At 63.1% G+C, this 56,440-nt stretch carries 55 protein-coding genes, 3 tRNA genes and 1 pseudogene (1 of these 59 cut by a window edge); 42 read left to right on the forward strand and 17 right to left on the reverse strand.

What is annotated here, in order from left to right; translation table 11 throughout:
• Positions 1-102: 102 nt before the first annotated feature.
• Positions 103-1,137 carry an IS110 family RNA-guided transposase gene (locus AXW67_RS12135; protein ID WP_063676386.1) on the forward strand — a complete coding sequence of 345 codons (1,035 nt, stop codon included), beginning with the start codon at positions 103-105 and terminating at the stop codon, positions 1,135-1,137.
• Between the two features lie 1,099 nt (positions 1,138-2,236).
• On the opposite strand, the gene AXW67_RS12145 is transcribed toward AXW67_RS12135, so the two are convergent.
• Positions 2,237-2,313 (reverse strand) — tRNA-Asp (locus AXW67_RS12145).
• A 240-nt stretch (positions 2,314-2,553) separates the two neighbouring features.
• Between AXW67_RS12145 and AXW67_RS12150 the strand changes: the two genes are divergently transcribed.
• The 17 genes from AXW67_RS12150 to AXW67_RS12230 all read left to right on the forward strand — a co-directional run bounded on the left by AXW67_RS12150 (position 2,554) and on the right by AXW67_RS12230 (position 20,282).
• Positions 2,554-2,853, forward strand: a complete 300-nt coding sequence (locus tag AXW67_RS12150; protein ID WP_063678071.1) for an HU family DNA-binding protein — start codon at positions 2,554-2,556, stop codon at positions 2,851-2,853.
• A gap of 112 nt (positions 2,854-2,965) precedes the next feature.
• A complete protein-coding gene (pepT, locus tag AXW67_RS12155; RefSeq protein ID WP_063678072.1) occupies positions 2,966-4,216 on the forward strand; it encodes a peptidase T in 1,251 nt (416 codons plus the stop codon).
• A gap of 67 nt (positions 4,217-4,283) precedes the next feature.
• Positions 4,284-4,898 (forward strand): class I SAM-dependent methyltransferase, encoded by a 615-nt coding sequence (locus AXW67_RS12160; protein ID WP_063678073.1) that lies wholly within the window; start codon positions 4,284-4,286, stop codon positions 4,896-4,898.
• A 144-nt stretch (positions 4,899-5,042) separates the two neighbouring features.
• Positions 5,043-5,270, forward strand: a complete 228-nt coding sequence (locus tag AXW67_RS12165) for a hypothetical protein (RefSeq protein WP_063678074.1) — start codon at positions 5,043-5,045, stop codon at positions 5,268-5,270.
• Positions 5,271-5,408: 138 nt separating this feature from the next.
• Positions 5,409-5,828, forward strand: coding sequence for a hypothetical protein (locus tag AXW67_RS12170; RefSeq protein ID WP_063678075.1), 420 nt, complete (start codon positions 5,409-5,411; stop codon positions 5,826-5,828).
• Between the two features lie 123 nt (positions 5,829-5,951).
• On the forward strand, positions 5,952-6,350 hold the full coding sequence (locus tag AXW67_RS12175) for a FixH family protein (protein ID WP_063678076.1): 399 nt from the start codon (positions 5,952-5,954) through the stop codon (positions 6,348-6,350).
• Entirely contained in the window at positions 6,347-7,795 is a 1,449-nt protein-coding gene (locus AXW67_RS12180; protein WP_063678077.1) for an efflux RND transporter periplasmic adaptor subunit, read from the forward strand. The genes AXW67_RS12175 and AXW67_RS12180 overlap by 4 nt, the downstream gene beginning before the upstream one ends.
• Positions 7,792-10,980 (forward strand): efflux RND transporter permease subunit, encoded by a 3,189-nt coding sequence (locus AXW67_RS12185; RefSeq protein ID WP_063678078.1) that lies wholly within the window; start codon positions 7,792-7,794, stop codon positions 10,978-10,980. Before AXW67_RS12180 ends, AXW67_RS12185 begins: the two co-directional genes overlap by 4 nt.
• A gap of 119 nt (positions 10,981-11,099) precedes the next feature.
• Positions 11,100-11,657: a sigma-70 family RNA polymerase sigma factor gene (locus AXW67_RS12190; protein WP_063678079.1), complete on the forward strand. Its 558-nt coding sequence runs from the start codon at positions 11,100-11,102 to the stop codon at positions 11,655-11,657.
• Positions 11,654-12,295: a DUF1109 domain-containing protein gene (locus AXW67_RS12195; RefSeq protein ID WP_063678080.1), complete on the forward strand. Its 642-nt coding sequence runs from the start codon at positions 11,654-11,656 to the stop codon at positions 12,293-12,295. The genes AXW67_RS12190 and AXW67_RS12195 overlap by 4 nt, the downstream gene beginning before the upstream one ends.
• Positions 12,296-12,403: 108 nt before the next feature.
• Positions 12,404-12,667 carry a hypothetical protein gene (locus AXW67_RS12200; RefSeq protein ID WP_063678081.1) on the forward strand — a complete coding sequence of 88 codons (264 nt, stop codon included), beginning with the start codon at positions 12,404-12,406 and terminating at the stop codon, positions 12,665-12,667.
• Positions 12,668-12,946: 279 nt separating this feature from the next.
• Positions 12,947-13,309: a hypothetical protein gene (locus tag AXW67_RS12205; protein WP_145927569.1), complete on the forward strand. Its 363-nt coding sequence runs from the start codon at positions 12,947-12,949 to the stop codon at positions 13,307-13,309.
• Positions 13,310-13,429: 120 nt separating this feature from the next.
• A complete protein-coding gene (locus tag AXW67_RS40405) occupies positions 13,430-13,795 on the forward strand; it encodes a hypothetical protein (RefSeq protein ID WP_082907869.1) in 366 nt (121 codons plus the stop codon).
• A gap of 53 nt (positions 13,796-13,848) precedes the next feature.
• Complete coding sequence (ihpA, locus tag AXW67_RS12215; protein ID WP_063678084.1) at positions 13,849-15,123, forward strand: divalent metal ion exporter subunit IhpA; 1,275 nt, start codon at positions 13,849-13,851, stop codon at positions 15,121-15,123.
• Complete coding sequence (gene ihpB, locus AXW67_RS12220) at positions 15,120-16,097, forward strand: divalent metal ion exporter adaptor subunit IhpB (RefSeq protein WP_063678085.1); 978 nt, start codon at positions 15,120-15,122, stop codon at positions 16,095-16,097. The genes ihpA and ihpB overlap by 4 nt, the downstream gene beginning before the upstream one ends.
• The gene (locus tag AXW67_RS12225; RefSeq protein ID WP_063678086.1) at positions 16,090-19,302 is read left to right on the forward strand and encodes an efflux RND transporter permease subunit; all 3,213 of its coding nucleotides are present in this window, start codon (positions 16,090-16,092) and stop codon (positions 19,300-19,302) included. The genes ihpB and AXW67_RS12225 overlap by 8 nt, the downstream gene beginning before the upstream one ends.
• 2 nt (positions 19,303-19,304) lie before the next feature.
• Positions 19,305-20,282 carry a cation diffusion facilitator family transporter gene (locus AXW67_RS12230; RefSeq protein WP_063678087.1) on the forward strand — a complete coding sequence of 326 codons (978 nt, stop codon included), beginning with the start codon at positions 19,305-19,307 and terminating at the stop codon, positions 20,280-20,282.
• A gap of 142 nt (positions 20,283-20,424) precedes the next feature.
• Here the strand turns inward: AXW67_RS12230 and AXW67_RS12235 are convergent, their stop codons facing one another.
• Positions 20,425-21,285, reverse strand: coding sequence for a class I SAM-dependent methyltransferase (locus AXW67_RS12235; protein WP_063678088.1), 861 nt, complete (start codon positions 21,283-21,285; stop codon positions 20,425-20,427).
• Positions 21,286-21,830: 545 nt separating this feature from the next.
• On the opposite strand from AXW67_RS12235, the pseudogene AXW67_RS12240 reads away from it, so the two are divergent.
• Positions 21,831-22,651: pseudogene (locus AXW67_RS12240) on the forward strand (caspase family protein); the annotation flags it as partial.
• A gap of 492 nt (positions 22,652-23,143) precedes the next feature.
• Here the strand turns inward: AXW67_RS12240 and AXW67_RS41800 are convergent.
• Positions 23,144-23,338: a hypothetical protein gene (locus tag AXW67_RS41800; protein WP_035683943.1), complete on the reverse strand. Its 195-nt coding sequence runs from the start codon at positions 23,336-23,338 to the stop codon at positions 23,144-23,146.
• Between the two features lie 778 nt (positions 23,339-24,116).
• Between AXW67_RS41800 and AXW67_RS12245 the strand changes: the two genes are divergently transcribed.
• The 17 genes from AXW67_RS12245 to AXW67_RS12320 all read left to right on the forward strand — a co-directional run bounded on the left by AXW67_RS12245 (position 24,117) and on the right by AXW67_RS12320 (position 37,241).
• A complete protein-coding gene (locus AXW67_RS12245; RefSeq protein WP_082907864.1) occupies positions 24,117-25,553 on the forward strand; it encodes a tyrosine-type recombinase/integrase in 1,437 nt (478 codons plus the stop codon).
• Between the two features lie 518 nt (positions 25,554-26,071).
• Positions 26,072-26,275 (forward strand): helix-turn-helix transcriptional regulator, encoded by a 204-nt coding sequence (locus tag AXW67_RS12250; protein WP_063678090.1) that lies wholly within the window; start codon positions 26,072-26,074, stop codon positions 26,273-26,275.
• 145 nt (positions 26,276-26,420) lie between these two features.
• Complete coding sequence (locus AXW67_RS12255; protein WP_161491248.1) at positions 26,421-27,875, forward strand: DEAD/DEAH box helicase; 1,455 nt, start codon at positions 26,421-26,423, stop codon at positions 27,873-27,875.
• Positions 27,875-28,828 (forward strand): DUF7146 domain-containing protein, encoded by a 954-nt coding sequence (locus AXW67_RS12260; protein ID WP_063678092.1) that lies wholly within the window; start codon positions 27,875-27,877, stop codon positions 28,826-28,828. Before AXW67_RS12255 ends, AXW67_RS12260 begins: the two co-directional genes overlap by 1 nt.
• Complete coding sequence (locus AXW67_RS12265; protein WP_063678093.1) at positions 28,825-29,328, forward strand: hypothetical protein; 504 nt, start codon at positions 28,825-28,827, stop codon at positions 29,326-29,328. The genes AXW67_RS12260 and AXW67_RS12265 overlap by 4 nt, the downstream gene beginning before the upstream one ends.
• Before the next feature lie 614 nt (positions 29,329-29,942).
• A complete protein-coding gene (locus tag AXW67_RS42695; RefSeq protein ID WP_161491249.1) occupies positions 29,943-30,107 on the forward strand; it encodes a hypothetical protein in 165 nt (54 codons plus the stop codon).
• A complete protein-coding gene (locus tag AXW67_RS12270) occupies positions 30,107-30,721 on the forward strand; it encodes a hypothetical protein (protein WP_063678094.1) in 615 nt (204 codons plus the stop codon). Before AXW67_RS42695 ends, AXW67_RS12270 begins: the two co-directional genes overlap by 1 nt.
• Entirely contained in the window at positions 30,714-32,243 is a 1,530-nt protein-coding gene (locus AXW67_RS12275) for a terminase large subunit domain-containing protein (RefSeq protein WP_063678095.1), read from the forward strand. Before AXW67_RS12270 ends, AXW67_RS12275 begins: the two co-directional genes overlap by 8 nt.
• Positions 32,244-32,783, forward strand: a complete 540-nt coding sequence (locus AXW67_RS12280; protein WP_063678096.1) for a hypothetical protein — start codon at positions 32,244-32,246, stop codon at positions 32,781-32,783.
• Positions 32,780-33,484 carry a hypothetical protein gene (locus tag AXW67_RS12285; protein ID WP_063678097.1) on the forward strand — a complete coding sequence of 235 codons (705 nt, stop codon included), beginning with the start codon at positions 32,780-32,782 and terminating at the stop codon, positions 33,482-33,484. Before AXW67_RS12280 ends, AXW67_RS12285 begins: the two co-directional genes overlap by 4 nt.
• A gap of 247 nt (positions 33,485-33,731) precedes the next feature.
• The gene (locus AXW67_RS12290) at positions 33,732-34,124 is read left to right on the forward strand and encodes a hypothetical protein (protein WP_145927570.1); all 393 of its coding nucleotides are present in this window, start codon (positions 33,732-33,734) and stop codon (positions 34,122-34,124) included.
• Positions 34,124-34,348: a hypothetical protein gene (locus AXW67_RS12295; protein ID WP_063678099.1), complete on the forward strand. Its 225-nt coding sequence runs from the start codon at positions 34,124-34,126 to the stop codon at positions 34,346-34,348. Before AXW67_RS12290 ends, AXW67_RS12295 begins: the two co-directional genes overlap by 1 nt.
• On the forward strand, positions 34,348-34,614 hold the full coding sequence (locus AXW67_RS12300; RefSeq protein ID WP_063678100.1) for a hypothetical protein: 267 nt from the start codon (positions 34,348-34,350) through the stop codon (positions 34,612-34,614). Before AXW67_RS12295 ends, AXW67_RS12300 begins: the two co-directional genes overlap by 1 nt.
• Positions 34,615-34,628: 14 nt before the next feature.
• Positions 34,629-34,844 carry a hypothetical protein gene (locus tag AXW67_RS12305; protein ID WP_063678101.1) on the forward strand — a complete coding sequence of 72 codons (216 nt, stop codon included), beginning with the start codon at positions 34,629-34,631 and terminating at the stop codon, positions 34,842-34,844.
• Positions 34,844-35,086, forward strand: coding sequence for a hypothetical protein (locus AXW67_RS12310; protein ID WP_063678102.1), 243 nt, complete (start codon positions 34,844-34,846; stop codon positions 35,084-35,086). The genes AXW67_RS12305 and AXW67_RS12310 overlap by 1 nt, the downstream gene beginning before the upstream one ends.
• Positions 35,087-35,226: 140 nt before the next feature.
• Positions 35,227-36,909, forward strand: a complete 1,683-nt coding sequence (locus AXW67_RS12315) for an autotransporter outer membrane beta-barrel domain-containing protein (protein WP_063678103.1) — start codon at positions 35,227-35,229, stop codon at positions 36,907-36,909.
• An 11-nt stretch (positions 36,910-36,920) separates the two neighbouring features.
• Positions 36,921-37,241 carry a hypothetical protein gene (locus AXW67_RS12320; protein WP_063678104.1) on the forward strand — a complete coding sequence of 107 codons (321 nt, stop codon included), beginning with the start codon at positions 36,921-36,923 and terminating at the stop codon, positions 37,239-37,241.
• A 239-nt stretch (positions 37,242-37,480) separates the two neighbouring features.
• Here the strand turns inward: AXW67_RS12320 and AXW67_RS42700 are convergent, their stop codons facing one another.
• Positions 37,481-37,627, reverse strand: a complete 147-nt coding sequence (locus AXW67_RS42700; RefSeq protein ID WP_161491250.1) for a hypothetical protein — start codon at positions 37,625-37,627, stop codon at positions 37,481-37,483.
• A 525-nt stretch (positions 37,628-38,152) separates the two neighbouring features.
• Here AXW67_RS42700 and AXW67_RS12325 point away from each other — a divergent pair.
• The 3 genes from AXW67_RS12325 to AXW67_RS12335 all read left to right on the forward strand — a co-directional run bounded on the left by AXW67_RS12325 (position 38,153) and on the right by AXW67_RS12335 (position 39,501).
• Positions 38,153-38,470, forward strand: a complete 318-nt coding sequence (locus AXW67_RS12325; RefSeq protein ID WP_063678105.1) for a hypothetical protein — start codon at positions 38,153-38,155, stop codon at positions 38,468-38,470.
• A complete protein-coding gene (locus tag AXW67_RS12330; protein WP_063678106.1) occupies positions 38,467-38,733 on the forward strand; it encodes a hypothetical protein in 267 nt (88 codons plus the stop codon). Before AXW67_RS12325 ends, AXW67_RS12330 begins: the two co-directional genes overlap by 4 nt.
• Positions 38,734-38,874: 141 nt before the next feature.
• A complete protein-coding gene (locus tag AXW67_RS12335; protein WP_063678107.1) occupies positions 38,875-39,501 on the forward strand; it encodes a hypothetical protein in 627 nt (208 codons plus the stop codon).
• A 40-nt stretch (positions 39,502-39,541) separates the two neighbouring features.
• Here AXW67_RS12335 and AXW67_RS12340 read toward each other — a convergent pair whose 3' ends face one another.
• The 9 genes from AXW67_RS12340 to AXW67_RS12375 form a co-directional block, all read right to left on the reverse strand.
• A complete protein-coding gene (locus AXW67_RS12340; protein WP_063678108.1) occupies positions 39,542-39,943 on the reverse strand; it encodes a hypothetical protein in 402 nt (133 codons plus the stop codon).
• A 7-nt stretch (positions 39,944-39,950) separates the two neighbouring features.
• The gene (locus tag AXW67_RS42705; protein ID WP_161491251.1) at positions 39,951-40,100 is read right to left on the reverse strand and encodes a hypothetical protein; all 150 of its coding nucleotides are present in this window, start codon (positions 40,098-40,100) and stop codon (positions 39,951-39,953) included.
• A gap of 72 nt (positions 40,101-40,172) precedes the next feature.
• Positions 40,173-40,248 (reverse strand) — tRNA-Val (locus AXW67_RS12345).
• Between the two features lie 177 nt (positions 40,249-40,425).
• Positions 40,426-40,830 (reverse strand): GFA family protein, encoded by a 405-nt coding sequence (locus AXW67_RS12350; RefSeq protein WP_063678109.1) that lies wholly within the window; start codon positions 40,828-40,830, stop codon positions 40,426-40,428.
• Positions 40,831-40,889: 59 nt separating this feature from the next.
• Complete coding sequence (lon, locus tag AXW67_RS12355) at positions 40,890-43,313, reverse strand: endopeptidase La (protein WP_027550583.1); 2,424 nt, start codon at positions 43,311-43,313, stop codon at positions 40,890-40,892.
• 324 nt (positions 43,314-43,637) lie between these two features.
• On the reverse strand, positions 43,638-44,909 hold the full coding sequence (gene clpX, locus AXW67_RS12360) for an ATP-dependent Clp protease ATP-binding subunit ClpX (RefSeq protein ID WP_008547851.1): 1,272 nt from the start codon (positions 44,907-44,909) through the stop codon (positions 43,638-43,640).
• A gap of 449 nt (positions 44,910-45,358) precedes the next feature.
• On the reverse strand, positions 45,359-45,994 hold the full coding sequence (locus AXW67_RS12365) for an ATP-dependent Clp protease proteolytic subunit (RefSeq protein ID WP_063678110.1): 636 nt from the start codon (positions 45,992-45,994) through the stop codon (positions 45,359-45,361).
• 281 nt (positions 45,995-46,275) lie between these two features.
• Positions 46,276-47,637, reverse strand: a complete 1,362-nt coding sequence (gene tig, locus AXW67_RS12370) for a trigger factor (protein WP_063678111.1) — start codon at positions 47,635-47,637, stop codon at positions 46,276-46,278.
• Between the two features lie 181 nt (positions 47,638-47,818).
• Positions 47,819-47,903, reverse strand: a tRNA-Leu gene (locus tag AXW67_RS12375).
• Between the two features lie 154 nt (positions 47,904-48,057).
• Here AXW67_RS12375 and AXW67_RS12380 point away from each other — a divergent pair.
• Positions 48,058-49,377 carry a multicopper oxidase family protein gene (locus AXW67_RS12380; protein ID WP_063678112.1) on the forward strand — a complete coding sequence of 440 codons (1,320 nt, stop codon included), beginning with the start codon at positions 48,058-48,060 and terminating at the stop codon, positions 49,375-49,377.
• Between the two features lie 4 nt (positions 49,378-49,381).
• On the opposite strand, the gene AXW67_RS12385 is transcribed toward AXW67_RS12380, so the two are convergent.
• Positions 49,382-50,881 (reverse strand): bifunctional ADP-dependent NAD(P)H-hydrate dehydratase/NAD(P)H-hydrate epimerase, encoded by a 1,500-nt coding sequence (locus AXW67_RS12385; RefSeq protein ID WP_063678113.1) that lies wholly within the window; start codon positions 50,879-50,881, stop codon positions 49,382-49,384.
• 380 nt (positions 50,882-51,261) lie between these two features.
• Between AXW67_RS12385 and AXW67_RS12390 the strand changes: the two genes are divergently transcribed.
• Together AXW67_RS12390 and glnA are read left to right on the forward strand one after the other, a co-directional pair.
• Positions 51,262-51,600 carry a P-II family nitrogen regulator gene (locus tag AXW67_RS12390; protein ID WP_007603495.1) on the forward strand — a complete coding sequence of 113 codons (339 nt, stop codon included), beginning with the start codon at positions 51,262-51,264 and terminating at the stop codon, positions 51,598-51,600.
• Positions 51,601-51,751: 151 nt separating this feature from the next.
• Positions 51,752-53,161, forward strand: a complete 1,410-nt coding sequence (gene glnA, locus AXW67_RS12395; RefSeq protein ID WP_063678114.1) for a type I glutamate--ammonia ligase — start codon at positions 51,752-51,754, stop codon at positions 53,159-53,161.
• A gap of 172 nt (positions 53,162-53,333) precedes the next feature.
• Here the strand turns inward: glnA and AXW67_RS12400 are convergent, their stop codons facing one another.
• From AXW67_RS12400 to AXW67_RS12410, 3 genes are all read right to left on the reverse strand, one after another.
• Positions 53,334-54,458 carry an asparaginase gene (locus AXW67_RS12400; RefSeq protein WP_082907865.1) on the reverse strand — a complete coding sequence of 375 codons (1,125 nt, stop codon included), beginning with the start codon at positions 54,456-54,458 and terminating at the stop codon, positions 53,334-53,336.
• 72 nt (positions 54,459-54,530) lie between these two features.
• Positions 54,531-55,292: a slipin family protein gene (locus AXW67_RS12405; RefSeq protein ID WP_063678115.1), complete on the reverse strand. Its 762-nt coding sequence runs from the start codon at positions 55,290-55,292 to the stop codon at positions 54,531-54,533.
• Positions 55,289-56,440: the 3' portion of an NfeD family protein gene (locus tag AXW67_RS12410; protein WP_063678116.1), read on the reverse strand. The gene runs 249 nt beyond the window's last position; the window shows 1,152 of its 1,401 coding nt (coding positions 250-1,401); the start codon falls outside the window, past its right edge; the stop codon is at positions 55,289-55,291. The genes AXW67_RS12405 and AXW67_RS12410 overlap by 4 nt, the downstream gene beginning before the upstream one ends.

The following is a 56,440-nucleotide window of genomic DNA, read 5'->3' on the forward strand; positions in this document are numbered from 1 at the left end:
GGCCCAGCTTGTGGATAGCTGAATATTTAAGGTGCTGCGCTTCAGGCTGATGGTGAAAACGAGGTCCGTGGTGACGGCCTCAAGCATCAGGAGAAGCGCAGCATGGACCATTTTGCCGGACTGGACGTATCGGTCAAGGAGACGAGTGTCTGCATTTTGGATGATACGGGCAAGATCTTGAAGGAAGTGAAGGTGGCGAGTGAGCCCCAAGCGCTTCTGAAGGTTCTGGGGAATCCCGCCTACCGCTTCAAGCGGATCGGACTGGAAGCCGGGCCGTTATCGCAATGGCTGTTCAGCGCTCTCGCCGAAGCCGAGTTACCAGTGATCTGTGTGGAGACTCGGCACATGCAGGCGGTGCTGAAGGCGCAGATCAACAAGACCGACCGCAATGACGCGCGCGGCATCGCTCAGATGATGCGGGTGGGAGTGTATCGCCCGGTGCATGTGAAGACGCTACGCAGCCAGAAACTGCGTATGCTGCTAACCCATCGCAAGCTATTGCAGTCGAAGGCCATCGCCATCGAGAACGATCTGCGAGGGACTTTGCGTAACTTCGGCCTCAAGGTGGGCATAGTCGGAATGGTGAGGTTCGAGGCCCGCATCCAGGAGCTTGTCGAGACTATTCCCGACTTGGCGATCCTGGTGGAACCGCTGCTCGTCGTGCGGCGGGCGCTACGCGAACAGATCATCATCCTGCACCGCCGCTTGCTGGCCATCGTGCGCGACGACGAGGTGTGCCGGCGCCTGATGACGACCCCCGGTGTCGGCCCGGTGGTGGCGCTGACCTATCGCGCGACCGTCGATGTGCCAGCCCGATTCCGAAAATCCAAGTCGGTCGGGGCAGTGTTTGGGCTGACGAGCTCCAGATATCAATCAGGCGAGATCGATTGGAGCGGCAGGATATCGCGCTGCGGGGATGAGATGATGCGGGTGATGCTCTACGAAGCAGCGCAGAGCATGTTGCATTCGAAGAAATGGTCCTGGCTCAAGGCCTGGGCCATGCAGATCGCCAGGCGTCGCGGAATGAAGAAGGCGATCGTGGCCCTGGCCCGTCGGCTGGCCGTCATCATGCACCGCATATGGGTCGATGGCACCGAGTTCCGGTGGACCCGGGAGCCAACCGCGACAGCAGCATGAAAACCGTTCAGGATCAAAGCCGATAGGAGGAAACTCGAGATCCACCCAGCAGTGGAAAGATGTCCCTCGCGGGACGATGGATGAGGTGAGTTCGCATGTCCGCTTGAACCTGTCGTTCAAACTAACGACAAGGCCGCGCAAAAGATTGTTCTACTTCGTCCTCGAATCCCATGATGGAAGGGCCCTGGTGCCGATTCCGAAGAGAAGCGCGAGCCCGTGAGCGACATCGACACTGCAGTGGCGGATAGTCTGAAAGTGCTTGACCTCAAACGGCCGATTAGAGAAGTGGACATATCCGACGCCGGCTTTGGTCTAGGCTGTTGGCCCTTGGTGCTCGCGCCAAGGGACCTCGAACGGCCCCGGCATTTAGGGTTGGGCCGGGGCCGTTTCTTCGTGCACCGGAGCCGGGCCCCTCGCCCTTCCCTCAGTTTGAACTTTTGGAACCCTCCGGTAATTCCTGCGCTAGAATGCAACCATGAGCGAAATGGTACTGATAATGGCAGGGATCGGCATCGCCGTGGTTGCCGCCATTATTGCGCTGTTCGAGGCCAAGGCGGCGCAGGAGCGCAAGAAGTCATGAAGGACATGAAGGCCCACCTAGAACTGCTCCGCGTCCAAATCGCCGAATGCGAGCGCCTTCAGAAGGCTGCAAAGAGCCAAATTAAGCGGGACGTATTCACAAGGTTGCTCGTGCGCTACAGGGCTATCGCTACCGAGCTAGAGCAAGCGATAGCAAAAATGCCACCAGCTCCCGTGGCCTTCCCAGGCCGCAAGACCCCAGAGCCCCTCCCCAAAGAAGAACAAGAGTAAGGCCGCCTCGGGCGATCGATAGCCGCACATCTGTTCCGCTCTTGAGCCAGCCCTTCTCGGCGGCGTCTTTGATACAGGCGCCAAACTGCGTGGGCGTCGGTCAAAAAGGCTCCGATTCACAGATTTGGAGACCACTTTTTACGCTTCGCTGGAGCTATCCGGAGGCAAATGGTCAAAACCGGCGGCGAACGAGACCGGCACAGAGGTGCAAGGTCGCCGGCATCCCTTGGACTTGTGGTCGAAGGTTCCAAATCGTGGTATGTCTAAGGGCTTGATATTCCGCCAAAAATGGCGCGAGAGACGGGGCTCGAACCCGCGACCTCCGGCGTGACAGGCCGGCGCTCTAACCAACTGAGCTACTCCCGCGTGACGCGCAGATGTCCGCGGAACGAGGGGGGACTTAAAGGCGGGACTTGGTGAAGTCAAGGACGTTGCATCCACAGCCGCAACGCCCGCGCTTCTACGAGCGGCGCATGCTGACCATGCTTAACGGCCGCGCCAGCGGCGTAGTCAGTCCAGTCCCGAATCGTCTACGCGTTCCGGAACTTGTACGGGTTTCGAGGCCATTTCGCCTCAGGACACCGGCAGGAAACGAGGAGGCCAGATATGGCGAAGAAGGCAGCCGCCCCAGCCACCATCACGCTCAAGCACCTCGCAGCCAGCATCGCGGAAGGCCAGGAGCTCTCGAAAAAGCATGCCGAGGCGATTCTCACCGACATGGTCGACCTGATCACCAAGCATCTGAAGAAGGGCGACCGCGTCCGGATCGTGGGCCTCGGCATCCTCCAGGTCCGCAAGCGTGCTGCCCGCACCGGCCGCAATCCCGCAACCGGCGAGCCGATCCACATCAAGGCCAGCAAGAAGGTCGCATTCCGCCCGGTCAAGGAACTGAAAGAAGCGATCTGAGCGCTACGGTTCGTTAAGCCTGATCCTGCGTCGTGCCCGCTTCGATGCGGCCCCCGGAATGACGCTTTTCTGGTATATCGCCTGCTCACCTGACCCGGCGGTTTGAACAGAAATGTCCTCCCTCACCTTCACGCACACCGTGACCGAGCGCTTCCTGCGCTACGTCACCATCGACACCCAATCCGATCCCGAATCTCCCAACTCGCCCTCGACCGAGAAGCAGAAGGATCTTGGCCGCGTGCTCGTCACCGAGCTCAAGGCCATGGGCGTCGCGGACGCCCATCTCGACAACTACGGCTACGTCTATGCGACGATCCCGGCCAATACCGACAAGAAGGTGCCGGTGATCTGCTTCTGCTCGCACATGGACACCTCGCCCGACGTCACCGGCAAGAACGTCAAGCCGCAGGTCGTGAAGAACTATCGCGGCGGCGACATCACGCTCCCGGGCGACCCCACCCAGGTGATCCGCTTTGCCGAGCACCCGGCGCTGAAGAACCAGATCGGAAACGACATCATCACCACCGACGGCACCACACTGCTTGGCGCCGACAACAAGGCCGGCGTCGCCGAGATCGTGGATGCCGCGCATTTCTTCATCAACAATCCCGACGTGAAGCACGGCACCATCAAGATCCTGTTCACGCCCGACGAGGAGATCGGCCGCGGCGTCGACAATGTCGACCTGAAGAAGCTTGGCGCCGATTTCGGCTACACCATGGACGGCGAGAGCGCCGGCAGTGTCGAGGACGAGACCTTCTCGGCCGACGGCGCCACCATCACCATCAACGGCGTCAGCGCCCATCCCGGTTACGCCAAGGGCAAGATGGAGCACGCGATCAAGATCGCCGCCGCCATCGTCGAGCGGTTGCCGAAGGAAGGCTGCTCGCCCGAGACCACGTCAGGCAAACAGGGTTTCCTGCATCCGATCGGCATCACCGGCGCGCTCGAGCAGGCGACGCTCGCCTTCATCGTGCGCGACTTCACCGAAGAGGGCCTGAAGGAGAAGGAGACCCTGCTCGAGGGCATCGTGAAGGACGTGATGAAGGAATACCCGCGCTCGACCTACCGGTTCGAGGTCAGGGAGCAGTACCGCAACATGAAGCAGGTGATCGACCGTCACCCGCACATCCTCGAATACGCCATCGAGGCGATCCGCCGCGCGGGCCTGCGTCCAATGCGCACCGCGATCCGCGGCGGCACCGACGGCTCGCGGCTGTCCTTCATGGGCCTGCCCTGCCCCAACATCTTTGCCGGCGAGCACGCCTTCCACTCGCGCCTGGAATGGGTGAGCCGGCAGGACATGGAGAAGGCGGTACAGACCATCGTGCATCTCGCCATGATCTGGGAAGAGCGCGCGTAAGCTTCGCCGCAGCAAGACGCGGGACCGGCACGGTCCCGCGAGACAGATAAGATGTCCGAGGACGCGCATGAGCTTCTATCAGGACAGGATCCTGCCTTGGCTGACGCAGCTCGCGATGCGACAGCCCTACCTCGTGCCATATCGGACCCGGGTCGCATCCGCTGCGACGGGCCGCGTCCTCGAGCTCGGGATTGGTCCGGGGCTCAATCTCGGCTTCTACGGGCCGGGCGTGACTCAGATCATTGGCATTGATCCATCGCCAAGGCTGCTGGAGATCGCCCGCGACGCCGGTCGGCAGCATGCAAGCCGGCTGGAGCTGATCGAGGGCTCCGCGGAAGCCATTCCGCTGGAAAATGCGAGCGTGGACACCGTCGTGACGACGTGGACCATGTGCAGCATCCCTGATGTCAGTCGCGCACTCTCGGAGGCACGACGCATCCTGAAGCCGGGCGGACAGCTCCTGTTCGTCGAGCATGGCCGTGCGCCTGAGGCGAGCGTGCAATGGTGGCAGGATCGTTTGACCCCGCCCTGGAAGGTGATCGCGGGCGGCTGCCATCTCAACCGCGCCATCGCAGACCTGATCCGCGGCAACGGCTTCGCCGTCGAGGATCTCGATGTCGGCTATATGCCGGGACCAAAGCCGATGACGTTCATGTATGAAGGTCGGGCGCTCCCACGCTAGTTGATGACCGCGATTGCTCCAGCCCTGGTTCGCACCGGCGCTGGCGCCTTCCGTTTTTGCGCCGCGTCACCTGTCCTATGTTAACGACGTCCACTACGCGATGCATCAAAGATGCGAGCGGGGCGGGAAACTCGGGAGAGCCGCGTGGACCGCAGAACCGCCTGCCTGAAGCAGGCAGATGCATTTCGGGAAAAGGCCATCGCCGATCCCGCGCACCACGACCAGTGGATCGATGAAGCCATCAAATGGCTCGAGCTGGCGATGGAGGCGAGTCGTCGCGTCGCGGTCACGATCGAAGCCACGGAAGACTGGCTCCTTCAAGACGCGGCAGCCGATGCGCTGTTGTCGCAACGGCCCGAGCCCAATGCCTGATCGCACGCTCTTCCAAAACTTCCGAATTTTCTTAACACGAATTATATGCTTGGCGAGCAGAAGGCCTCTGCTTGTCTCTGGCCAAATCGTGATGCGGGCACGGTTTGCAGGTTCCGTCACGACGTGCGACAATGAGGCATGCTGCTGAAACGGTTCGCCAACGCTGTGGTCATGCTGCTGGTCGCGCTCGGGCTTCTGCTCGCGCCGGTGGCCGCCCCCGCGTTTGCCGCGCCTGTGTCCGGCGCCGCTCATCACCACGACATGCAGGCGATGTCAGACGACATGCAAGCGATGGCGGACGACGCGCAGGCTTCGTCGGATGACACGCAGGCGATGGCGGACATGCCATGCTGTCCGGGACAGACCAAGGGCGGCGATGGCGGACCTTGTCCGTTCGTGGCGCTCTGCATGCTGAACCTCTCCGTCCCCGCGCCGTCCGGAGCTGCTGCCCTGATCGAGCGTCAGGCTCAGCACAGCGCGCGCGTGCTGCGCAATGATCTTCCTGTCGACGGTCTCGGCACAAAGCCCCCCGACCACCCGCCTCGAACCCTGGTCTGATCGGCGCTCCCGCGCCTGATGATCCCGCGTGCCGAACCCGGTGCGCGCATCGCGGCCTGCCGCCTTGCGGCTTGTCGCCTGCGGCCCTGACGGCTCCATCAGACCCATCGAGGAATTGAAATCATGACAACGTTCAACGTCGCACGCGCCGCCATGGCCGTGCTGATCGGCGCTGCCCTTACGGGCGCCGCTCATGCCGAAATCAAGAACTACGAGTTCCGGCTCATTCAGCCGACCGTCAAGACCGGAGCCGATCGCATCGTGACGGTGCGACTGGTCGACAAGACCAGCGGCAACGCCGTACCCGACGCGGTGGTCTTCGCCAGCCGGCTCGACATGGCTCCTGACGGCATGCAGGAGATGGCCACCAAGGTCACGCCCATGCCGGGGACCGAGCCCGGCACCTACCGCTTCAAGGCGACCTTCGGCATGGCCGGTCGCTGGCAGCTTTCGCTTGGCGCCAAGGTGCAAGGCGAAACCGGGACGGTCGACAACAAGCTCGTCGTCACGGCCGAGCAATGAGCCGCAGCCGCCTCATCGGCGCTGCCGCTGCGATCCTCGCTGCGGCAGGTGCCGGGCTGTTCGCCGGCAGCGCCTTGCCGCCGGATAACGGCCGCCTGCTGTCCGCTGCCGGCGCGGCCGACGCCAGCGCCCCGCTCTATTATCAGGACCCCGACGGCAAACCGCTTTATTCGCCGACACCGAAGAAAACCGAGGACGGCCGCGACTATGTCGCCGTGCCGGCGGCTGTCGACGCGCCGGAGCAGCCTGCAACAATGAACGCGGCCAAGAACGCGGCAACGACGCAGGGCGATCGCAAGATCAAGTATTACCGCAACCCGATGGGCCTGCCCGACACCTCGGCGGTGCCGAAGAAGGACTCGATGGGGATGGACTACATTCCCGTCTATGAAGGCAACGACAGCGACGACGGCTCGGTCAAGCTGTCGCCCGGCCGGATCCAGCGTAGCGGCGTCAAATCCGAACCTGCCGAGCGCCGCCAGATCAGGACGCTGGTTCGCGTCCCCGGCACGATCCAGCTCGACGAGCGGCGGGTCTCGGTCATCGCCATGCGCGCCGAGAGCTACGTGCAGAAGGTGGCCGATGTCACGACCGGCAGCCGCGTAGCGAAAGGGCAGCCGCTGATGGACATCTACAGCTCCGCGGTGTCGTCCGCCGCCGCCGAATATCTTGCGACAATCACGTCGAAAGCCACGGCAGGCATCGAACCCTATGGCCGAGGCTCCCGGCAACGGCTGGTCAATCTCGATGTCCCGGAGCCCGCCATCGCCGAGATGGAGAAGAGCCGCGCGGTCCCCATCACCATTCAATGGTCGTCGCCACGCGACGGCATCGTGCTCCAGCGCAACGCGATCGAGGGAATGCGTGCCCAGCCCGGCGACGTGCTGTTTCGTATCGCCGACATCTCGCTGGTCTGGGCGATCGTCGATGTCGCCGAGCGAGACCTCGGCAACATTGCCGTCGGCCAGCCGGTGACGGTGCGCGCGCGCAGCCATCCCGGCCGCAGCTTCAACGGCCGGATCAGCGTGATCTATCCGCAGGTCAACAAGGAGACACGCACGGCACGGGTGCGGATCGAGCTGGAGAATGCCGACCTCGCGCTGCTCCCGGACATGTATGTCGATGCCGAGATCGATACCGGCAGTGCGGCACCGGTCCTCGCGGTCGCCGAGAGCGCTGTGCTCGACACGGGCAGCCGGCAGGCTGTCCTCATCGACAAGGGACAAGGCCGCTTCGAGCCGCGCGAGGTCAAGCTCGGACGACGGGGCGACGGCTACGTAGAGATCCGCGATGGGCTTGCCGAGGGCGATGCCATCGTCACCTCGGCCAACTTCCTCATCGACGCCGAGAGCAACCTGAGGGCCGCGCTCAAGGGGTTCAATGAGGCAGGGCCGATGCAAGCCGACAATCCCACCGGCGAGAAGGCCACGGGAGCCAAGCCATGATCGCGCGCGTCATCGCCTGGTCGGCCCGCAACCTGCTGCTGGTGCTGTTCGGCACCGGCTTTGCCGCCGCTGCCGGTTTCTATGCGCTGATCCATCTGCCGCTGGACGCCATTCCCGACCTCTCCGACACCCAGGTCATCGTCTATACCGAGTTTGCCGGCCAGGCGCCGCAGGTGATCGAGGACCAGGTCACCTATCCCCTCACCACCGCAATGCTGACGGTGCCGAGGTCCAAGGTGGTGCGCGGCTTCTCCTTCTTCGGCGTCTCCTTCGTCTACGTCATCTTCGAGGACGGCACCGACATCTACTGGGCCCGCTCGCGCGTGCTCGAGTTTCTCAACAGTGCGGCGGCAAGGCTGCCCGCAGGCGTAACACCGACAATCGGCCCGGACGCGACCGGCGTCGGCTGGGTCTACCAATACGCCGTAATGTCCCGGGAGTTGAACCTCGCCGACACAAGGACGATCCAGGACTGGAACCTGAAATTCGCCCTCGCCAAGGCGGAAGGCGTGGCGGAGGTCGCGAGCGTCGGCGGCTTCGTCAAGCAGTACAATGTCATCCTCGATCCGCAGCGCATGCGCGATCTCGGCATCACCATGCAGAAGATGCGCGACGCCATCCGCGCCAGCAATGCCGACGTCGGCGGCCGCACCGTCGAACTCTCCGAGTTCGAATATGTCATCCGCGGCAAGGGTTATCTCAAGAGCATCAACGATCTCGGCAATGTCGTGCTGAAGACCGACAACGGAACGCCGGTCAAGCTGCGCGACGTCGCCCGCGTCGAGCTCGGACCGGACGAGCGGCGCGGCATTGCCGAGCTGAACGGCGAAGGTGAGGTCGCGAGCGGAATCGTGCTGCAGCGTTTCGGCGTGAATGCGCTCGACGTGATCGACAATGTCAAGAAGCGCTTCAAGGAGATCGCGACCAGTCTGCCGAAATCGGTCGAGATCGTCCCGGTCTACGACCGCTCGACGCTGATCAAGGCCGCGATCGACACGCTGAGGCACACGCTTTTCGAGGAAAGCGTCGTGGTGGCGCTTGTCTGCATCGTCTTCCTGCTGCATGTCCGCAGCGCCCTCGTCGCCATCCTGATGCTTCCCGTGGGCGTGCTGATGGCCTTCGGCGCGATGAAGCTGCTCGGGATCGGCTCCAACATCATGAGTCTCGGCGGCATCGCGATTGCGATCGGCGCCATGATCGACGCCGCGATCGTCATGATCGAAAATGCGCACAAGCATCTGGAGCGCGCCGAGGCCGGCCGATCGCGGGTGACGATCCTGATCGAGGCCGCCGCCGAGGTCGGGCCGGCGCTATTCTTCAGCCTGCTGATCATCACCGTGTCGTTCATGCCGATCTTCACGCTGGAATCGCAGGAAGGCCGGCTGTTCAGCCCGCTCGCCTTCACCAAGACGTTTGCGATGGCGGCGGCGGCGCTTCTGTCAGTGACCCTGGTACCGGCGCTGATGGTGATCTTCGTCCGCGGCAAGATCATTCCGGAGCACAAGAATCCGATCAATCGCTTCCTGATCTGGATCTATCGGCCGGTCATTGCGGCCGTGCTGCGGGCGAGGATCGTCGTGATCCTGCTCGCACTCGGCGTGCTCGCCGTGTCGGTCTGGCCGGCGCGGCAACTCGGCACCGAGTTCATGCCGAACCTCGACGAAGGCACCCTGCTCTACATGCCCACCACGCTGCCCGGCATTTCCGTGACCAAGGCAGCCGAGCTGATGCAGACGCAGGACCGGATCATCCGCTCGTTTCCCGAAGTGGCCTCGGTCTATGGCAAGGCCGGCCGCGCGGCCACCGCGACCGATCCCGCGCCGTCGGAAATGTTCGAGACCATCGTCAACCTCAAGCCGAAGGCAGAGTGGCGAGCGGGCGTGACGGTCGACAGCCTGATAGCGGAGATGGACAAGGCGCTGCAATTCCCCGGCGTCTCCAACGCCTGGACCATGCCGATCAAGGCGCGCATCGACATGCTCTCGACCGGCATCCGCACCCCGATCGGCGTCAAGGTCATCGGCACCGATCTCGCCGGGATCGACAAGCTTGCCCGGCAGATCGAGCAAGTACTCAAGGTGGTCCCCGGGACCTCCTCGGCCTATGCCGAGCGAAGCCTCGGCGGCTACTATCTCGAGATCACGCCGGACCGTGAGGCGCTGTCGCGCTACGGCATCATGGTGCAGGACGTTCAGGACACGATCGCAACCGCGCTGGGCGGCCAGACGGTGACGACGACCGTCGAAGGCCGGCAGCGCTTCACCGTCAACATGCGCTATCCGCGCGACCTGCGCGACAATCCAAAGGCGATCGCCAGCGACATCCTGGTGCCGATGCCGGCCGGCGGCGCCGTGCCCCTCGGCGAGGTCGCCAGCGTCACGCCGACGCGCGGGCCGACCTCGATCCGGACCGAGAACGGGCAATTGGCGAGCTACATCTATGTCGACATCCGCGACCGTGACCTCGGCGGCTACGTCACTGAGGCGCAGCGTGCGGTGCAGGCAAGCGTCCAGTTCCCGCCGGGCTATTACGTGGTCTGGAGCGGGCAGTACGAATATCTGGAACGCGCCGCTGCGCGCTTGAAGATCGTGGTGCCGGTAACGCTGCTGATCATCTTCCTGCTGCTCTACCTCAACTTCCGCTCGATCACCGAGACAATGATCGTGATGCTGTCGTTGCCGTTCGCCCTCGTCGGCGGGCTCTGGCTGATGTGGTGGCTCGGCTTCAACCTCTCGGTGGCGGTCGCGGTCGGCTTCATTGCTCTTGCCGGCGTCGCGGCCGAAACCGGCGTGGTGATGCTGATCTACCTCAACCAGGCGCTTGCCGAGACCAAAGCACGCTGCATCTACGAAGGCCGGGCTGAGACCCGGGCCGATCTCTCCGAGGCGATCATGGCAGGCGCCGTCGAACGCGTCCGGCCGAAGATGATGACGGTGGTCGCGATCATGGCCGGCCTGCTCCCGATCATGTGGAGCAACGGCACGGGGTCGGAGATCATGCAGCGCATTGCAGTGCCCATGATCGGCGGCATGCTCTCGTCGACCCTGCTGACGCTGATCGTGATCCCCGCGATTTTCGGGCTGGTGAAGGGCGTCCAGCTATCGAAGAAATCGTCGGCGGCCGTTCGGCCGAATGGCGACGGCGAGAGGCCGATCGGCGTTGATCGTTCGGAAGCGGCCGAATGACGGGTCATGCCTCGGCGACCACGGATGCTTGAATTGGTACAGATCCTGGTTTTTCGCCTCGGCTCCCCGAGAGCTGTAACCAAATTTGCCGCGCCAACGAACTAACGAGATAGGCAGGCATGACGACTTCCGAGAGGGAACTCAAGGCGTTGATGCTGGCCGGTCAGGGCGGCGACGCGGCGGCTCACCGGCGGTTGCTTGAGCGGCTGAGCCAGCATTTGCGGGCCTACTACAAACGCAAGCTTGCGAGCTTCGGCAAGGGCGCGATGGAGGCGGAGGATTTGGTTCAGGAAGCACTACTGGCTATTCATATCCAGCGGCACAGTTACGATCCGGCGGAACTGTTGACGCCCTGGGTCCATGCGATCGCGCGCTATAAGCTGATTGACTTCCTGCGGAGGTCGCGGACGTCGCGCGCCGACGTGCCGATCGATGAAGCCGACGATATCATGGCAAATGACGACCATGTCGCCACGGAGAACAGCTACGATATCCGGCGCCTGATCGAGAAACTGCCAAGAAACATGCAATATGCGATCGGTGCGGTAAAGCTCGAGGGTTTGAGCGTCGCTGAGGCAGCGCGAAGGTACCAGCTCTCGGAACCCGCAATAAAGGTCAGCATCCACCGCGGGTTGAAGGCACTGGCGAACCTGATCGCCAAAGAGGTCAAAACATGAAGACGGACGAACTCGTCACGGCGCTCAGCAGGCATCTCGAGCCGGTCGATCGGGGGCTCATCCGACGAACCGTCGGTTTTGCTCTCGCTGTTGCGATCGTCGGGGCACTTTGCGTGGCGGCGCTGTGGCTTGGCGTGCGCACTGACTTCGTGACGGCCCATGCTGCCGCGTTCCTCATCGCGAAGCTCGCCTTTGCGGTTACGGTCATCGGCGTTGCATCTGTCTATCTAATGCGGCTCTCACGTCCCGGAGGGGAACTCGGAATGCCCTCCTTCTGGGCATTTGTGCCCTTCGCCGCGATCATCCTGCTCGCCGCCGCCAGCCTCGGATCTGCGCCTAGTTCGCACTGGAACAGAATGATCCTTGGGGATGAATGGCTGGAATGTCTCCTATCGATACCTGTCATCGCGATCGTACCTTTTGCCGTCCTGGTATGGGCTGTGCGAAAGGCTGCCCCGACCAATCTTGTCCGTACAGGCGCGTTCACCGGTCTCGTTGCCGGCGGCACAAGCGCATTGGCTTACGCGCTGCACTGCACCGACGATTCGTTGCCGTTCATTGCCGCCTGGTACGGCGGCACGATCTTGCTTTGCACCATCGCGGGCGCAGTGTTGGCGCCGCGTTTGCTGCGCTGGTGATCGTAGAGTTCACGTCGGTGTGAGCCTGTAACCGCGAGACGCTTCGCTCCGAACTCCTCTTTAGAAGCGCGCACATGACGCGCTTCCGCCAAAGATGGAGCCGGGACTATGTTGAAGAAGATCTTTCTCACACTTTCGTTCTTGCTGCCGCTGGTAGCGTTGACAGCAAGCGCCCAGGCGGGTTCGACGATCTCGGACAAGAGCTATTGGCCGAACGAGGCCAGAAGCAGCACGCCCTATGCTGGCTTCGCGCAGAATCGCGTCGGCTCTGCGTTCGCCTACGACCGAGGGCCTTCAGTCGCGACGCCTGCAACGGCTGCAATCGAAGATCGCTCACGCTCGCGGTATCATGGCGGCCCAAAGTCCCAATAGTGGGACGTCGAGAACAATCTCCGGATAGGAGACTGCGGATCAGCCGCTAACTCCGCAGTCCGCCTCCCCGAGCTGACCTCCTAGGGAGACTCGGCGTCGTTTTCAGCGAGCGCATCGCAACAGCAACCGAAGGCTGACCACGGCCGAACGGGTCCGCATGCTGACCGCGCTGCACTGCATGCTGATGCCAATACCACAGCACCACATTGGCACCGGCCACGATTGTGATAGGCTTCGTCTCGCGAAGGACGCGAGTCATCCGTCACGATGGAGGCTGGCATGTTGAATATTCGCACCCTCTGTCCGGCAATTGCAGCCGCCCTGTTGGTCGCCACGCCGCAAGCATTTGGTCTCGGCAGTCAGGTCGGACACGACGATCCCTGGAATTCGGAACACATCGACCGCCTGCCGCCCAACGTCAGGAGCGCCGTGACGCGCATGTGTGGAGGTTCACCGCGGGCTGCGCACTATTTTGCGACTTACCTGGATCATTCACGCATCATCAGACTGCATTTCGAGCATCTGCACTGCGACAACGGCGGTGGATTTTGCAACTCCGCCGGCTGCCTGCATCAGGAGTACGTCGGGACAGGCAGCCAGTACCGGCTGATCAAGAGCTACTACGGCCGCGGCGACGATTGAGCGCAGGCCCGGAAAATTCCTGTTCGCCGGGACGGGTGTTCCGGCCGCGTAACAATGTTGCACGTCGACACCCCTCTCGTTGCCGTGCTAAGGCAGCCCAACGTCAAACCGAGTGAATTCGTGCTTCTGAGCCGCCAGCCCCCGAGATTTTGCGACCTGCGCAATTGGCGCGGGCTGCTGGCTGTCCTCATCGCGGTCACTTATTTGCTCGCGGGCGTGCTGCATGGTGCACATGATATCGATGTAACCAGCCCGTCCGGCGGCTCGGAGATCGCCTCGAGCCTCGATGACGGCCATGCTGGGCATGGCGACCACAAGGCACTCGCTGGGCACCATTGTCACGGCTGCTTCTCGGTCGCGGTCGTGCAGCCGGCGCAGCCAGACACCGTTGTCGAGCTCCCCGCCGCACCGCCGCGGCCGCGTCAAGCCGCGCTTGCCGGCATCGCGCCCGATACGGACTCCCCGCCCCCCAAACATCTGACCTGAGCGGATAGCCGGGCGCAGCGCGCCCATGCCCCTTTCCTTCACAGGTCGTATTCATGTTTTGCAGGCGAACGGCCGCGCGCATGGCGTGCGCGATGGCTATTCTCATCAGCCCATCCCTGGTGCTGTCGTCACACGCGCAGACTTTGACGATGCGCGCTGCGCTGACGCGCGCGCTCGCGGCCAGCCCGCGGCTCACCGCGGCGGAACGCGATGTCGGCATTGCCACGGGCCAGCGCATCCAGGCCGGCGCGCTGCTCAATCCGGAGCTCTCCTACGAGCAGGACAACTCCTTCGGCTCCGGCATCTACCGCGGCACGAAGTCAGCCGAAACCACCCTCCAGATCAGCCAGGCCTTCGAACTGTTCGGCAAGCGCGAGGCGCGGATCGCCGCAGGCGCCGCAGGTATCGAGGTCGCCGCGATCCAGCGCAAGGCGATCCGGCTCGAGGTGCTGTCGGAGACGGCGATCGCCTTCCTCAGCGTGCTCGGTGCGCAACGCCGCATCCAGATCCTCGACGAGCAGATTGCCGCAATCGACCGGCTGACGCCGCTCTTGCGCCGCCGCGTCGAGGCGGGCGCCTCCTCTCCGGCAGAGACCGGCCGCGCCGAGGTCGCCTCCGCACTGGTCAAGGCCGATCGCGAGCGCCTCAAGGCGACCTTGGCCAGCGCCCGGCGGGAGCTTGCCGTGCTGATGGGCGATGCCGCGGCAAAGTTCTCCGAGGTCTCCGGCCGGCTCGACACCACGGGACGTCCGCCCTCGTTCAAATCGGTGGTTGCCGCGATCGATGCCAATCCGCAGCTGGTGCGCTGGACCGCGGTCTATGCGCAGCGCAATGCCGAGCTGCTGCTGGCGCGGCTAAAACCCTATCCGGACGTGCGGATCGCTGCCGGCTGGCGGCATTTCAACGAGACCAATGACGACGCGGTGCGCCTCACCGTCTCGGTCCCGATTCCCGTGTTCGACCAGAACCAGGGCAACATCCTCTCGGCGCAGGAGAGCCTCGCCAAGACCCGGGCCGAGCGCGAGGCCAACCGCAACACGCTGATCGTCATCGCTGGCCGTGCCTACGATTCGATCGATGGCTCGCTGCGCGAGCTTGCGGTGCTGCGCGAGACCGCGATCCCGAAAGCGACTGAAGCTGCGGAGGCGATCTCGCAAGGCTACGGCCAGGGCCGCTTCACGCTGCTCGAGGTGCTCGACGCCCAGGCGAGCGTCACCCAGGCACGCCTGCGCGAGCAGGAGGCGCTGCAGAATTTCCATGCAGGCGTTGCGACCATCGAAGGCCTCGTCGGCAATCCCTTCACGCTCGCCCGGGAGAGCGCAAGATGAAGACGTCATCCACCATCTTCGCGGCACTCGTCGCGGCGGCACTCGGCGCCTACGGCTACGCGATGCTCGCGCCCGCCAAGGTCGAGCCGGCCGGTCACGCCGAAGAGAAGAAGCCTGAGAAGCCGAACGACCATGTCGAGCAGGACGAGCACGGCGCCGACCGCATCCGGATCTCCGATGTCAAGCTCGCCGCCGCCGGCGTGACCCTTGCGGAGGCCGCGAGCGCCACGCTGACCGACACCCTCGCCTTCAACGGCATCCTGCGCGCCAACCAGGAAGCCGTGGTGCAGGTGACGCCGCGCTTTCCCGGCATCGCCAAGTCGATCCAGAAACGCATCGGCGACAGGGTCGCCAAGGACGAACTGCTCGCCACGATCGAGAGCAACCAGAGCCTTACCGTGTACGAGCTCAAGGCGCCGATCGGCGGCACCGTCATCGAGCGGCAGATTTCGCTTGGCGAATACGCCTCCGAGCAGAAGCCGGCCTTCGTCGTCGCCGACCTCTCGACCATCTGGGTCGATCTCTCGATCTATCGCCAGGACCTCCGGCGGGTCCGCATCAGTGACGAGGTACTGATCGATCCCGACGACGGCCGCGGCGAGATCAAGGGCACGATCTCCTATCTCGCGCCGATCGGTTCGAGCGAGACCCAGACCGCGCTCGCGCGCGTCGTGCTGCCAAATCCGGAAGGCTGGCTGCGGCCCGGCCTGTTCGTCACGGCGCGGCTCATCCTGGCCGCGCGCAACGTCAAAGTTGCAGCTCGCAGGAGCGCGATCCAGACGCTGGAGAACAGGACCATCGTGTTCGTTCGCGAGGACGGCGACAAGATCGAGGCGCGCCCGGTCGAGCTCGGCGAGTCCGATCCGCGCTATGTCGAGATCAAGGCGGGTCTTTCCGCCGGCGAGCGCTACGTCGCCGAGAACAGTTTCGTCGTGAAGGCGGAGATGGGCAAGGGAGACGCCGATCATGATTGAGCGTCTCCTTGCCTTCTCGATCCGACAGCGCTGGCTGGTCGTTCTCCTGACGCTCGCGGCCGGCGCCTTGGGCGCCTGGAATTTCACCCGTCTGCCGATCGATGCGGTCCCTGATATCACCAACGTCCAGGTTCAGATCAATACGAACGCCCCGGGCCTGTCTCCGCTCGAGGCTGAACAGCGCATCACTTTTCCGATCGAAACCGTGATGGGGGGCCTGCCCAGGCTCGACTATACGCGCTCGATCTCGCGTTATGGCCTGAGCCAGGTCACGGTCGTATTCCAGGAAGGCACCGACGTCTACTTCGCCCGCCAGCTCGTCAATGAACGCATTCAGCAGGTGAAGGACCAGCTGCCGGCCGGGACCGAAGTCGCGATGGGACCGATCTCGACCGGGCTCGGCGAAATCTACATGTACACGGTCAGCGCCAAGCCGGGCGCGAAATCCGCGACCGGCCGCGACTACACGCCGACCGAGCTCCGGACCATCCAGGACTGGATCATCAAGCCGCAGCTCCGCACCGTCCCCGGTGTGGTCGAGGTCAATTCGATCGGCGGCTACGAGCGACAATTCCACGTGCTTCCGAACCCGGGCCAGCTGATGGCCTACAATTTCGGCTTCCGCGACGTGCTCGCCGCCCTGGCCGCCAACAACGCCAATGTCGGCGCCGGCTATATCGAACGCAACGGCGAGCAATATCTGGTCCGTGCGCCCGGCCAGGTCGCAACCATCGATGAGATCCGCGACATCGTGATCGGCTCCCGCGGCGGCGTGCCGGTTCGCGTTCGCGACGTCGCTGACGTCCAGGAAGGCAGGGATCTGCGCACCGGCGCCGCATCGGTCGACGGCCAGGAGACCGTGCTGGGCACCGCGATGCTGCTGATCGGCGAGAACAGCCGCTCGGTGGCTCAGCGGATCGCGGCAAGGCTTGGCGAGATCGCCAAGTCGCTGCCGGACGGCGTCGTCGCGCGCGCGGTCTATGACCGAACGCATCTCGTGGAAGCGACCATCGAGACGGTTGAGAAGAACCTGTTGGAGGGCGCCGCCCTCGTCATCGCCGTCCTGTTCCTTGTGCTCGGCAACATCCGCGCGGCGCTGATCACCGCCTGCGTCATTCCACTCTCGATGCTGCTGACGATCACCGGCATGGTCGGGACCAAGGTCAGCGCCAATCTGATGAGCCTCGGCGCGATCGACTTCGGCATCATCGTCGACGGTGCCGTCATCATCGTCGAGAACTGCCTCCGCCTGCTCGCGGGGGAACAACACAGGCGCGGACGCCTGCTGTCGCTTGCGGAACGCACCGAGACGATCCGCGCCGGGGCCAGCGAGGTGATCCAGCCGAGCCTGTTCGGAACGCTCATCATCGCCGTGGTCTACCTTCCGGTCCTGACCCTGACCGGCACCGAGGGCAAGATGTTCACGCCGATGGCGCTGACCGTGCTGATGGCGCTGGCCGGCGCGGCTCTGCTGTCCGTCACCTTCGTTCCTGCCGCGATCGCGATCCTGGTCACCGGCAAGGTGTCGGAGACGGAGAACATCTTCATGCGCGCCGCGAAGCGGGTCTATGTTCCGCTTCTCGACCGGGTCATTCGCTATCGTGTCGGCGTCGCCCTCGCCGCTCTCGTCATCGTCGCCGGCAGCCTGTTTGCCGCGACCCGGATGGGCGGCGAATTCATCCCCAGCCTGGATGAGGGCGACGTGACGATCGAGGCGATCCGGATTCCCGGAACCAGCCTGACGCAAAGCGTCGAGATGCAGCTTCGACTCGAGAGCGCACTCAAACAGGTGCCTGAGGTCTCGACCGTGTTCTCCAGGCTTGGAACTGCGGAGGTCGCCAACGATCCGATGCCGCCCAACGCGGGCGATACCTACGTCATGCTGAAGCCGAAGGAGCAATGGCCGGACCCCGGCAAGTCCAAGGCTGATGTCGTCGACGAGCTCGAGCGTGCCGCCAACACGCTGCCTGGCACGACCTACGGCATGACGCAGCCGATCCAGATGCGCTTCAATGAGCTCATCGCGGGCGTGCGCAGCGACGTCGGCGTCAAGATCTTCGGCGACGACCTCGATATCCTGCTCGGCATCGCGCAGCAGGTGCAATCCGTCCTGCGTGGCATTGAAGGCGCCGCCGACATCAAGACGGAGCAGGTCGCGGGCCTGCCGATCCTGACCGTCAAGCTCGACCGGCAGGCGCTGTCGCGCTACGGCCTCAGCGTCGCCGACGTCCAGAACGTGGTCGAAATCGCCGTCGGCGGAAAGCCAGCCGGCAAACTCTACGAGGGCGATCGCCGCTTCGACATCGTCGTGCGCCTGCCGGAGAACCTGCGTGCCAACCTTGATGCGATCAAGGCCATTCCCATCTCCCTGCCCCCCGCACCGGAGGGTGCGGCGCTGACCAGGACGGCATGGACGGGAGCAACTGGCGCACCGCTGCGTTACGTGCCGCTCTCCTCTCTGGCCGCGGTAGAGGTCGCGCCGGGACCGAACCAGATCAGCCGCGAGAACGGCAAGCGCCGCGTCGTGGTCGCAACGAACGTGCGCGGCCGCGATCTCGGCTCCTTTGTCGCCGAGGCGGAGGCCGTCGTAGCGCAGAAGGTCAAGCTGCCGCCGGGTTACTGGATCGGCTGGGGCGGGCAGTTCGAGCAGCTTGTCTCTGCGACCAAGCGGCTCACGATCGTCGTTCCGGTGGCGCTCCTACTCGTATTCCTGCTGCTGTTCATGAGCATGGGATCGGCCGCCGATGCGCTGCTTGTATTCAGCGGCGTGCCGCTGGCGCTCACCGGCGGCGTCGCGGCGCTGCTGCTGCGCGGCATCCCGCTGTCGATCAGCGCCGGCGTCGGCTTCATCGCGCTGTCGGGCGTCGCCGTGCTCAACGGCCTCGTCATCATCGCCTTCATCGAGAGGCTGCGCCGCGAGGGCCGCTCGGTCGCGGACGCGGTGCGCGAAGGCGCGCTGACGCGCCTGCGCCCGGTGCTGATGACCGCGCTGGTCGCCTCGCTCGGCTTCGTGCCAATGGCACTCGCCACCGGCGCCGGCGCCGAGGTGCAGCGGCCGCTGGCGACAGTTGTGATCGGCGGAATCATCTCCTCGACCGTGCTGACGCTCTTGGTGCTGCCGGCGCTCTATGTGCTGTTCCGCCGTGACGGAACGAGCGAAACGCCTACAATGGCCGCTGACTTGGCCGCTGCGGAGGAGCGATAGAGGTGGGCAGCCACGACCATCAAGCCGGTCATGACCACGCCGGCCACGATCATGGCCATGATCATCATCACGGCCACGATCATGGCCATGCGCACGTCCACGCGCCCGCCAATTTCGGCAAGGCCTTCGCGATCGGCATTGCGCTCAATACCGCACTGGTCGTGGCCGAGGCGGTCTATGGCTATATCGCCAATTCCACCGCGCTGCTCGCCGATGCCGGCCACAATCTCAGCGACGTGCTCGGTCTGGTCGTGGCCTGGGGCGCATCGGTCGCGGCCAGGCGCGCGCCGAGCGGCCGCTTCACCTATGGCCTGCGCGCCTCCACCATCCTCTCGGCGCTGGCCAACGCGGTGTTCCTGCTGGTCGCGACGGGCGCGATCGGTTGGGAAGCGATCCTGCGCCTGCGCGAGCCGGAGCCGATCGCCGGCGTAACCGTGATGGTGGTCGCCGGCATCGGCATCCTCATCAACGGCGCCACCGCGATGCTGTTTGCGAGCGGGCGCAAGGACGACATCAACATCGAAGGCGCCTACCTGCACATGGCCGCCGATGCCGCGGTCTCGCTCGGCGTCGTCGTCTCGGCGGCACTGATCATCTGGACCGGCTGGCTATGGCTCGATCCCGTGACCAGCCTCATCATCTGCGCCATCATCCTGTGGAGCACGACCAGCCTGCTGCGCAGTTCCATCGACATGTCGATGGCGGCGGCACCGAAGGGCACCGACCTCGACGCCATCAGGGCATTTCTGCTGAACCGCAACGGCGTATCGGCGATCCACGATCTCCACGTCTGGCCGATCAGCACAACCGAGACGGCGCTGACCTGCCACCTCGTCATGCCCGGCGGCGCGGCGGGCGATGCGTTCCTGATGGAGACGGCGCAGTTGCTGAGGACGTCCTTCCGCATCGGCCACACCACGCTCCAGGTGGAGACGCGGCCCGACAACGGCTGTGCGCTGGCGCCGGATGATGTGGTGTGAGGGGGGCATGACGGATGCAGCGCGAGAGTGCGTCAACCTCGTCATTGCGAGCGAAGCGAAGCAATCCAGACTGTCGCCGCGAAGACGGCCTGGATTGCCTCGTCGCTCCGCTCCTCGCAATGACGGCGAGAAACCCCGCCCCCTACGCCGCCTTCGCCGTCACGATCCAGATCGCGCCCTGGAGCGCCACTGACTGTCCCTTCAGGAACGGCGTGAGCGTCTCGCGGATCGAGGCCTTGGCGGCTTCATAGGTCTCCGGCGGGTGGCCCTGAAGCGCGCGGCTGGCCGGGCCGATCTGTAGGGCGCCGTCGACGGCCGCCTCTAGTCCGCCGCCGATCGCGATGTCCATGGCGAGATTGTGCGGCTCCACGCCTGCGTCGACGAAGCCGGCCCCCTTGAGGATGCGCATCACGCGCTCCTCCGAGGCGAAAGCGAACGGACCGGGCTCCTCGGGACCAACCGGCGGCATCTTCGGCACGTGTTTGTAGACCGCCATCAGCGGCGCCATCATCCAGGGATTTTCCCGCGGCTCGCGCCAGCAGGCGAAGGCCAGCCGCCCGGACGGCTTTAGCGCGCGACGGAGGTTGGTGAAGGACGCGATCGGATCGGCGAAGAACATGACGCCGAAGCGCGACGCCAGGAGGTCGAAGCTCGCCGGCTCGAACGGATAGACCGTTGCATCCGCCAACACGAAGTCAAGCGGCAGCCCCTTCGGCGCCAACGCACGCGCCTGCGACAGCATCGGTTCTGATACGTCGAGGCCGAGCGCGAACCCGCTCGGCGCCACCGCCTTCGCAAGCGCGAACGTCGTCGCACCGGAGCCGCAGCCGACATCGAGCACGCGCTCGCCGGGCCTCGGCTTGGCGCGGTCGATCAGCGCTTCGGCAATCGGTCCGAGCAAACTCTCCTGCGCTGCATGGCGGTCGGCCCAGCGCTGTCCGCTCGGGCCATTCCAATAGGCGATCTGGTCGGCGTTCTCAGCGTGTCCGCTTGGCTGTTCCATCGGTCATTCCCATCTACGTGATGCTCATCGCCACCGGCGCCGCACTCAGAACAAATTACGTCGTTCTTCTTCATCGCTTGGCCTCACGAGGCACGCGTCATAATTCTTTAGCATGAGTTTAGTCGCCGCAAGAGCGGTTCGATATGTCAGATATTTTGATACGTTGTCCTGTCACGGGCCAGGCCGTGCTAACCGGCCTGACGACAGAGATCGTTGTGTTTGAGACCCTGCCTGACGTCGACATCCCCCTGAGGTGTCCGCGCTGTGGCCAGACGCACCGCTGGAAACCCACGGACGCCTGGGTCGCGCACCCCGTCAATCCTGTACGCCACTAGTGTTCACCTGGCGCAATCCCCTGGTTGGCCGAGCCGTTCGAGGGTTGAGGGAGTTACGAAGCTTTGCAACCAGTCGTGTTGCGTGAGCGCATGCTGAGCACACATTGGCCAATCCTTCCCGCGCGGGCGCCTGTGACGTTCATCACAAATGGGGCTTTGCCTTGATGGCATGCTCTGACTACTCCGATCACATTGCGATTTGGGGCTGCAATGGGCGCGATTCGGATTTTTCTATTTTTACTGGCCGTATTCTGTCTTGCCTGCGGATCGGCGCGCGCGGAAAAGCGCGTCGCGCTTGTGATCGGCAATTCCGCCTACAAGAGCGCGCCCAGGCTCGCCAACCCCGTGAACGACGCGTCCATTGTCGGCGGCATGTTGAAGAAGGCCGGGTTCGACCTGGTCGAGGTCAAGCTCGACCTCAATGCCGCGGAGATGCGCCGGGCGCTGCGCGACTTTGGTGGCAAGACGCGTGAGGCGGAGGTAGCCGTCGTCTACTATGCCGGTCACGGCATTGAACTGGACGGCACCAATTATCTCATCCCCACCGATGCCACGCTCGAGACGGACAGCGATGTCCTCGACGAAACGCTACCGCTGGAGCGCGCCCTGTTCGCCGTCGAGACCGCCAAGCAGCTTCGTCTCGTCATCCTCGACGCCTGCCGCGACAATCCCTTCTCCAAAACCATGAAGCGCACGATGGCCGCGCGCGCCATCGGCCGTGGCCTCGCCAAGGTCGAGCCGAACAGCCCGAACACCATGATCGCCTTCGCCGCCAAGGCGGGCTCGACCGCCTCGGACGGCGATTCCAGGAACAGTCCGTTCGCTGCGGCCCTGGTCGAGCGACTCCCCACGCCCGGGCTCGACCTGCGCAAGGCGTTCGGCTTCGTGCGCGACGATGTCCTGAAGAACACAGGCTACAAGCAGGAGCCTTACGTCTACGGCTCGCTCGGCGGCGATATGTGTCGCTGGTCCCGGCAAAGCCAGTCACCGCAGGACCGCAAGCGAGCCCTCAGGACGCGATCCGCCGAGACGGCCTGCGTCAAGATCGCCTGCCGCGCAGGCTACCGCGTCAATGACGACAATGAATGCGAGAAGGTGCAGGAGAAGAAGCCGGTCGCGACGCGCGATGACGAGGCCAAGCGGGATGCTGAGCGCAAGAAACTCGAGTCCGCACCGGCAACGCATCAGACAAGCGGGCAGATCATCTGCAACCAAGCGGGGTGTCGGCCCGTGGCTAAGGGATGCCACGTCGTGAGGACCGCGGGAGGATTGAACCCAAACTCCAGAATTGCGACGGGTAACGTCTTTGAACACGAGGTGTGTAACTGAGGGGACCGCGGCGCGCGGCTGGCGCGCATCGCACGCGAGCCATTGGTTTACTGCGCCAATCGCCGCAGAAGCACCGCGAGCGGCCATTGGTCAGCCGTTTCGGCACCGGCGGGTGCCCGCGAGATAGCAAAGGCTCGTAATTCGAACCGCAGCCCCTTTCCCCGCCCAGGGCGCCGGCGCCGCAACGCGTCAGCTCATTCGGCTGCCAGCGCGGCCCCGGTTCGCTTGGCAAGGACGCGGCGAAAATCCGCGGAGAGCTCGTCGTAGTAGTGAGCAAGCTCCTCGTAAAAGGCCCGACCGGCCTCATCAGGAGCTTCCTGGGCCGCTTTCATGCAGTGCGCGGCTTTGGCTTCGTACCTTTCCAGCTTCGTGCGAAGATCACTCGTCACGGCGATACTCCACGCTGATTACAGGGAGCTGGAACGGTGGTTCGGGCGGGGATCGAAAAGATGACCGAATGAAGGCAATTTTGGACCCGCTGGCGGCCCTTTTTGGGCGCCGCACGCCTGGCGAAGGCGGCAAGAGCGCCCGCCAACTCGGTTCGGGTGTCAACTGGCCGGCCTGCGGAGCCGAAGCTCGCGGCGAAAAAAAGCCCGCCTTCGCTCGCGTCAAACCGACCCACGGACGTTGAGTGATTTGTCACTGCCACCCTGAAGGACGGCCCTCCCGGATCAGGAAAACAAGAAGGTCCCAATCAGCAGGCCCGCAGCAAAACTAAGCAGCCCGAGGGTGGAGGCTGAAATGATGCGAACGAGGATGCGAACCTGCTCCTCGTACTCCTGTTCTGCCGAATTGTGGGACTGAGCCGTCACTGAAACTGCCCTGCCATCACCGGATTTGCCGGATGTACGCGCAGAAATGTGGTTAAGGCGAGGCATTTCGACCCCGCCGCAATGACGCAGCCCATCGCAGAAGGCAAGGCCGCCTTCGAAGAGCGCTAACTGTTTGATTTGTGTGGTGGGCGGTCACGGATTCGAACCGCGGACCCTCTCGGTGTAAACGAGGATACGGTCGGTTTCACTGCATTTCACTCCGTATCAGCACGGTGTGCAGAACCGACGGAATTCATTGCGCTTTCTGCCCTGATCGTTATCAACCTATTTCAGGGTATCGCAACAGTAATCGCGTCAATCTGCTACCCGCTGTTACCCGAACAAGGTGGTCAGCATGGCGCGCTCTGCACTTACAGCTCTCTCGGTTAGCAGGATCAAACGGCCGACGTCGAAGACGGCGCGGGCCGAGCGGTACGACGCGATCGTCCCCGGCTTTGGCTGCCGGGTGACGTCGGAAGGCTCACGGTCCTGGATCTTCGTCTACAACTCGCCGACGCAGAACAAGCGGCGCCGCTACACCATCGGTGCCGTCGACTTCGACAAGCCCGACGGCAAGACGACCTTCGATCTCGAGCAGGCCAGGGCCAAGGCGTCAGAGCTTCGCGGCATGGTGAAGGCCAAGCGGGATCCGGCCGAGGAGCGGGACAAGGCGACCGCGGCCGCCGTGGTAGCGGCGCAGGCCGAGCAACAGGAGAATGACCGGCCGGATTTTGCTGCGATTGCGAAAGCATACAAGGCCCGTGAGCTTTCAAGACTACGGCGCGGTTCGGAGCTCGGCCGCATCATCGATCGGGAACTGGTCGGGCCGTGGGGCAAAAAGGCCGCGGCCGATATCACCGCAGTTGACGTAGAGGAGCGCATCCTGGCGCTGGTCAACGCAGGCAAGCCGGAAGCCGCGCGCAAGCTCCTCGAGGTCATCCGACAGCTTTTCGATTGGGCGATGGCTCATCCGTCCTACCGGCTCGATCGCTCGCCGGCTGATCGCCTGAAAGCCATGAAGCTGATCGGCAAGAAGGCCAAGCGCAAACGGATCCTCTCGGATGACGAGTTGCGCGCGGCGTGGCGGGCCGCTTGCCGCATGGGCTATCCGTTCGGTGACATGGTCAAGGTGTTGATGCTGACGGCGTTGCGTCGCAACGAGGCAGCGGAGGCGCATCGCTCAGAATTTGAGATCGGGCGCAAGCTCTGGACTATTCCGGCCGAGCGCATGAAGGGCGAGGAAGACGAGAGCGGACCGCACGTCGTGCCACTGTCGCCCGATCTGCTCACCATCATCGAGAAGCTGCCCTCGTTCAATGGCGGTGACTTCCTGTTCAGCACCGGCGACGGCGCCGAGCCGATTTCCGGCTTCTCGAAGATGAAGCGGCGCTTTGACAAGCTGATGCTTGAGGAGATGCGCAAGATCGCGACCGAACGGAATGACGCTGGATTGCGCGCCCGCATCGGTGAAATCGAGGCGGCGATGGCGCGGTTGTCACAGGCCCGCGGCGAGGAGCGCAAGAAGATCGTCGCCGACCTGAAACGCCTCTGGTACGTCCTGCACGACATTCGCAGAACAGTACGGACTCATTTGTCGGCGTTGCCTGTGCCGGAGATGGTGCGCGAACTCATCCTCGCTCACGCCAAGCCTGAGCTTCACAAGATTTATGATCAGTGGGCCTATCTGGACGAAAAGCGCGAGGCGCTTGAGCTGTGGGCCGCGCGTCTCAAGAATATCGTCGACCCGCCGAATGATGCGCCGGCCGACAACGTCATCGCGCTTCGGGCATAGACATGAGGCGGCCAAACCCCGGCGACACCTCGGCAGCCGCTTATGACCTTGGGCTGACGGAAGACGCGCGCGAAGATTTCAGGCGGCGTCTTACGCTGATGTTTGCCGAGGCCTGCGCCATCTTTGGCCCTGATACGGCAGCGAAGCTCTTCCGGGATCATGCCAGAGCTAAGCCGAAGCGGGTCAAAGGCCGGCGGCCGCCTCCACCGCTGAAGCGCAGAGGTGCGCACGATCCTATGGGCGATCGTGATCTCGTGCTGCTTTGGAAGACCGGCAGTTGGAAGAGTAAGCGCGCGTTCGCTGAAGCTGCGCTCAAGAACCACTCGGTCAAGCACCGAGGAAAGTCACGCGCCCAAGACAAAAATCTGCGTGACAGTCTCGTCCGAAGGCTCAATCGCGCGCTTCAACGTCAAAGTGAGACAAGTAGGTAAGGCGACAGCAACGGCCTAACTGTCCCACCAAGACCGACCGAATAACCGATAGATGGGACGACATCCAATTAACGAGGATGTCTGCCCATGAACATGCTCCGCAAGCCTGCAGTCCTGAAGAAGACCGGACTCAGCTATCCGACAATTTATCGATACATGCAGGCGGGCAAATTCCCGCTGCCGGTGCAACTCGGCCCGAACTCCGTCGCCTGGATCGAGAAGGAGGTCGACGAGTGGAACGCCTCGCGCCCGCGCGCCTCCATCAAGCTCATCACGGAAAACGCAGCCTAGAAACACCACGACCCGGCGCGAGGTCTCGCAACCGGGCCGTGGGAATGAGCGTGCCGAAGCCAATCAGCACCGCTCTCCTACGCCCTCCCGGAATCCATAGCAAGACCCGCCCGGCCGTCTCCGAAAGGTTTGGCCAATGGGCGCAATGCTTCGTCCACAACAGACTAACCTGATCCAACAGATCGACCAGGCCATCGCCGACGGCTGCCGCCGGATCATGGTGCAGGCACCTACCGGCTTCGGCAAGACCATCATCGCCGGCACGATCGCCGGCAAGATACTGGACGCGGAGAAGCGGGCCATCTTCACGGTGCCTGCGCTGTCGCTCGTCGACCAGACCGTCGAGAAGTTCTTCCACGAAGGCATCTATGACGTCGGCGTGATCCAGGCGCAGCACTATCTGACCAACTACGCGCGGCCCATCCAGGTCGCGAGCGTGCAGACTCTGCAACGTCGCGCCGTCCCAGCGGCCGATCTCGTCATGATCGACGAGGCGCACCGCTGGTTTGAATTCTACGGCGAATGGCTGAAGCGCCCCGAGTGGGCCGACGTGCCGTTCATCGGTTTGTCGGCAACGCCATGGACGCGCGGTCTCGGGAAGTATTTCGATAAGCTCATCATCGCCGCCACCACGGCCGAGCTGATCGAGGCCGGGTATCTCTCGCGCTTCCGCGTGTTCGCCCCGGCATCGCCCGACCTTAGCGATGTCCGCACCGTGGCCGGAGACTACCACGAAGGCGACTTGTCAAAGGCGATGGATAAGTCCGCCTTGGTCGCCGACGTCATCGACACATGGATCGAGCGTGGGCGCGGACGTCCCACCCTCTGCTTCGCCGTCGACCGCGCGCACGCGAAGAACTTGCAGCAGAAGTTCATCGCGGCCGACATCGTCGCCGAATACATCGATGCTTATACCGCCGCTCCTGATCGCGAGGCTATCGCCAAGCGCTTCCACAAGGGCGAGGTTGAGGTCGTCTGCAATGTCGGATGTCTCACCACTGGCATCGACTGGGATGTCCGCTGCATCATCCTGGCGCGCCCGACCAAATCAGAGATGTTGTTCGTCCAGATGATCGGCCGTGGCTTGCGCACCGCCGACGGCAAGGACGATTGCCTGATCCTGGATCACAGCGACAACCACATCAGGCTAGGTTTCGTTACCGACATTTCGCACGACAAACTTGACGACGGCCGCGAGCGCCAGAAGGCGGAGCCGAAGGCCAAGGAGGCACTCCCAAAGAAGTGCCCGAAGTGCACGTTCCTGAAGCCTCCGAAGACGCCGATCTGCCCGGCCTGCGGCTTCAAGCCAGAGCCCAAGTGCGACATCGTCAACAACGAGGGCGAGCTGATCGAACTCGCTTCGCGCACTTCCGCAAAGGCGTCCACGCAGCAAGATCGCGCCTTCTTCTATGCTGAACTCCGCTGGATCGAGTGGGAGCGCAACTACAAGAAGGGCTGGGCCGCTCACCAGTACAAAAATAAATTCGGCTCGTTTCCGCCGTGGGGTTGGAATCAGTCGCCCACCTGCACACCGACTGCGTCGACGCTCTCTTGGATCAGGTCCAGGCAGATTGCCTTCGCCAAGCGGAGGGCATCGTAATGATCGCCCTCTCCACCAAAGAGCGAGCTCGCGGACAATGGCGCAGCATCCTCCCCGCGCTCGGCATCGATGAGCGCTTCCTCCGCGGTCACAATTGCCCTTGTCCGGTATGTGGCGGCAAGGACAGGTTTCGCTTCATCGATCGCCGCGGACAGGACGGTGACGGCATGTGGGTCTGCAATCAGTGCACGCCCAAGCCCCGCCCGGCGATCGAGCTCGTCATCAAGTTCACAGGCAAGCCGTTTCATGAAGCGGCGAGGATGATCGACAATGTCATCGGAGGCCAACCGGCGGTCCGAACAACTCCGATCCGGGCTACGAACGAGAAGACATCCGCCACCTATTTTCACTTGAAGGCCTGGCGGCGCGGCGGCCCCGTTCGCCCTGGCAGCATCGTGGATCGCTATCTTCGGCACCGCGGTGTCGGTCTCGACATCTATCCGCCGTCCCTTCGCGTCTGTGAGACGGACTGGCATCGCGACGACAAGACAGGCGCCACGTCGCGTCATCCAACCATGCTCGCAGCGGTCCTCAACCCGGCCGGCAAGCACGTCTCTACACATAGGACATTCATCGCACCTGACGGATCGGGCAAAGCGAACGTCGATCCGGCTCGACGGACCACCGGCAAGCACGGCAGCGGGCCCGCAATCAGGTTGATGCCGGCGGCGCCGCTGATGGGCATTGCCGAGGGCATTGAGACCGCTCTCTCTGCTGCCAAGCTGTTCCGAATTCCGACCTGGAGCGTGCTCTCCGCTTACGGCATCGAAACATTCGAACCACCGCCCGAATGCCAGCGCCTGATCGTGTTCGCCGACCACGATGCTCACGGCCGAGGTCAGCAAGCCGCGGAGATCCTTCGCACCAGGTTGCACATCCCCGTCGAGATCAAGATGCCGAGCCTGCCCGGTACGGACTGGAACGATGTGCTGCTCGAGGAGCTCCGCTCATGAAAAACCTCGCCGAGCAATATTTCAGGTTTCCTCGCAGGCTGCTGACCAGTCCTGCATGGTCGGTGCTCAACATCCACGAACGGCGCGCCTTCGACCGGATCATGGAAGAGCATCAATCCAAGTCCGGGTTCGTCAACGGCGGGTTGGTCATCACCAAGCGAGATTTTCTGCTCTACGGCATCGACACGCCCCACATTGCGCCCTCACTGCGCGTGCTCTGCGCGCTCGGCATCATCGAATGCACCCGCAACATGGGCGGATCGCGGAGCGGCCGCACGCCCAACATGTGGAAGCCGACGTTCCTGCCAAGCACCCCGACGGCCAACGACGCCTCTCACGCCTACCTGGACGTCAAGACGGAAGGCGAGGCCAAGGACATCGCGCACAAGCTCCGTTTCAGCAGGACACGAGGCGATGGAGCACCGCCAGCAAAACAGCCCGAGAGGCCGAAGCTGCGGGCTATCTCATTGTCTCCGGCATCATCACCAAAGGTTGTGTAAATGCGCAGGCACACGAGTTCGAATGGTTGGCATGTCCCACCCAAACGTTGGTTGGTATGTCCTACCCACAAGAGCACTTTGCGGGATGGCATGTCCTACCCAAACCCCTCTGTGGAGCGGGTTGGTATGTCCCACCCACCTTATAGATTTAATCCTTATCGGGGGATGATGATCCCCGCTGTGACAGGGCACGGAGGGTTGTGCTGCGGTCGCAAGCATGACGCCCCGCTAAGGCAGATCATCCTCAGTCGTTTCTTCCCCCCTAGAATTTCCGTCGGCCCCGTTCTGTGCCCGTCTGTCTCGGAGCACATCGCTGGGCACGATAGCATCTGTGAGTCAGATCAATGGCTTACGTGGTGTGCTCCCCGTTCGGGTAACATCGGGGTAACGGCTCGACCGTTGTCGCAACCGCTGAAGTCCCAAAATGCTCGGTGCTTCCCCGTAAAAGACCGGAGTACGGGGTGCCGTACCCGTCGATCGCAAGTCGTTGCTGATTATCGACGACCAATCCGAGCACACGAGCCCGCTCTCAAACCTTCCTCCGAATTTCGTAGTGCGTTGTTGCGTTTCCCTTCGTCCTGCACCGTCACGCGCATGATTTCGGAGGTGTCGCGATGAAGCGCGAGAAGGTGACGTTTGAGGCTGAGCCGGAGGTTAAGGCGACGCTGGAGACGTGGGCGCGCGAGGAGGACCGGAGTGTCGGTTCTCTGTTGCGCCGTATCGTCGAGCAGGCGACGCAGGAGCGGCGCGCCGCTGTGACGGTGTCAGAGGCGCGGTGATGGCGAAAGCAAAGCGTACGGCCGCCGTAGCCCCGGCAAAGGCCAAGCCGGATTGGGGCCAGATGTCACCGGAGATGCGGGCGCTGCCGAACGACATGTGGCGGGCGTTCTGCCTTGCGCTGGTCACCGGACCGGGCGGGCATGGGAAGTACACCGCGGCGGCGCGCGCGGCCGGGTTTGGGCAGGGCTCGACGCCGGCCAATCTGGGCAAGCTGGCCTGGCAGCTGGCGCATGATGACAGGATGGTGGCCGCGATCGCCGCGGAGGCGCGCCGCTTTATGCGCGCTGGTCATGCCGAGGCGGTGAACGCGCTCTACACCATCGCCGGCGACGCGAAGCACAAGGACCAGATGCGGGCGATCTCGGAGATTCTGTCGCGGACGGACCCGGTGGTCACCAAGCAGGACATCAGCGTTACGCACAAGGTGATCGACCCGGACCAGGAGGCCTTGGAGGAGCTGCGCGCGCTCCGACAGATCGGAGCCACGCGCGAGAAGCTGGTGGAGCTATTCGGCCAGAACGGGCTTAGCCGCCTCGAAAAACTGGAAGCCGCCGAGAACGCGCGGCGGGCCGCTGAGGCCAAAATCATCGAGGGCGAGGTGGTCCATGGCTGAGGACGTTCCGGATCCGCAGGCCCTGGCCCGACTGGCGCGGCAGACGCTGTCGTCGGCCGAGCGGCGCAAGAAATATCGCCGCTTCGATTTCATGGGCACGGATTTCTTCTACCAGACGCAGCTCGAGTTCTTCGCGGCCGGCTCCTCCGGCGTGCACCAGCGTCTCCTGTCGGGCGGCAACCAGACCGGCAAAACCTTGTCCGCATCGTTTGAGGTCGCGCTACATGCTTGTGGGACATATCCCGATTGGTGGACTGGAAAGCGCTTCAACAAACCGGTGCGCATCTGGGTGGTCGGCGAGTCCGGCCAGCTCGTGCGCGACACGATCCAGAAGAAGCTTTGCGGCGAGGATGAGATCGGGACGGGAATGATTCCGCTCGAAAGCTTCGCCAAGCGTCCGATCATGGTCCCCGGCGGCACCGGCGCGGTCGACACCGCCTTCGTCACGCATCAGACCGACGGCATCACCGACGGCACGTCGACGATCACCTTCAAGTCATTCGAGATGCGCCGCGAAAAGCTGCAAGGCGAATCCGTCGATATCGTATGGATCGACGAAAAGCCGAGCGAAGACATCTACAGCGAATTGCTGGCGCGCACCTCGGCCACGGACGGCCATATCATCGTCAGCTTCACGCCCGTCGGCGCCGGCGGCGGAAGCGGTGTCACCTACAAGTTTTTGTCCGAGCCGTCTTCCGATCGCGCGGCATTCCGCATTCGCTCCGATGAGGTCAGGCACATCAGCGAGGCTCGTCGCGAAGAATTGGCGTCGAGCTATGGCGAGCATGAACGCGAAGCCCGCCTGGAGGGTACGCCCCAGCTCGGCAGCGGACCGGTGTTTCCGCTCGAGCTTCTGCCGACGGTGGTGAAGAACTTCGACCCCGGCATGGACATTCCAGGCTATGCCCGCTGGTGCGTCGGCATTGACTTCGGCTTTGGCCATCCCTTCGCCGCGGTGCTGATCGCCTGGACGCATGACATCGGCGAGGTCTGGGTGATCGACTCGTTCCGGATGGAGCGCAGCAGCGCGCTCTATCACACCCAGCGCATTCACAGCATGACGCGCGGCCTGCGCATCCCGATCGCCTGGCCTCACGACGGTAATCAACACGACAAAGGCTCAGGGCTTTCGCTCTCGAAGCAATATGAGGGCTTCGGCGCCAATATGATGAAGGGCCATGCGATCAACCACGGCACCAAGACCAATTCGGTTGAGCCCGCGCTGCAGGAAATTCGCGAGATGATGTTCAGCAGCAAGTTGAAGATCAGCCCGCAAAACACCGAGTTGCTGGAGGAACTCCGAAATTACCATCGCGATGAAGACTTCAGGCTGGTCAAACAGCGCGACGATCTGGTCTCGGCGATGAGGTACGCGATCATGATGCGCCGCGGCGGCCGCGTGCTGTCCGATTGCGACGGTGTCGGCTATGGTGCCATGCCTCTCGCCCGCCAGCGCCGCAACAGCAGCAGTAGCAGTCAAACCGCGTCAGGCCTCGATTTCGATATCTTCACGGGGCGCTAGGTGAAGCCGCGGATCATTCGCTCAAAGGATGAGATCCTGGCCGTTCTGCTCGAGCGGAAGGAAGAGCTCGATATCAGCTTCGAGCAACTGGATGATCTCGCCGGCATCCCGGCGGGATACAGCAGCAAGCTGATGGGCCCGCACCCGGCGAAGAATCCTGGTCCCACATCCCTCGGCGCCCTTCTCGGCGCCCTGGCCCTCGGCATTTGTCAGATCACGATCGCCGTGGATCCGGCGCAGGAGGCATCGATCGGCCATCGCTGGGTGAAGCGGAAGCAATTCGGGCCGAGGCCGCGCACTACAATGCAGTGCGTTGTTGTGCAGAACGAGCCACGGCAGGGTGAGCTCAGATTTGACGGGTGTCAGGAAAAGGACCGGACCATGTCGACGGAGACGTTCACGATGCGAGTCGAGTCCGAATTCAAACGGAATTTGAAGCAGGCAGCGCAGAAGGACCGGCGAACACCATCCGATTTTGCCCGCCTCGCAATCGAGGACGCGATCAAGGCCAAAGAACCCAAGCAAGGAGAAGCCGCATGACGATGACCCGCGCGCCGGCCATTGCGCAAAAGCTGGAAGCCGCCCGCTCCGTCCGCGCTTCCATAGATCCCGAGATCGCTCAGGCTGCCCTCGAAGCAGCCGAAGGCGCGCGCGGCGCCGACAAGCGTCTTGCGGACCTGCGCGCGCGTGTCGCTATGGCAGATCGCGAGGTCGCGGAACTGGAGAAGGCACACGCCTTGGCGGCTCGCCTTGATCGTCAGGCAGCCGTTCAGGCAGTGGCCGAGATGCGGGCCGAACAACTGGCAGACTTCAAAGTCAACATGGAGCAGCGCGAAAAGGCCATGGCAAAGGTCATGGAGGCGGCCGCGTTGATGGCGAAGGCATACGCCGAATACTCCGAGGCGACATTGGCTGCACAGATCGCGATGCCGACAGGAACGAGCATTCCGGTGATGGCGGTCGGGCCCGATGGTGTGTACGGCCCGGTCTTTGGTCCGTGCGAACGTTTGATCCTTTCAGAGCTCTGGCGTCTGGCACCGCCGCGATCGGACGGCATCGGCAGGTTTTTCGTTCCGTTTGCGAAGCCGACCGTTGAGTTGTTCCGGCGCCAACCGGAAGCCATGCCAGCCGGCATCGATGAACTGCGCTCCGCCAATCAAGCGATTGTCATCGACGTCGAGAAACAGGTTGCAAAGATGAACGAAAGCGCGATGGCCGCAGCATCGAAGGAGGCCGCATGACCGATTTCAGTGGAATGACCAGATCAGCCTGTCCGGCCGCATGCAAGATTGACCATTGTGTGATTTCAGGTCGCGCGGTGTGCTCTCACCCATGCGGTTCGGGGCTTCAGGAAGCGATTGCCCTCTCAGATCCTGGCGCGGTCCTTCGCTATGCCGAGGCCTCCAAGCTTTGCAAGCCGATCAGGGCGCAAAACCTCGTTGAGGAGTCGCAGTGATGACGGATCAGACGAACGAGCCGCAGGACATCATGACGCTGACGCCCGAGCAGGCGACCGAGAAGTTGGCCGCGATGGCGAAAGACTATTTGGCAAACGCCGGTCAGATACCGCAGCAGCCGTCGACGCAGACGGTCGAGCAGATGCTCGAGCAGCAAGCCAAGGACGACGACGCGCGCGATGCCACGGGCTTGTCGGATTATCTCGCCGGCGTCGGATTGCCGGCATCGGAGCAAGCTGGTCGGGAGGTTCTGGCATGGGCCCAAGGCGGCACCATCGATGCGACGATGCAGCGTCAAGCGCGGGAACGGCTTGATGCGCTCGGCCGCAATCCCGAATTTGTCCGCAACCTCCTTCAGGGCGGATCGCAAGAACTGCGGATGCTGACGATCGCCAACACGATGATCAACGCGGAGGCCAAGTGATGCGGTACAGTTGCCATTTCCTGCATGAAGCGTCGGACGAGAGGCGAACCATCATTGCCGCGCTCACACTCGCCGAATGCCTATCGGTCGACAGTCTGCGCAAGCACAAGGGCGCCACGACTGCTGACACCGTGGCGGCGGCCTACGCGTTGCGTCACGCTTACGCCGAGCTGCCGAAGGGCTTTCTGCATGTCTCTCCGCCCGAATTGATCATGGGGGCCTGATGGGACCGATCGAGAACTTTCTAACCGAGATGCGTGAACAGCCGTGCATTGGCTCGGAGCTCGTCGACCAGCTCGAGGGGGCTCACCGCGCGATGGAAGCGGAAGCGCTCAGCAATATGCATGCGCGCGAACTTCTAAGGGCCATTAACTGGATCACGGCCCACACCGAGCGTTCGATCGTCGAGCGACTGGACCAAATCCAGCGCCTCACTTCGTTCAAGACCCACGTGATTTTGAACATGCCGCATTTCACTGGATGGACCTAGCAGAGGAGACTGACATGAGCGGATACAGTGGCAACAGGACGCACGATAACAATGTTTACTCGGCAGAGGTGACGCAGCAGGCGGCATACAAGGCTGCGAGCAGCCAAGCAGCCGTCAAAGCGGCCGACATCGCGTTCCACCGTGCGGTCAAGGCCTCCGCGAAAGCGAACGGCATCGGCTTCGACTGCAATACCCAAGCTCTCGTCGAGCTCGGTACCGGCGGCGTGTGATGAGAGCACTTTTCATCCTACCGCTCCTCCTGTCCGCTGCGCCGGCTGTGGCGCAGGACGTGACACTGACGCTGACGCCGCAAGAGGTGCTTGCGATCATCAGGTCGATGGATCGGCAGCCGATCTCGGAAACGCCTCCGGCCGGCTACTGGAGCGTTCAGGAGAAGATCGTCACCGCGTTGCGAGACCCGCGCGCGCGGGCGGAATTCGACAAGCTGGCCGCGGAGAAGCGGCCGCAGTGATTTGACGACCGAGTGTTCAGTCCCTGCAAGGACAAGACTGATCGGAATGTAAACGCCCCCCATCGTGGACAAGGCAACGAGAAAGGAGGCGGCCCCCCGACGAGGATAAGGCCGAACGTCGAGCTCTAGGATTTGCTTCGATGAAAGGCCGGAATTCTCTGCTTGCAGCAGCATTGCTGTTTGCCGTCACCAATCTTTCGTCCGCTGCCATCGCGCAGCAATTTCAGACCATCCCACCACAAAGCGTCATCGGGCGCCTGGGTAGTAGCTCGGGGCCCGCGAGCGCATTGCCGCTATCCTCGATCTTCTCGACCAGTGTCTTCGACCAGCTCTCGACCACGCCCGGCGCGATTCCGTACCGCGGGCCGGGGAGCTGGACGGCGCTCTCGCCCAGCGTCGGACTGCTCTACAACAACGGCACGACGCCGTCATACCTGAGCTTGCCGCTCGGCCTGACGAACGGAGGCAGCGGGCAGACCACCGCGGCGCTCGCGCGATCGGCCGCTGGCTTCAACATCGAAGGCTACACCGGCCACGGCGACAGCATCTACACGATCCTGTCGACCGATCGCACTGTGGGCCTCACCGCTACCCTCACGGCCGCGCGCATCTGGACACTGCCAGCAGCCAGCTCGGTGAATGCCGGTGCGGAGATCATCGTCGGCGACTTCGCTGGCGGCATCTCCTCGGTCAACACTCTCACCGTCCAGCGCTCCGGCTCCGATACCATCAACGGGGCGAGTTCGACCGTCCTGAACACCGCCTTTGCGCGCGTGGCATTGCGCAGCGATGGCGTGTCGAAATGGTCGACATCGTCGTCAAGCTCCGGATCGACAAATCTCAACATCAAGACGCCGAAGGATTACGGCGCGGCTTGTGACGGTGTTACCGACGATAGCCTTGCAATTCAGGCATGGTTCGATGGCATCCGGAATTATGCCTATGTGGGCTGGGGTGTACCGGGCGCGACCTGCCTCTTCGGCAACAACACAATCTACGGCGGCGGTTTTGCCAGCATGGTGTCTGTGCGCAGCGGCACAATCATCTTTGGCAACTATATGACGCTGAAGTTGAAGAATTCAGCGCAGCAAAATGCAGGTCTGAATTTTTACGACGGTGCTGGACATCCGGATCAGACGAGCGGTGCATCAAACGTCGATATCTACCAACTCATAATTGACGGTAATCGCACGAACCAGACCAACACGCTCGGCAGCGCGGCGCTGATCTATATAGTCAGTTCGACGCGAATAACGCTGCGAGACGTGAGGGCCATAAACGGCCGCACCGATGGCTTCTATGTCGGAGGTGACAGCAGCGGTAACGGCAACACCACATTTTTCCGTCTCGAAAATGTGGAGGCTAATAACAACTATCGGACAGGTCTTTCGCTTGTCGGGGCAACCCGTGGCGTGATCACTGGCAGCCGGTTCAACGCGACCAGCAACACGAACAACGACGGCACGCAATGCGGCGTCGACTTTGAGGCTGACGGCGCAACCACGGCCAACACTTTTATCACCATCGAGAATTCGAGCGCTTTTAATAATGGCGGCACGCTGACGACCTCTGGTGGATCAGGATTCTGTTTCTTTGGTGGGAACAACTCCAACCTCACCGCCGACGGTCTGAGCGCATCGGGCAATCAGAAATATGGCCTGTGGGGTGGCACCCCTGGCGAAGTGACGGTGACGCGCCTTCGCGGCGCGACCAACGGTACTGCCCTGATCAACGGAGCGACCGACTGGCTTCCGGTCAATGTGCAGAAGGGCTCGGCCAATGGCTGCGGCACCGGCTTCTCGTGCGTCGGCGTTCCAAACTGAGGAGAAACTAGATGTTGAATCGCAAGTCACTCGCAGCGCTTCTAATCACCTCCGCTCTCGTGGTCGCCGGCGCCAATGCACAGGTGCCTAACGCCGGCCAGCCCATGGTGCCGAACGGCGGCGGTGGCGGCGGATCGCCCACTGGCGCGGCCGGCGGCGATCTCTCTGGCACCTATCCGAATCCGACGCTGGGCAAGATCGGCGGGCTCGCGGTTGTCGGTCCGACGTCATGGACCCCCACCGATGTGAGCGGTGCAGCCCTTACCCTCACCGCAAATGCAAGCTATGTGCGCCTTGGCAATCTGGTATTTGCCTATGCCTTCATCTCGTAGCCGGCCACTGCCGATGGGTCGGTTGCAAAGATCGGCGGCTTTCCTGTCACCACGGCCAATCAAACATACGCCTCACAATGCACCCTGAGCAGCACCGGCGTTTCAACGCTGACGCATGTGCAAATGCAGGCGAACGCTACAACGGCTCTCTTGCAGACAGCGACGGCAGGCAACATCACCAATGCCAATATGAGCAGCAACTTCGTCTATCTCATGTGCATCTATCCGGCGACGTAGGGCTAACCGCAGGGCGCAAACGCAGCCCAATAGGCACAGACCGTGAGGATGGCGCCGATGAGCATCCCGAACAAAAATTGCTGGTCCCCGCCGATCTTCGGATCGAGCCCGGCCAGTTCTTCTACCCGCTGCTTGATACGCGCCCGCACTTCAGTCCCCCATGCCGCGACGAGTCTGCCGCACGCGGAGTCCGGGTGCTAGAGTCGTGCATGTGCTCGTGCGACGTGTGGATGAAGCGGCCTATCCCGTTGGCGGGACTCGGCTTGCGAGCAGTGTGTTACCCCAGACCGGCGGAGATTCACGGTTTTGTGAATCTGTGCGGACGCGCCGAAGCGCCCCGAGTGGGGGTGGGTTTCTTATGGATTTCTCAACGCAAATCAGATGAGATGCTCGGCGGAGCGTGAGAACTCCCGCCAAAGGCCCTTGCCGGGGCCCGTTTGGCACCAGGGCGTTGGCAGGGCGATCCTTGCCGGGATCGATGTTTGCCAACGATTAGAACGTGCCGATTAGCCGTCGGCGCGAACGGCAGCACTATGCCGGGAGAGCGGCGGCTATACAAGACCCTTCGGGGAAAGGCCGTCGCGCATCGTCTCTGGCGATGTTCTCACCCTCCCGGCGCCAGCGCTGACCGCTGGCACCCGGCCGTGAGAAGCCGGCAAATCCAGAGAACCACCATGTCCAACGTCATCGACTTCCGAAGCGCGTCCGCGCGCCGCGAGACTTGTTTGCCTCCCGAAAATGTCCAGCCGCTCGAGCCCCGTGTGTCCGGCCGCCAGCTGGCTGGCCGCAAGCGCAATCCACTGAGGCACCCTTGCAATAGGGTTTCCAACGCCGTGACGATCGCGGGAAAACTTCAGAGGGGCGAAGCGCTCCGGGCACATCCCTTCCTCGACGACGTCGCCATACTCTGGGAAGGCGTAGAGGCCGCTCGCCTCCTTCTCGCTGAATTATTTGAGCTCGCCGTGAAGCATGGCGGGGAGCAGCAGCAATGAGCAACGCAATACGCTTCCCCGACTCCAACGACCGCGACCGACGAGATGCAGGGGCCTACCGCCAGATGGAGGGCGACCTGCAGGATTTGGTCAGCATGGGCCGCATCGCTGCGCAGCTTGCACAGGAGACCGACGGAGACCCCCCTGTCTGTGAGGCTCGCAACTTGGCGCTATTTGCCGTGTTTCATCTTCAGGAAATGCTTCTCCGCTTTGCGGCGAAATACGAAAACCGTGATTGGTCCGCCGGCGAGGAAGCCTCATGAAGCGCAGACGTAGGTCTAACCGAGCGAAGAACCGACAACGGCTGGCCGCGCATGCCCGCCGGCTGAGGCGGTAAGTACAGGGCCCGCCGGTTTATGCTGGCGGGCCTTGCTACCTTTGATTGGACATGGTTCAAATCGTCTATGCGCAAGCTGATCAAGACAAATTATGCAGGCCTAGACCGGAGCGTTGGCTGGGTCTCTTTTCAGCCGGATGGCTCTATCTCATTCGGCTTGAGTGATCGCACCTACGTCTCGCCGCGCCTTTGCGTCCGCGGGTACATCTGGAACGTCTACAATCGGATCACAACTCAATACGTGGTGCCAAGTGATCCGAGCGCCCTGCTTCCCGTACAGAATCCCCATTTCACCTTCCATCCTGACGTCACGTTTCATCTGAAATCCAACTCGGACAGGAAGGCTGAGAACGAAGCTATTTTTGACGCAATCGTGGATGTGGGAATCGTGCTCAACCAGCAAGGTGAGATGCCTTGGATTCGAGCGACGTCCGCGCCAATCGAAGATCTCAAGCAACCAGGCGCTATTCGCGGCTCTGAAATCGACACGCAGGATCTTGTTTTCAACGTGCCCGCGATCGTCGCCGCTGCCTCGATCACCGTCGAAATCGATTTTGTGCGACCTGAAGCTATCTTGAGCGAACAGCCGTCCCCAAACTCCTGGCAGTATGAATGGCAGAAGGTCGGGCTACGCATCCGCGCGGGCTATTGCGCCCCGCAGATCGCAACGCTGTCGTGGTTTCATTCCGCATAAGCGCGGGACGATGAGGGCGCGGGGCTTCGGTCCCGCGCCTTTATTTGTCAGTGTTCTTTTTCGCGATGTCCACAGCCTGTTTCAGGTCGCTTTGAATTTGGGCCTCTAGCTCTGAACGATCGTCTGGCGCCTTCTCGCCCTTCCAAAAGCGAAACAGGTAGGCCGATGCATAATCGGACGCCGGAATTTCCCAAGATGGCCAATCACGACCGGTTCCCATTCTCGGGGGAAGGGAGATCAGATCGAGGATGTCCTTATCGGTCCAGTCATCGGGAATTGCCGCAGCAACCTCGCTGTGACCGTGATGAACACCCTTGATGTCGTTGTACTTGGTCACCAGGTGCGGTGTCCCGGATGAGTGATTCTCGTCGACAGAAATCGTCGCATCGGTGTTGTACTGCGGAACGTGCAGATCGATCCGCTTGAGATTGTACTTGGCCATTTGCGGCTTACCTCGCAGCTTGGGGCGTGCCGTACATCGACCGGCGCAGCGAAGTGATCTCGGCCAAGATGCTCTGCATCTCGCTCCGGTTTCCTGCCAGCCAAGCGGCGTCGAGAAGACGATCTAGCTCGGCAAGGCGAACAATGAACTTGCTCATGGGTGGTGTCCTCCTGAACACGCCCATGATGCACGATTCGCCCAGGTTGCAGGGAGACGGGACATCTACGGGTGGTGGGCAGTGACGGGCTCGAACCGCCGACATCCTGCGTGTAAAGCAGGCGCTCTACCAACTGAGCTAACCGCCCGGATTTGTTACCCGGCAAGTTACCCGAGAAAGACTTCTCGATGTAACCTATTGATATTACTAGCCTTGACTCTCGGTGTAAACGAGATGCTCTAACCAGCTGAGCTAACCGCCCTCGCCGCCTCTTTAGCCCTACGTGCCCCGAAGGGGCAAGTGCCCAGCCCTAACGAGCTGGACATCAATCCTGCGGCCGCCCGGGCAACCCCGGCACCGCGTCGATCCACACCGCCGCCGACTGGCACCAGATCTGCCGAACGGGCCGTAAGCCGTCGCGCTGGCGGATGCTGCCCCAGCGGATGCCCCAATCGTCGGCCTGGTCGCCCTCACCGCTCGTGAACAGCGGGGACCCGCAGTCGCCGCAAAAGTGCTGGAAACGCATCCGACCATTGTCGCCGCGCTTGCCGTAGACCTTTGGCGTGCCGCCGGTCAGCCGGATCGCCTCCCCTGCGCAGATCGCGGTCACCCGGAACGGCGAGCCGGTCAGGGCCTGGCAGTCCCGGCAATGGCAGACCGAGACGGCCTCGGGGTCGATCTCGGCCTCATAGGTGATCCGGCCGCAATGGCACTGCCCGTCGATCTTCATGGACCCCCCAAAAGCAAAAACGGCGCCCGAAGGCGCCGTTTTATCTCATTTCATCGGATTTAGTGAGCGGTCAGGCCGCCGGCGGCTTCGTCGCCGTCCGGCTTCACCGTCACCTTGGTGTCCTCTTCCCAGACGATCGGCACCGGCTTCTTGACCAGCGCCTTGGCGATGACGTCATCCAGCCGCGAGACCGGGATGATGTCCATGCCGCCCTTGATCGCATCGGAAATCTCCGTGAGATCCTTGGCGTTGTCCTCGGGGATCAGCACCGTCTTGATGCCGCCGCGGGCCGCGGCGAGCAGCTTCTCCTTGAGGCCGCCGATCGGCAGCACGCGGCCGCGCAGCGTGATCTCGCCGGTCATCGCGACATCATGGCGGACCGGGATGCCGGTCATGACCGAGATGATCGCGGTGGCCATCGCCACGCCCGCGGACGGACCGTCCTTCGGCGTCGCGCCTTCCGGCACGTGCACGTGGATGTCGCGCCGATCGAACAGCGGCGGCTCGATGCCGTAGGTGATCGCGCGCGAGCGGACGTAGGACGCCGCCGCCGAGATCGATTCCTTCATCACGTCGCGCAAATTGCCCGTGACCGTCATCTTGCCCTTGCCGGGCATCATGACGCCTTCGATCGTCAGCAGCTCGCCGCCGACGTCGGTCCAGGCAAGGCCGGTGACGATGCCGACCTGCGGCTCGCTCTCGATCTCGCCGAAGCGGTACTTCGGCACGCCGAGCAACTCTTCAAGAGTCTTCTCGGTGACCTTGACCGACTTCTTCTTGGAGATCATCAGCTCCTTCACCGCCTTGCGGGCGAGTGTCGAGAGCTCACGTTCCAAATTACGCACGCCCGCCTCGCGGGTGTAGCGGCGGATCAGAAGCAGCAGCGCGTCGTCATCGATCGAGAACTCCTTCGACTCCAGACCGTGCTTGGACACCGCGTTCGGGATCAGGTGCTTGCGCGCAATCTCGACCTTCTCGTTCTCGGTGTAACCCGCGATCCGGATGATCTCCATGCGGTCCATCAGCGGGCCCGGAATATTGAGCGTATTCGCGGTCGTGATGAACATCACGTTGGACAGATCGTAATCGACCTCGAGGTAGTGATCGTTGAAGGTCGAGTTCTGCTCGGGGTCGAGGACCTCGAGCAGCGCCGAGGACGGATCGCCGCGGAAATCGGCGCCCATCTTGTCGATCTCGTCCAGCAGGAACAGCGGATTGGACGACTTCGCCTTGCGCATCGACTGGATGATCTTGCCGGGCATCGAGCCGATATAGGTGCGGCGGTGACCGCGGATCTCGGCCTCGTCGCGCACGCCGCCGAGCGAGACGCGCACGAATTCGCGCCCCGTCGCCTTCGCGATCGACTTGCCGAGCGAGGTCTTGCCGACACCGGGAGGCCCGACGAGGCACAGGATCGGTCCCGTCAGCTTGTTGGCGCGCGACTGCACCGCCAGATACTCGACGATGCGTTCCTTGACCTTCTCGAGCCCGTAATGGTCGGAGTCGAGGATGGCCTGCGCCGCCTCGAGGTCCTTCTTGACCTTGGACTTCTTGTTCCACGGGATCGAGAGCAGCCAATCCAGATAGTTGCGCACGACGGTCGCTTCCGCGGACATCGGCGACATCTGGCGCAGCTTCTTCAATTCATGCTGCGCCTTCTCGCGCGCTTCCTTGGAGAGCTTGGTCTTGGAGATCTTCTCTTCGAGATCGGCGAGCTCGTCGCGACCGTCGTCGTCGCCGAGTTCCTTCTGGATCGCCTTCATCTGCTCGTTGAGATAATACTCGCGCTGGGTCTTCTCCATCTGGCGCTTGACGCGCGAGCGGATGCGCTTCTCGACCTGCAGCACCGAGATCTCGCTCTCCATCAGGCCCAGCACCTTCTCGAGGCGCTGCGTGACCGACAGCGTTTCCAGGATGCCCTGACGGTCGGCGATCTTGACGGCGAGATGGGACGCGACCGTGTCGGCGAGCTTGGCGAAATCGGTGATCGCCTGCACGACGCCGACGACCTCGGCCGAGATCTTCTTGTTGAGCTTCACATAGCTCTCGAAGTCGGACACGACCGAGCGCGCCAAGGCCTCGGCCTCGACCGACTTCGCATCGGTGTCGGCGAGCGCGATTGCGGTCGCTTCGTAATAGTCGGCACGGTCGGTGTACTTCTGCACGCGCGCGCGCTCGAGCCCTTCGACCAGCACCTTCACGGTGCCGTCGGGAAGCTTCAGGAGCTGCAGCACGCTGGCGAGCGTACCGGTCTCGTAAATCGCACCGGGCGCCGGATCATCGTCGGACGCGTTCTTCTGCGTCGCGAGCATGATCAGGGCATCGTTCTTCATCACCTCTTCGAGCGCGCGGATCGACTTCTCGCGGCCGACGAAGAGCGGCACGATCATGTGCGGGAAGACGACGATATCGCGCAGCGGCAGCACGGGATAAGCATGCGCCTCGCCATGGACGATGGTTGGCCGGGGTTTTGGATTAGTCATGGCCTTTTCCTTTTGCTTTGCCCCCTTGCACGCAGTCCGCCTTGCTTATGCGCAACCGCCACAAGGTGCCGAGGTGATCCGCAAAACCGTTAAGTCCCTAAGCTTGGACCGGCCTTGCCGGATCGAAATGAGGCGAATCTTGAAGAGAATTCCTACTCGCCGCCGACATTAGGTGGCTATCGCCCCGGGGGGTGTCAAGTCATTGAAAAACGCGCGCCATTCGGCGCTTACGCACGCAAGCAAGCGACGCAACATTGGCTGCGGAAACAGGATTCCGCAGCCATCACTTCTAAGGAGACGATTGGAGCGTACCAGCGCCGCAATTTAGGCGCTGGCATTCTCGACGGCGCGATCGGACCGATCGGCGTAGATGTAGAGCGGACGCGCCGTACCTTCCACGACTTCGCGCGAAATCACGACTTCTTCCACACCTTCGAGCCCCGGCAGGTCGAACATGGTCTCGAGCAGGATCGCCTCGAGGATCGAACGCAACCCGCGCGCGCCGGTCTTGCGCTCGATCGCCTTGCGGGCGACCGCGCCAAGCGCCTCGTCGGCGAAGGTCAGCTCGATGTTCTCCATCTCGAACAGCCGCTGGTACTGTTTCACCAGCGCGTTCTTCGGCTCGGTCAGGATCTTCTTCAGCGAGGTCTCGTCCAGGTCCTCCAGCGTCGCCACGACGGGCAGACGGCCGACGAACTCGGGGATGAGGCCGTACTTCAGCAGGTCCTCAGGCTCGACGTGGCGGAAGATCTCGCCGGTCCGGCGGTCCTCCGGCGCGAGCACCTGGGCGCCGAAGCCGATCGAGGTCGACCGGCCGCGCGCCGAGATGATCTTCTCGAGGCCGGCAAAGGCGCCGCCGCAGATGAACAGGATGTTGGTGGTATCCACCTGCAGGAACTCCTGCTGCGGATGCTTGCGGCCGCCCTGCGGCGGGACCGAGGCCACCGTGCCTTCCATGATCTTGAGCAGCGCCTGCTGCACGCCTTCACCCGACACGTCGCGCGTGATCGAGGGGTTGTCGGACTTGCGGCTGATCTTGTCGATTTCGTCGATGTAGACGATGCCGCGCTGGGCGCGCTCGACGTTGTAGTCGGCGGCCTGGAGCAGCTTCAGGATGATGTTCTCGACGTCCTCACCGACATAGCCGGCTTCGGTCAGCGTCGTGGCGTCGGCCATCGTGAAGGGCACGTCCAGGATGCGGGCGAGCGTCTGCGCGAGCAGCGTCTTGCCCGAGCCGGTCGGACCGATCAGCAGGATGTTCGACTTCGCGAGCTCTACGTCGTTGTGCTTGGTCTGGTGGTTGAGGCGCTTGTAGTGATTGTGCACCGCGACCGACAGAACCTTCTTCGCATGGCTCTGGCCGATCACGTAGTCGTCCAGCACCTTGCAGATTTCCTTCGGCGTCGGAATCCCGTCGCGCGACTTCACCAGCGAGGACTTGTTCTCCTCACGGATGATGTCCATGCAGAGCTCAACGCACTCGTCGCAGATGAAGACCGTGGGACCCGCGATCAGTTTGCGGACTTCGTGCTGGCTCTTGCCGCAGAACGAGCAATATAGCGTGTTCTTGGAGTCGCTCGTGCCGACCTTACTCATTCATGTCTCCGTCCGCGGTTCGATCCCGTCCGCTCGATCGCCCCATCCCGACACAGCGGCCGGTACAAGGTTCAAATAGAGCAAATTCCGTACCAAAAAAGACCCTACGCGCTACATCCCGTGCGAATCACGGTCACTCGATTCTCCCGCGATCATAGCCGATCAAGCGTAGCCAACCATGCTGTCACCCGACTATCAAGAATTCGCTAATCGGGGGGTCGCTGGCTACCCGTGACAATACCGTGATTTCACGTCTTGGCACGGAAGAAGTGATCGAAATCGCACGCCCGTTGCTGGATTGCCACGAAAAACAAGCACGAAAGCGGAACTTTCTGCTTGCTGCAGGGCGCAAAAAGCGGTTTTGCGCGCTTGCGAACACGCCCTTAACGTGAACGCGTCCCTGACGATCCCCCGCAATTGCGGGGATCGCTGGTGCAATGGTGGTAATCCTACTGGGCCTTCGCAGTCGCCGGTTCCTCGGCGCGCTTGTCGATGACCTTGTCGACAAGGCCGAAATCCCTGGCGTCGTTGGCGGTCAGGAACTTGTCGCGCTCCAGAGCATCCTCGATCGTCTTGTAGGTCTGACCGGTGTGCTTGACGTAGATTTCGTTGAGCCGCTTCTTCAGGTTCAGGATTTCCTGCGCGTGCAGCATGATGTCGGTGGCCTGGCCCTGGAAGCCGCCGGACGGCTGGTGAACCATGATGCGCGCGTTCGGTAGCGAGAAGCGCATGTCCTTCTCGCCGGCGGCGAGCAGCAGCGAGCCCATCGAAGCGGCCTGACCCGTGCACAGCGTCGAGACCGGCGGGCGGATGAACTGCATGGTGTCGTAGATCGCAAGGCCCGACGTCACCACGCCGCCCGGCGAGTTGATGTACATCGAGATTTCCTTCTTCGGATTTTCCGCCTCAAGGAACAACAGCTGCGCGACGATCAGCGTCGACATGCCGTCCTCGACCGGCCCGGTCACGAAGATGATGCGCTCCTTCAACAGGCGCGAGAAGATGTCGTAGGCGCGCTCGCCACGGTTGGTCTGCTCGACCACCATGGGCACGAGGTTCATGTAGGTTTCAACCGGATCGCGCATGAGTCACCTAGGTTTTTCGGACGCAGACATCGCCAGTCTTGGCTGGATTTGCCGTGAAGGCCGATGGACGTCCCGTGATGCAGGAACTTTAGTAGAAGGAAGACTTGGGTAAAGGGTGTAGCGACAGATATAGCCCAATTCGCGCCAGACAAGTGCGGAGCGAATTAAGGCTTAATCCGTGAGGGAGTTGAAGCTGATTCGCGCAAAGAGGCCCAGCCGGCCACCTGGCTAGCTGGACCTCTTGTACCGATCATCCTTAACAGAAGGCTGTCTCAAAGCCCTCAGGCGGCGGTCTTGTCAGCCTCGTCGTCCTTGTAGAGCTCCTCGCGCGAGACCTTCTTCTCGGTCACGTTGGCGAGTTCGAGGATGAAGTCGACGACCTTGTCCTCATAGATCGGTGCGCGAAGCTGGGCCAGCGCGTTGGCGTTGTTGCGATAAAAGTCCCAGACTTCCTTCTCGCGACCGGGCATCTGGCGCGCACGCTCGATTACGGCGCGGCCTACCTCGTCGTCGGTCACGGTGATCTTGTTCTTCTCGCCGATCTCCGACAGCACGAGGCCGAGACGCACGCGGCGGTCGGCGATCTTGCGGTACTCTTCCTTCGCAGCGTCTTCAGTGGTGTCCTCGTCGGCAAAGGTCTTGCCGGCGGAGTCCATCTCGGCCTTCACCGAGTTCCACATCAGATTGAACTCCTCGTCGACCAGCGAGGGCGGCGCGTCGAAGCGATGCGCCTCATCGAGGCGGTCGAGCAGCGCGCGCTTGACGCGCTGACGCGTCGCAGTCGCGAACTCGGCGGCGAGCCGTTCGCGCGCGGCTTCCTTCAGCTTGTCCAGCGATTCGAGCCCAAGCGTCTTGGCGAATTCGTCGTTGATCGCGACGTCCTGCGGCGCTTCGACCAGCGTTGCGGTGGTCTCGAACTCGGCCGGCTGGCCGGCGAGCTTGTCGTTCATGTAGTTCTTCGGGAACGACACCTTCAGCGTACGGGTCTCGCCCGTGGCGATGCCGATGAGCTGCTCCTCGAAGCCCGGGATGAAGGTGTTGGAGCCGATCACGACCTGGATGCCCTCGCCGGTGCCGCCCTCGAAGGCTTCGCCGTTGATGGTGCCCTTGAAGCTGACGGTGACGCGATCGCCCGACTCGGCGTTCGCGCCCTCGGCCTTCGCGGCGTAGCCACGGTTGGAATCGGCGATGCGCTTGATCGCCTCGTCGACGTCAGCGTCGGAGACATCGGCGACGGGCTTCTCGACCTGGAAGCTCTTGAAGTCGGCGAGCGCAATCGCCGGCACCACTTCGATCGCGACCGTGTAGGTCAGGTCGGTCTTGCCGGAGAGCAGCTCCTCGACCGCGGCCTGCTCGGTCGGCATCGTGATCTTCGGCTCGGTCGCGAGGCGGAAGCCGCGCTCGGAGAAGATCTGCGTGTTGGTGTCGCGGATGGTCTGGTCGATGGTCTCGGCCATCACCGAACGGCCGTAGACCTTCTTGAGGTGAGCGACCGGCACCTTGCCGGGACGGAAGCCGTTGATGCGGACCTTGTCCTTGAGATCGACGAGCTTGGCACCGGCCTTGGCGTCGAGATCAGACGCGGGAACGCTGATCTTGAACTCGTGCTTCAATCCTTCCGAGAGGGTCTCTGTGACCTGCATGGCGTCCAATCTTCTTCTCGTTCGGTCCCGGCGCGCATTGCGTCGGGACGTTGTCATTAATCGATCCGGCGCGAAGGCTAACGCCTTCCGCCGGTGGTTTATCGGACCCGGCTCCTCGGGGGCAAACGCCGCGAGGAGACAGCTCCATCAGTAATCCGTGCAAACGCTTGGATAGAGCGCTTGGTGCGGGCGGAGGGACTCGAACCCCCACAACTTTCGTCACTGGAACCTAAATCCAGCGCGTCTACCAGTTCCGCCACGCCCGCGTGAATTTGCATCAAGACCGGCCGCGATGCCGCGGGCGGCCGGGCTTATAGCATGTGCCCGACTGTTCGCAGCAAAAAAATGGCCGTGCGGAGGCACGCTTTAAGTAGGCACGGCGGCTGGACTTATCCAGCGCGGCATGGTCCGCATCGGCCCATGACAACGCGGATTATACACCCGACGCGACGTGCGGTGTTGGCCGGCCTCGGGGCCTCGGCCGCGGGCCTGGCGCTGGGCGGCGCGGCGTCGCCGGCGATGGCCAGCCTCACCCTCCAGGCACGCCCCGCGACGCTGGCGTTGCGGCCCGGACAGCCGGCTACACCGGTCTGGGAGCTGGCGGCGCTAAATCCTGCCGTCGACGTCCGTCTCAAGCGCGGCGACCGCTGCGAGGTGTCGCTCCGGAACGACCTGCCCGTCCCGGTTGCCCCGGTCTGGTACGGGCTGGATGGGCAGAGTGCAGCCGAACCGCTGCTCGGCCGCTCGGCCGTCACCTCAGGGGGGACGGAAACCTCAATTTTTTCAATGCCTCACGCTGGGACCCTGATGGCGGACCTTCGCCTGCTCGACGATGGCATGAAGCAGCCGGTCCGGCCGCTTCCCATCATTGTTCAGGAGGCCGAGCCGCCTGTGGCCGACCGTGACGAGCTGTTTCTGGTCGAAGATTGGCGACTCGCCGCAGACGGCGCCGCGATCGTCCCCGGGGCTACCGGCGGCGAGATCGCGCCGATCTTCACCGTCAATGGCAAGATCGCACCGGACTTCACCCTCCGTGCGAACGAGCGGCTGAGGCTGCGCGTGATCAATGGCTGCCAACGCGCTGTCATTGCGGTCAAATTCGATGGCGTTGAAGTTCTGGTCATGGCCCTGGACGGCCAGGCGGCCGAACCCTTCACGGCCCGCAACGGCGCCCTGGTGCTCGCACCGGGCAGCCGGGCCGATGTCTTCCTCGACGGCACCGCGGCGCCCGGCTCTGCCACGCCGATCCTGCTGCACGACGGCAAGGAGGCCCGTCCGGTCGCCCGCGTCCTGACCTCGGCCGAACCGCCGCTCCGCGCGAGCCGCTTGGCACCCCCGGCCCCGCTGCCCTCCAACGGCCTTCCCGCCAATCTCGACCTCAAGGGCGCCCTGCGGTTCGATGTCGCGCTCAGCGCGGCAGAGGCCGGCTGGAGTCGTTCGTCGAGCTTCGCCGCCTCATCCGCCCCCGCCTTCCGTGCCAAGGCCGGCCGCACCGTCGTGCTGGCCTTGAAGAACCCGACCGCCATTGCCACCGTCTTCCACCTACACGGCCACCACTTCCGCCTGCTCGATCGCTTCGACGACGGCTGGAAGCCCTACTGGCTCGATACGCTCGCGATCGAACCCGGCCAGACCCAGCGCATCGCGTTCGCAACCAGCGCGCCCGGCCGCTGGCTGATCGAGTCTATCGCCACCGACTGGGCCGCGCCGCGCCTGGTGCGCTGGTACGCGGTGGAGTGAAGGCTCAGTACTCCACCCCCAGCGCGTTATAGATCCGCCGGTGCACGGCCGGCAGCGTCTCGGTCAGGTCTTCCGCGATCAGCCCGGGGCCGGCTTCGCCGGCCGCCTCGCCATGCATCCACACGCCCATGCTGGCGGCTTCGAATGCCGGCACACCCTGGGCAAGGAGCCCGGCAATAATACCGGAGAGCACATCGCCGGCCCCCGCAGTGGCGAGCCATGGCGGCGCGTTGGCAGCGATGGTGGCGCGGCCGTCGGGCGCGGCAATCGTGGTGTCCGGCCCCTTCAGCAGCACGACCGCCCCGGAGCGCTCGGCGGCGGCGCGCACGCGCTCGAGTTTTGAACGGCCCGGACGCTTGTTGCTGAGGTCGGAGAACAGACGCGGAAACTCGCCCTCGTGGGGCGTCAGCACCACCGCCGTGTCCCGCGAGGACTTGATCGATTCAAACAACCGCTCGGGGTTTGTGGCAAAGCTCGTCAGCGCATCGGCGTCCAGCACCAGATGCCGCTGCGCCGAGAGCGCGCTGTGGACGAAGTCGCAGGTGCGCTCGCCGATGCCCGCGCCGGGGCCGATCATGCAGGTGTTGTAGCGCTTGTCGCCGAGCAGCTCGGCGAATTCGACCGCGGTGTCGACGGGGCGGACCATCACCGCGGTGAGCGCGGCGGCATTGATCGCGAGCGCATCGCGCGGGGTGGCCAGCGTGACGAGCCCTGCGCCGGCGCGCAGCGCCCCGCGCGCGGCGAGCCGCGCCGCACCGGTGGCGGCCGCGTCACCCGACACCGCCAGCACGTGCCCTCGCGCGTATTTGTGGCCGTCGATGCGCGGCACCGGAAAGGCCGCCCCCCAAAAATCCGGATCGTTCTCGAATATCTGCGGCCGGATCTCGTCGAGCACCTGCGCGTCGATGCCGATGTCGACCACGCGCACGTGGCCGCAATGCACGCGGCCCGGCAAGAGCAGATGCGCCGGCTTCTTGCGGAAAAAGGTGACGGTCTCGGTGGCGTTCACGGCAACGCCCATCACGCCCGCACTGGTGCCGTTGATGCCGCTCGGCAGATCGACCGCCAGCACCGGCGCACCATTGGCGTTGATCGCCGCGATCATCTCGTGCGCCTCGCCATCGATGGTGCGGCTTAACCCCGCACCGAACAGCGCATCGATGATCAACGCCGGCCTGCCGATCGCCTGCGGATTGAACGGAAGCACCGGATGCTTCCAGCCGCGAGCGGCGGAGGCGGCATCGCCCTGGAGCTGATCGCGCTCGCACATCAGGATCACCGAAACCTCGCGGCCCTGGGCGGCGAGCTCGGCGGCCGCGACAAAACCGTCGCCGCCATTGTTGCCGGGCCCGGCGACGACCAGGATCGTCCCCTCCTCAACCAGCGCCTGAGCCGCCTCGGCTACCGCCTGGCCTGCGCTCAGCATCAGCTTGAAGCCGGGAGTGCCGGCCGCGATGCTGAGCTGGTCGGCCCGCTGCATTTCAGCGTTGGTCAGAACTTCCATGCCACTTCCCTGGTACAAACGCCTCTTCAACAGGCATTTTCCGTGCCGAAGCGAAACCTGAAACGGGCATCTGCACAGAGTTTGAACCGTTTGCCTATTTCGTAGTCTTCGCTATTTTGAGCCGGTCGGCACCACCTATCAGAGATGCTCGTTAAAAGGCTGATAACGCTCCAATAATCAGGGGATCTGCAACTTGGCATAGACCCTGCTTCCGAGGAAGCCGCTTCGGCCCGTCGTGCTCCCTGGAATATAATCTAAGGTGTGGCCGGCCGCTTGTCGGGCTAGTCAGGCGACCCGGGACAGCGAAGACAGTCCATGCGTGAGAAAAGCGCATCCTGACGAAGACGTTGCTAATTGATCGAAAGGCCGGGAGGCGCGCAGTGAAGAAAATCGAAGCCATCATCAAGCCGTTCAAGCTCGACGAGGTGAAGGAAGCGCTCCAGGAAGTCGGCCTTCAAGGCATCACCGTCACCGAGGCCAAGGGCTTTGGACGTCAAAAGGGTCATGCCGAGCTTTACCGCGGCGCAGAATACATCGTCGACTTCCTGCCCAAGGTGAAGATCGAGATCGTGATCGGCGACGACCTGGTCGAGCGCGCGATCGACGCGATCCGCCGCGCCGCCCAAACCGGGCGCATCGGCGACGGCAAGATCTTCGTCTCCAATATCGAAGAGGCGATCCGCATTCGAACCGGCGAATCCGGGCTGGACGCTATTTGAGGCGGGTGCTATCCCGCATTCTGCGACGTTCCAACAAGAAATAAGGCTGCTTCGGCGGCCCGATTTCGTTTGTGCAATCGCGCAGGTCAAAGAGCGCGGACACGGTCGCTCGTAGTCTGGAAACCGACCCGCAGAGCCAAAAGGGGTATGCATGAAGACCGCCAAAGACGTCCTGAAATCGATCAAGGACAACGACGTCAAATACGTCGACCTGCGCTTCACCGATCCGCGCGGCAAGTGGCAGCATGTGACGTTCGACGTCAGCATGATCGATGAAGACATTTTCGCCGAAGGGACGATGTTCGACGGCTCCTCGATCGCCGGCTGGAAGGCGATCAACGAGTCCGACATGTGCCTGATGCCCGATCCCGTGACCGCGACGATCGACCCGTTCTTCGCCGAGACCACCATGGTCATCACCTGCGACGTGCTCGAGCCGACCACCGGCGAGCCCTACAATCGCGACCCCCGCGGCATCGCCAAGAAGGCCGAGGCGATGGTGAAGTCGATGGGCGTGGGCGACACCGTGTTCGTCGGTCCCGAAGCCGAGTTCTTCGTGTTCGACGACGTGCGCTTCTCCTCCGGCCCCTACAACACCGGTTTCCGTCTCGACTCCTCCGAGCTGCCGACCAACTCCGACACCGAATATGAAGGCGGCAATCTCGGCCACCGCGTCCGCACCAAGGGCGGCTACTTCCCGGTGCCGCCGCAGGACTCCGTGCAGGACATGCGTTCCGAAATGCTCGGCGCCATGGCCAAGATGGGCGTCAAGGTCGAGAAGCATCACCACGAGGTCGCTTCCGCCCAGCACGAGCTCGGCATGAAGTTCGACACCCTGACGCTGATGGCCGACCACCTGCAGATCTACAAGTACTGCATCCACCAGGTCGCCCACATCTACGGCAAGACCGCCACCTTCATGCCGAAGCCGGTCTATGGCGACAACGGCTCGGGCATGCACGTCCATCAGTCGATCTGGAAGGACGGCAAGCCGGTGTTCGCCGGCAACAAGTATGCCGACCTGTCGGAAACCTGCCTCAACTACATCGGCGGCATCATCAAGCATGCCAAGGCGATCAACGCCTTCACCAACCCGACGACCAACTCCTACAAACGTCTGGTCCCGGGCTATGAGGCTCCGGTGCTGCTCGCCTACTCCGCGCGCAACCGCTCGGCCTCGTGCCGCATCCCCTACACCGCTTCGCCGAAGGCCAAGCGCGTCGAGGTGCGCTTCCCCGATCCGCTCGCCAATCCCTATCTCGGCTTCGCCGCGATGCTGATGGCCGGCCTCGACGGCATCAAGAACAAGATCGATCCGGGTCCGGCGATGGACAAGGACCTCTACGATCTGCCGAAGGAAGAGCTGAAGCAGATCCCGACCGTGTGCGGCTCGCTGCGCGAGGCGCTGGAAAACCTCGACAAGGACCGCGCCTTCCTGAAGGCCGGCGGCGTGTTCGACGACGACTTCATCGACAGCTACATCGAGCTGAAGATGACCGAAGTCGAGCGCTTCGAAATGACCCCGCACCCGGTCGAGTTCGACATGTACTATTCGGGCTGATCGGCTCGCATAGGATACCGGAAGCAAAAGGCGCCCCGCGAGGGGCGCCTTTTCGTTTTGAGAGCCGTAGGATGGGTAGAGCCCTTGCGAAACCCATCATCTCACCCTGGAAGGACGATGGGTTTCGCTGCGCTCTACCCATCCTACGCACTGGGTCCGCGCGACAGCTCGCCTACCAAGTCGCCGTGAAGGCTCGCTGCAGCTCGGCCGGAGCGGTCACGCCGCTCGCGATCAGCAATTGGGTGAGAACGCGCGCCTTCTGGGGGTTGAGGTCCTCGGACACGACGAAGCCATTCTTGTCATCGTCAACCTCGACATTTCGGGTGACGAAGCCGGACCGGACCCGCGTGGAACGGACGATCATGATCCCCTTCTTCGCCGCCTGTTCGAGCGCATCGAGCGCCTGCTTCGAGCTGTTACCATCGCCGACGCCGGCCAGCACGATGCCTTTTGCGCCGTGAGAGATGGCGTCCTCGATCGGAACGGCGTCCATGTTGGCATGCGAGTAGACGATCTCGACGCGGGGCAATTGCTCGCCCGGCGGGAGCTGATAGGTCGTGCGCTTGAAACCGGGCGCCTGCGCCATGAAACGAATGCCGCCGGCCGTGTCGACATAGCCGATCGGCCCGTCATTGGGTGAATTGAACGTCTCGATGCTCGTGGTGTTGGTCTTGGTCACCGAGCGAGCGCCCTGAATCTTGTCGTTCAACACGGCCATGACCCCACGCCCGCGGGCGCGGGGATCGGCCGCCACCTGAACCGCTTCGTAGAGATTGCCGGGACCGTCTGCGCTGACCGCCGTGGCCGGACGCATCGAGCCGACGATGACCACCGGCTTGTCGCCGCGAACCACGTTATCCAGAAAAAACGCGGTCTCTTCGAGCGTGTCCGTGCCGTGGGTAATCACGATTCCATCGGCTTCGTTCTTGTCGAAGGCGTCCTGGATGCGACGGGCCAGCGCAAACCAGACCTTGTCGTTCATGTCCTGGGATCCGATCGACGAAATCTGTTCGGCGTTCAGCTTCGCCAGCTTGTCCAGACCCGGGACGGACTGGACCAGTTGGTCGCCCGTGATCTGGCCGGACTTGTACGCACCCGTCGCACGTGGGTCGGCCTGACCTGCGATCGTTCCTCCTGTCGCAAGCACGAGAATGCGCGGCAAGCTGCCGGTCGTCGCCGGCTCCGCGGCCTGCACACCGATTCCCCCTGACCAGAGTGCGAAGGCGACCAGCGGGACCGAGAGCATCAATGTGCGATTCTGGCGGCGGCTGGTTGGTCTGTCGGTATGCTTCGTCATCGAATTTTCCTCCCGTTTAAGTTGGGATCAATATTCGACACGCCCATTTGGGCCGAAGATGGGTCATCCTGCCTATGGATTGTCGCGCCGCGGCGTAAAATGGTCGAGCAGGCCCGTCGGTAGCGGAAACACGATGGTCGACGACCGTTCACCGGCGATGTCGTGCAGAGCCGCGAAGTAGCGTAGCTGCATCGCCTGCGGCTCCTGCGCGAGGATCCGGCCGGCCTCGACGAGCTTTTCGGCAGCCTGCTGCTCGCCCATCGCATTGATCACCTTGGCCCGCCGCAGCCGCTCCGCCTCGGCCTGTTTGGCAATCGCGCGCACCATGGTTTCGTTGATATCGACGTCCTTGATCTCTATGCCGGTGACCTTGATGCCCCAGATGTCGGTTTGCTTGTCGAGGATCTCCTGGATGTCGGCGTTCAGCCTGTCGCGTTCGGCAAGCATCTCGTCGAGCTCGTGCTTGCCCAGCACCGAGCGCAACGTGGTCTGGGCGAGCTGGCTGGTCGCGGCCATGTAATCGCCGACCTTGATGATGGCCCGCTCGGGATCGACGATGCGGAAGTACAGAACGGCGTTGACCTTGACGGACACGTTGTCCCGCGAAATCACGTCCTGGGGCGGCACGACCTGCACCATCACCCGTAGATCGACCTTTACGAGCTGCTGCACGACCGGAATGAGAAGGATGAGGCCGGGGCCCTTCACGCCAGTGAAGCGGCCGAGTGTAAAGACGACGCCACGCTCGTATTCGCGCAAGATTCGAATGGCTTGGGATAGAAATATGATGACAAGCAGCGCAAGCGCCGCATAGGTCAGATATTCCAGCATCATGATGTACCTCCCTCGCCGGTGCGGGCCGGCGCACGCCGTATCAGCAGCGTCAGCTCGACGACGCTCGCGACTTCGACCGTCTCTCCGGGCTTGAACGTTTCGGCGCCGCGCGCCTGCCAGCGCTCACCGTGGGTAAAGACGTGACCTTCGTTCCCGTTCCAGTCGAGCACCTTGGCGGGCAAGCCTCGCATGGCCTGCGCGCCGACCCGTTCAGGAGCCTTGCGGATGCGCCGAAGCGAACCAAGCACGACGAGAGCAAAGCCGATGAACACAGCCGCAGTAACGCCGATCACCCACCACGACAGGTGGTAGCCGGGCGCCTCAACCCTGAAAAGCATCAGTGCGCCCAACACGAAAGCGATGATCCCCCCGAGACCGATCACCACGGTCGGATTGAACGCTTCGATGGTGAGAAGCACGATACCGATCAACATCAGCGCGAGGCCCGCATAGTTGATCGGCAGCAAGTTGAGCGCATAGAGGCCAATCATCAGGCAGATCGCGCCCACGACGCCCGGGGCGACCGCACCGGGAGACATGAACTCGAAGATCAGGCCGTAGATGCCGACCATCAGGAGAATGAACGCCACGTTCGGATCGGTGATGACCGCCAGGAAGCGGGATATCCATCCGGGGTCGATGACCTCAACGACCGCGTCCTTCGTCGCGAGGCGTTGCGTCTTGCCGCCTGCGACCTCGACCACGCGGCCATCCAGCTGCCTCAGCAAGTCAGCCTGATCGCGCGCGACGAGATCGATGGCATGGGCCTCTAGCGCCCCGTTGGCAGAGAGGGTCGCAGCCTCACGGACCGCCTTCTCCGCCCACTCCGCATTCCGGTTGCGCAGCTCTGCAAGGCTGCGGATGAAGGCAACCGCATCGTTGGTCGCCTTGGCCGTCATCGCATCCTTCGGCTCGCTTTTTTGATCACCGTCCTTCCTGTCCTTGGCGCCCTTCTCCGGTTCTCCGCTCGGCAGCCCCGGCAGCGGCCCGCCAATCTGCACCGGCGTCGCGGCACCGATATTGGTGCCTGGCGCCATCACTGCGATGTGGGTCGCATAAAGGATATAGGTGCCCGCGCTCGCCGCGTGGGCGCCGGAGGGAGCGACGTAGCCGATGACAGGGACGGGCGAGGCAAGCACATCCGCGAT

Source organism: Bradyrhizobium neotropicale (genome assembly GCF_001641695.1).
GTDB classification, from domain to species: domain Bacteria; phylum Pseudomonadota; class Alphaproteobacteria; order Rhizobiales; family Xanthobacteraceae; genus Bradyrhizobium; species Bradyrhizobium neotropicale.

Excerpts from the sequence above, each read along its gene's own strand:
- lon (WP_027550583.1), bottom strand. The coding sequence starts at position 43,313 with ATGACTAATCCAAAACCCCGGCCAACCATCGTCCATGGCGAGGCGCAT.
- AXW67_RS12255 (WP_161491248.1), top strand. The coding sequence starts at position 26,421 with ATGCTTCGTCCACAACAGACTAACCTGATCCAACAGATCGACCAGGCC.
- AXW67_RS12350 (WP_063678109.1), bottom strand. The coding sequence starts at position 40,830 with ATGAAGATCGACGGGCAGTGCCATTGCGGCCGGATCACCTATGAGGCC.
- AXW67_RS12400 (WP_082907865.1), bottom strand. The coding sequence starts at position 54,458 with ATGACGAAGCATACCGACAGACCAACCAGCCGCCGCCAGAATCGCACA.
- AXW67_RS12295 (WP_063678099.1), top strand. The coding sequence starts at position 34,124 with ATGCGGTACAGTTGCCATTTCCTGCATGAAGCGTCGGACGAGAGGCGA.
- AXW67_RS12150 (WP_063678071.1), top strand. The coding sequence starts at position 2,554 with ATGGCGAAGAAGGCAGCCGCCCCAGCCACCATCACGCTCAAGCACCTC.
- AXW67_RS12270 (WP_063678094.1), top strand. The coding sequence starts at position 30,107 with ATGGCGAAAGCAAAGCGTACGGCCGCCGTAGCCCCGGCAAAGGCCAAG.
- AXW67_RS12265 (WP_063678093.1), top strand. The coding sequence starts at position 28,825 with ATGAAAAACCTCGCCGAGCAATATTTCAGGTTTCCTCGCAGGCTGCTG.
- AXW67_RS12325 (WP_063678105.1), top strand. The coding sequence starts at position 38,153 with ATGTCCAACGTCATCGACTTCCGAAGCGCGTCCGCGCGCCGCGAGACT.
- AXW67_RS12250 (WP_063678090.1), top strand. The coding sequence starts at position 26,072 with ATGAACATGCTCCGCAAGCCTGCAGTCCTGAAGAAGACCGGACTCAGC.
- AXW67_RS12340 (WP_063678108.1), bottom strand. The coding sequence starts at position 39,943 with ATGGCCAAGTACAATCTCAAGCGGATCGATCTGCACGTTCCGCAGTAC.
- AXW67_RS12310 (WP_063678102.1), top strand. The coding sequence starts at position 34,844 with ATGAGAGCACTTTTCATCCTACCGCTCCTCCTGTCCGCTGCGCCGGCT.
- AXW67_RS12290 (WP_145927570.1), top strand. The coding sequence starts at position 33,732 with ATGACGCTGACGCCCGAGCAGGCGACCGAGAAGTTGGCCGCGATGGCG.
- AXW67_RS12235 (WP_063678088.1), bottom strand. The coding sequence starts at position 21,285 with ATGGAACAGCCAAGCGGACACGCTGAGAACGCCGACCAGATCGCCTAT.
- AXW67_RS12180 (WP_063678077.1), top strand. The coding sequence starts at position 6,347 with ATGAGCCGCAGCCGCCTCATCGGCGCTGCCGCTGCGATCCTCGCTGCG.
- AXW67_RS42705 (WP_161491251.1), bottom strand. The coding sequence starts at position 40,100 with ATGAGCAAGTTCATTGTTCGCCTTGCCGAGCTAGATCGTCTTCTCGAC.
- AXW67_RS12275 (WP_063678095.1), top strand. The coding sequence starts at position 30,714 with ATGGCTGAGGACGTTCCGGATCCGCAGGCCCTGGCCCGACTGGCGCGG.
- AXW67_RS12195 (WP_063678080.1), top strand. The coding sequence starts at position 11,654 with ATGAAGACGGACGAACTCGTCACGGCGCTCAGCAGGCATCTCGAGCCG.
- AXW67_RS42695 (WP_161491249.1), top strand. The coding sequence starts at position 29,943 with ATGAAGCGCGAGAAGGTGACGTTTGAGGCTGAGCCGGAGGTTAAGGCG.
- AXW67_RS12405 (WP_063678115.1), bottom strand. The coding sequence starts at position 55,292 with ATGATGCTGGAATATCTGACCTATGCGGCGCTTGCGCTGCTTGTCATC.
- AXW67_RS12245 (WP_082907864.1), top strand. The coding sequence starts at position 24,117 with ATGGCGCGCTCTGCACTTACAGCTCTCTCGGTTAGCAGGATCAAACGG.
- tig (WP_063678111.1), bottom strand. The coding sequence starts at position 47,637 with ATGCAGGTCACAGAGACCCTCTCGGAAGGATTGAAGCACGAGTTCAAG.
- AXW67_RS12160 (WP_063678073.1), top strand. The coding sequence starts at position 4,284 with ATGAGCTTCTATCAGGACAGGATCCTGCCTTGGCTGACGCAGCTCGCG.
- AXW67_RS12305 (WP_063678101.1), top strand. The coding sequence starts at position 34,629 with ATGAGCGGATACAGTGGCAACAGGACGCACGATAACAATGTTTACTCG.
- AXW67_RS12260 (WP_063678092.1), top strand. The coding sequence starts at position 27,875 with ATGATCGCCCTCTCCACCAAAGAGCGAGCTCGCGGACAATGGCGCAGC.
- AXW67_RS12170 (WP_063678075.1), top strand. The coding sequence starts at position 5,409 with ATGCTGCTGAAACGGTTCGCCAACGCTGTGGTCATGCTGCTGGTCGCG.
- AXW67_RS12365 (WP_063678110.1), bottom strand. The coding sequence starts at position 45,994 with ATGCGCGATCCGGTTGAAACCTACATGAACCTCGTGCCCATGGTGGTC.
- AXW67_RS12300 (WP_063678100.1), top strand. The coding sequence starts at position 34,348 with ATGGGACCGATCGAGAACTTTCTAACCGAGATGCGTGAACAGCCGTGC.
- AXW67_RS12200 (WP_063678081.1), top strand. The coding sequence starts at position 12,404 with ATGTTGAAGAAGATCTTTCTCACACTTTCGTTCTTGCTGCCGCTGGTA.
- ihpB (WP_063678085.1), top strand. The coding sequence starts at position 15,120 with ATGAAGACGTCATCCACCATCTTCGCGGCACTCGTCGCGGCGGCACTC.
- AXW67_RS12315 (WP_063678103.1), top strand. The coding sequence starts at position 35,227 with ATGAAAGGCCGGAATTCTCTGCTTGCAGCAGCATTGCTGTTTGCCGTC.
- AXW67_RS12385 (WP_063678113.1), bottom strand. The coding sequence starts at position 50,881 with ATGGAAGTTCTGACCAACGCTGAAATGCAGCGGGCCGACCAGCTCAGC.
- pepT (WP_063678072.1), top strand. The coding sequence starts at position 2,966 with ATGTCCTCCCTCACCTTCACGCACACCGTGACCGAGCGCTTCCTGCGC.
- AXW67_RS12190 (WP_063678079.1), top strand. The coding sequence starts at position 11,100 with ATGACGACTTCCGAGAGGGAACTCAAGGCGTTGATGCTGGCCGGTCAG.
- AXW67_RS12175 (WP_063678076.1), top strand. The coding sequence starts at position 5,952 with ATGACAACGTTCAACGTCGCACGCGCCGCCATGGCCGTGCTGATCGGC.
- AXW67_RS12320 (WP_063678104.1), top strand. The coding sequence starts at position 36,921 with ATGTTGAATCGCAAGTCACTCGCAGCGCTTCTAATCACCTCCGCTCTC.
- AXW67_RS12330 (WP_063678106.1), top strand. The coding sequence starts at position 38,467 with ATGAGCAACGCAATACGCTTCCCCGACTCCAACGACCGCGACCGACGA.
- AXW67_RS12380 (WP_063678112.1), top strand. The coding sequence starts at position 48,058 with ATGACAACGCGGATTATACACCCGACGCGACGTGCGGTGTTGGCCGGC.
- AXW67_RS12205 (WP_145927569.1), top strand. The coding sequence starts at position 12,947 with ATGTTGAATATTCGCACCCTCTGTCCGGCAATTGCAGCCGCCCTGTTG.
- AXW67_RS12135 (WP_063676386.1), top strand. The coding sequence starts at position 103 with ATGGACCATTTTGCCGGACTGGACGTATCGGTCAAGGAGACGAGTGTC.
- AXW67_RS12185 (WP_063678078.1), top strand. The coding sequence starts at position 7,792 with ATGATCGCGCGCGTCATCGCCTGGTCGGCCCGCAACCTGCTGCTGGTG.
- glnA (WP_063678114.1), top strand. The coding sequence starts at position 51,752 with ATGAAGACCGCCAAAGACGTCCTGAAATCGATCAAGGACAACGACGTC.
- clpX (WP_008547851.1), bottom strand. The coding sequence starts at position 44,909 with ATGAGTAAGGTCGGCACGAGCGACTCCAAGAACACGCTATATTGCTCG.
- AXW67_RS12335 (WP_063678107.1), top strand. The coding sequence starts at position 38,875 with ATGCGCAAGCTGATCAAGACAAATTATGCAGGCCTAGACCGGAGCGTT.
- AXW67_RS12285 (WP_063678097.1), top strand. The coding sequence starts at position 32,780 with ATGACGATGACCCGCGCGCCGGCCATTGCGCAAAAGCTGGAAGCCGCC.
- ihpA (WP_063678084.1), top strand. The coding sequence starts at position 13,849 with ATGTTTTGCAGGCGAACGGCCGCGCGCATGGCGTGCGCGATGGCTATT.
- AXW67_RS12225 (WP_063678086.1), top strand. The coding sequence starts at position 16,090 with ATGATTGAGCGTCTCCTTGCCTTCTCGATCCGACAGCGCTGGCTGGTC.